The following is a 56432-nucleotide window of genomic DNA, read 5'->3' on the forward strand; positions in this document are numbered from 1 at the left end:
CACCCGCGACCCCGCCGAGACAGTCCGGATCGCACCGCACTACCGCACCGCCTCCGCCAACAAACAGCGCAAACCACTCTAAGTCACCGGTATTGGGCCTAGGCGACCTCTTCGAGTTCCCTGGGCTCCGCGGCCTTGGCCGCCTTGCGCCGCCGGCGCAGCACCACCACGACGCCGACCACGAGCGCGATGCCCATCAACGCCCACATGGCGCCGTTGAACACGGACTCGATGTACTTCGCCGACGCGCCCGCGGCCGAGCCGATGCCGATGTGCAGCGCCGACCAGCTCACCGCGCCCGCGATCGACGCGGGCAGGAACCTGCGGTACTCCAGCTTCGACGCGCCCGCCGACGCGGGCACCAGCGTCCGCACGACGGGCATGAACCGGGCGAAGAACACCGCCCACGCGCCACGCCTGCGCAGCAGCGCGCCCGCCTTGTCCCAGTGCTCCTGGCCGAGCTTGCGCACCACCCTGCTCTCCCTCAGCCGGTCGCCGTAGCGGCGGCCGAGGAAGTAGCCGATGCTGTCGCCCGCCACCGCGCACACCGACACCACCAGCCACATCACCAGGAACCGGGACGTGCTGGTGACCGTGGTGGCGGCCAGCAGCAGCGCGCTCTCCCCCGGCGCGATGAAGCCCACGCCGAGCGTGCACTCCGCCAACGTCAACGCGCCCGTCACCGCGAGCACGGCGGGCTGGGGCAGACCGGCGAGCCCCTCCAGGGCGTCGGTCAGCAAGGCCATGGTTCGTCCCCCTGTGGATCATGACAGCACCGGAGTGCAGGCTAGGGGGAGTCCACCGCACCGACGGCGCCGGGCACATCGGACCGAGGGCTGACCGGCCACCAGACCAAGGTCGTACGGGTCGGTGGTCGAAAGTCAGGGCGAGCACCTCAGGGCCCGAGCCGGGCCGCACGAACGGGGTTCGGCCGCGGTCGAGGCGGTTCGGCCGGGCCAGGCGGTTCGGCCGGGCCAGGCGGTTCGGCCGGCGTCGCGGGTTCGGCCCGGCCAAGCGGTTCGGCCCTGGCCAAGCGGTTCGGCCGGCGTCGCGGGTTCAGCCGGGGTCGGGGGTTCAGCCGGCACCGGGGTCAGCCGGCATCGGGGTCAGCCGGGGTCGGGGTCAGCCGGGGTCGGGTCAGGGCGAGTCGAGCGTTCCGTTGCGCGCGGTGCCGACGAATCGCGACCACTGCGCGATACCGAAGTCCAACTCGCCACCGGTTCGGTTCTTCGAATCACGCACACCGACCCCGTTCGGGCCGTGCGCTATTTCCACGCACTCCGGACCACTCGCGGACGACCTCGTGCTCTTGCGCCACTGGCGTTGCATGGGAGTTCACCTCGGGGTCAGGCGAGCTCGCGCGCGACCCGCCCGATCAGCGCTGATGACGCGGCCGGGTCGAGCGATTCGGCGCTGAGCCGAGCGAACATGTCGGAATACCCGGCGACGTCCGACGGCTGTTCCAAATAGACGTCGCCCCTCGGGCTTTCGATGTATACCACGGCCGGATCCGACTCCTCGGGGAACGCCAGGATCACGAACGGACCGTCCATCGCAGCGTGACCGCCCGCCTCGAAAGTGGCCACTTGAAGAGTGATGTTCGGCAGTTTTCCGACTTCGCCGAGTCGCCGCAGCTGCTCCGCCATCACCTCCCGGCCGCCCACCAGCCTCCGCAAGGCTGCCTCGTCGACCACCACGTGCAGGTGCAGCGGGTCGTCCTCCAGCAGCAGCGCCTGGCGGGCCTTGCGCAGCCGCACCCGGCGGTCCACCTCGGCCGGCTCGGCCCGCGGCAGCACGCCCCGGATCAACGCCCGGGTGTACGCCTCGCACTGGAGCAGGCCGGGCACCATGAGCCCCTGGTAGGTGCGCACCGACTCGGCGTCGGCCTCGAAGCCGACGTAGCGGCCCGGCGCGATGTCGCCGAACTCGTCCCACCACGCCCGCCGCCGCGCCTCGCGCGCCACCTGCACGAGCTCGTCCATCGTGGTCCGGTCGGCGCCGTAGGTGGAGAGCATGTCGCGGACGTCGCGCGGGGTGACGCCGACGCGGCCGGTCTCGATGCGGCTGATCTTGGACGCCGAGCACTCCAGCCGCCGCGCCACGTCCTCGATGGTGAGGTCGGCCGCCTCGCGCAGCCTGCGCAGCTCGCTGACCAACCGCCGCTTGCGCAACGTCGGGCTGCTGCCCCGTGGCATCCGCACACCTCCGTCGGCGACTCGTCCGGGCGACGCAGCCAGTCTGTGGCCGGGCGCGAACGGAGCAAAGATCCGTCATCCATTCGTGTAGTGCAACTTGCAGACGGCCGGACGCGGTCCCACGCTGCGTGCAGCACACCGCCACCAGAGAAGGAGCGCTGAAGGTGTCCACCACCGTCTTCAGCCAGCTCGACCGATCCCTCCACGAACACCTGGCCACGCTGGTCCGCCTGGCGGCGACCGGCGACGACGACACCGCGGTCGAGCTCGCCCGCTGCGAGCTGCCCCGCGTGGTGGCCGCCGTCAAGGTGCTGCTGGACGAGCACACCCCCGACGAGCACGGCCGCTGCCCGAAGTGCCGCACCCGCCGGTGGAGCCGCCGCCTCCCCTCGCCGTGCCGGGCGTACCTCGGCGCTCAGCTGGCGCTGACCGTGACGCCCGACGAGCCGTCCGGCAACCACCGCAGGCACCTGCGCAGCGTCGGTTAGCGCCCCGCGGACGAGCGGGGGCGCGTCCCCGCTCACGTCGGCGGCGCGCGTCCCCCGCAATCGAGCCCAGCGCCGCCCGACCCGATCCGGGCTCGGATCGAACCGGCCCCGCACCCCCGACCGGGGCCGGTGGTGAATGGCCGCCGCCCCCCGCAGACGGCGGCTCGGGCGCCGGGAAGTCGGCTTTCGCGCCTGATTTCCCGGCGACCGGAAAGCGCGGTCGCCGGGACCGGATCACGACCGACGCGACCTCGCGAGGGGCGACGCCCGCGGGGAGGCGACCGGGGTGGACCCCGACGGGCGCCGCCGTCCGGTGCGGAGCGGGTGGGTCAGACGCCCACCGGCTTGAGGCCGTCGCGCTCCGGGTCGACCAGGTAGACGCGGGCGGCGGAGATGTCGAAGTACATGCCGACGAGGCGCAGTGATCCGGTGGCCACGGCCTCGCGCACGCTGGGGTAGGCCAGCAGGTTGTCCAGCTGCTGGGCGACGTTCGCCACCGCCAGCCGCTCGACCGCCGGCAGGTCCGACTCCCCCGCGTGGAACCGGATGAGGCTCGGCTCGGCCGCCTTCAGCCACCGGTGCAGCTGCGTGCCCGGTCGGGTCGAGCCCTGCACGACCGCCTTCATCGCGCCGCAGTCCGAATGACCGCACACCGCGATCGTCTCGACGGCCAGCACCTCCACCGCGTACTCGATCGCCGCGCCGACGGAGTCGTCGCCGTCCGGCGGCACGAGGTTGCCGATGTTGCGCACGCAGAACAGGTCGCCCGGCCCGCTCGTGGTGATCAGGTTGGGCACCACGCGGGAGTCGGCGCAGGTGATGAACAGCTGCCGCGGGCGTTGGCCGCGCGAGGCGAGCTCCGCCAGGAACGGGCGGACCAGCGGCGCGGTGGTGCGCTCGAACTCGCGCATGCCGCGGATCATCGGGTCGGTGTCCGGGCGCGGCCTGGGCAGGGTGACGTGCCGGTGGCGCTGCCAGTGCGACCACGGCGCGAACCACCTCGGCAGCGGCGACAGCGGTGTCTTGCGCAGCGCCGGGATCCCCCGCCTGGCCTTGCTGAACCAGGTGTCGTGCACCTCGTCCACCTCGACGTGCCCGCCCAGCCGCTCGTAGCCGACGCGCCAGTCGTCGATCGCCTCGTACGCGCCGTGGTCGAGGAAGTCGATGTGCAGCTCCAGCACCACCCGCTGGCCCAACGGGATGGCGCGCAACCCGCGCACGAGCCGCCCGGCGCCGAGGAACACCAGCGAGCCGCGGATCACCACGCGCCAGGAGTCCGGCTCCTGCTCGATGCGCACCGAAGAGCGGGTCAGCCGGTGCAACGACCGCAGCGCCGCCGCCGCGACGCCCAGCAGCACGCCTTCCACCAACCCGAGCGCCACCACGCCCACCAGGGTGACCGCGTACGCGGAGAACTCGCCGTGCCGCCACAGCGCGCGCATCCGGCGCACGCTCACCAGCCGCACGCCCACCACCAGCAGCACACCGGCCAGCACGGCCAGCGGGATCAGCTCCAGCACCGAGCCCAGCGCGAGCACGAACACCGCGATCCACAGGCCGTGCAGCACGGTCGACGCACGGGTGCGCGCGCCGGCGGTGACGTTGGTGGAGCTGCGGACGATCACGCCGGTCACCGGCAGCCCGCCGAGCGCGCCCGCCACCGCGTTCGCCGTGCCCTGGGCGATCAGCTCGCGGTCGAGGTCCGCGCGCGGCCCGTCGTGCAGCTTGTCCACGGCGACGGCGGACAGCAGCGACTCGACGCTGGCCACCACGGCCACGGTCAGCACCGCGAACACGACCGCGCCGACGCTGCCGGACGGCACCTGCGGCAGCACGACCTGGCCGAGCGGGTCGTCGGGCAGGTCGACCCGCGCCACGTCGAGCCCGGTGGTGGCCAGCGTCGCCACCACCACCGCCACCAGCGGCGCGGGCACGACCGAGGCGCGCGGCACCCTGGGCCACAGCACCAGCGCCAGCACGGCGAGCGCGCCGACCAGCACGGCCGACCACCGCACGTCGATGTCGAAGAGGTTGCCGAGGTTGTCGAACACGGAGGTGGCCGCCGTGCCGCCGAGGACGACGGCGAGCTGGCCGACCGCGATGCTCACGCCGATGCCGGCGAGCATCCCGTGCACCACGGCGGGTGAGAGGGACAGCGCGAGCCGGCCGAGCTTGCTCAGGCCGAACGCGATCTGCACGGCGCCCGCGGCGAGGGTGATGGCGGCCGTGGCGGCCCAGCCGTACTCGGCGATGACGCCCGCGGTGATCACCACCATTCCCGCCGCGGGTCCGCTGACCTGCAACGGCGCACCGGACAGCGAGCCCGCCACGACGCCGCCGACGACGGCGGAGATCAGCCCGGCCATGAGCGGCGCGCCGGTCGCGGCGGCGATGCCGAGCGAGAGCGGCACGGCGATCAGGAACACCACCGCGGAGGCGGGCAGGTCGTGGCGCAGCACGGTGGCGAGGCGGCCCGGGGGGCCTGCCGTGGTGTGCTCGCCGGCGTGGGACTTGTTGGGGCGCGGCCGGTTCATGGTCGGAGTCCTTCCAGGCGGCATGGGGTCATCGCCCCGCGCGGCGCGGGGTGTGGTCGTACGGGGTGTCGTCGTTCGGGGAGGGTGCCTACGGCCCGGCTAAGGGCGGCAGCAGGTGCGGCCAGAAGGCATCGAGTCGGAACTCGGCCCCGGCGCGGTGGTGAGGGTTCGCCACGGTGGCACCTCCGTGTCGGCACAAGGGACGTGTCGGCACAGCCCGCGTCGCACAGGTCGCGTCCACACCATGATGACTGAGGAAGTGGCCGGTCTGACAGCGGATCCACCCGGTCGTGTTGATCACCAGGGGAGTTGTCACCCCTGGTGACGGACCTACCGGCCGACCGCCGCGTAGGCGCGGGCGACCGCGACCGCGCCGCCGGACAGTCCGATGAGGACGGCCGCGACGTGGCCGACGGCGGCGAACTCGGGCACCACGCCGAACCACTCGGCGCCCAGCAACGGGTACGCGACGAGGAGCGCCGACCACGGCACGCGCACCACCACGTGCCCCAGCGCGGTGATGGCGCCGGCCGCGGTGAACGCCACGTAGCCGACACCGACGTCGACCACGTCGGTCAGATCGGTCGGGTAGACACCCGAAGAGATGACGAGGGCCGTCACGAGCGTCGCGCCGACGTGGCCCGCGAGGACCACCGCCACCGCGCGCCACGGCCCCACCTCGCGCTCCAGCACGCCGAGGCAGACCCCCACCGCGACCACACCGAGGGCGGTCGCCGCCAGGCCGTCGCCGACCGGGTCGAGCACGAACGCGCTGCCCAGCAACGCGTTGACCGGGTGGTCGGCGAGGTTGGCCGCATTCGTGCTCAACGACGCCAGCACCTGCGCCGACATCCCGTCGGCGAACACGAACCGCATCAGCAGCGCGAGCCCCGCCACGGCCGACAGGTAGCCGGCCGTGACGGGGAAGCGGCGGAAGCGGTCGCGCACCCGGCCATGATCAGGCCGGTGGTCTCAGGCGTCCACTTGAGACCTGTCACCCGACCAGAGGGTGTGGAAGCTGCCCTCGCGGTCGGTGCGGCGGTAGGTGTGCGCGCCGAAGAAGTCGCGCAGCCCCTGGATGAGCGACGCGGGCAGGCGCTCGGACCGCAGGCCGTCGTAGTAGGCCAGCGCGGACACGAAGCCGGGCGCGGGCACGCCCGCGGACACCGCCTTCACCGCGATCCGCCGCCACGCCGCCTCGGCCGACCGGACGGCGTCGCGGAAGTAGTCGTCCACGAGCAGCGACGCCAGCTCCGGGTCCTTGTCGTAGGCCTCGCGGATGCGGTCGAGGAACCGGGCCCGGATGATGCAGCCGCCGCGCCAGATCGTGGCCATCGCGCCCAGGTCGAGGTCCCAGCCGTACTCCGCGCTCGCCGCGCGCATCTGGTCGAAGCCCTGCGCGTACGCCACGACCTTGGACGCGTACAGCGCCTGCCGCACGTCCTCCACCAGCGACGGGTCCGCGCCGCTCGCGACCGCGGCGGGCCCGAACGCCGAGCGCACCGCCTCCCGCTGGGCCGCCCGCCCGGACAGCGACCGGGCGAACACGGCCTCGGCGATGCCGGTCACCGGCACGCCCAGCTCCAGCGCCTCCTGCACGGTCCAGCGGCCGGTGCCCTTCTGCTCGGCCTCGTCCGCGATCACGTCGACCAGCGCGGCGCCGGTCTCGACGTCGACGTGGGCGAGCACCTCGGCGGTGATCTCCACCAGGTAGGACTCCAGGTCGCCGGTGTTCCAGCCGCGGAACACCTCGCCGACGTCGGCGGGCGACATGCCGCCGACCCGGTGCAGCAGGTCGTAGGCCTCGGCGATGAGCTGCATGTCGGCGTACTCGATGCCGTTGTGCACCATCTTGACGAAGTGCCCGGCGCCGTCCGGCCCGACGTGCACGCAGCACGGCACGCCGTCGACCTTGGCCGCGATGTCCTCCAGCACCGGCCCGAGGTGCGCGTAGGACTCGGCGGAGCCGCCCGGCATGATCGACGGGCCGTTGAGCGCGCCCTCCTCGCCGCCGGAGATGCCCGCGCCGACGAAGTGGAGCCCGGCCTCCTTGAGCGCGGCCTCGCGGCGGCGGGTGTCGGCGTAGTGCGCGTTGCCGCCGTCGATCACCATGTCGCCGGGCTCCAGCAGGGGCACCAGCTCGTCGATGACGGCGTCGGTGGGTGCGCCCGCCTTCACCATGATGATGATCTGGCGCGGCGTCCGGAGGCTCGCGACGAGCTCCTCCAGCGTCTCGGCGGGCACGAAGTCGCCCTCGTGGCCGTGGTCGGCGATCAGCGCCTTGGTGCGGGCGTGGCTGCGGTTGTGCACGGCGACGCGGTGGCCGTGCCGGGCGAGGTTGCGCGCCAGGTTGCTGCCCATGACGGCGAGCCCGGTGACGGCGATCCGCGCGGGTGCCTCGGAGGTGTTCATCTGCCCAGCCTGCCCCACGCCCGCGCCTGCGCGCACCTGTGCGACACCCCTGAGTGCCGCACCCGCCGACCTCGACCGGCGGCGCTGTAACATCGTGAAACAGCGGTGGAACGGGGGCGCGGATGGCCAGGGCGACGGTGCGGGACGTGGCGCGGGCGACCGGGCTTTCCATCGCCACCGTGTCACGGGTGCTCAACGGCCAGGCCAACGTCGCCGAGCACACCCGCGAGCTGGTGCTGCGGGCCGTGGCCGGGCTGGGCGCGGAGGCGCCGCGGGCCCGGGGCGCCAAGCCGACCGGACCGATCTACGTGCGCTGCCCGTACCTGCTCACCGACTACTTCGGGCTGATCGTCTCCAGCGTCGCCGAGACGCTGGCCCTGCACCACCGGCAGGTCGTGCTGAGCGCGGGCGTGTCCGCGCAGCGCGCCTCCGTGCTGCCGGGGCTGGCCGGTCGGTCGGACGTGGGCGGTGCCATCCTGATCCTGCCGCCGGAGCCGGCCGAGGAGCTGGTCCGGCTGCGCGACCGCAGGTTCCCGTTCGTGGTGGTCGACCCGCGCACCGAGCTGCCGCGCGACGTGGCGTCGGTGTCGGCGGCGCACTTCGCGGGCGCGCGGCGGCTCATGGCGCACCTGGTCGAGCTCGGGCACCGGCGGATCGGCATCATCGGCGGTCCGGGCGACTGGCTGGCGAGCGACGGCAGGCTCGCCGGGTACGCGGCGGCGTTGTCCGACGTCGGCGTGCTGCCGTCGGCGGAGCTGCTGCGGCACGTGGACGAGCCGACCGAGGTGAACGGCCACCTCGTCGCCCGCGACCTGCTCGGTCTGGCCGACCGGCCCACGGCGCTGGTCGCGTTCAACGACAAGATGGCGGTCGGCGCGTTGCGGGCGGCCCGGGAACACGGCCTGGACGTGCCCCGCGACGTGTCGATCGCCGGTTTCGACGACCTCGACCTCAGCCGCGCCACCCGACCGGAGCTGACCACCGTGCGGCAGCCGTTGCAGGAGATGGGCCGGATGGCCGTGACCCTGCTGATGCGGTTGCTCGACCGGCACGAGTTGGAAGCGCTGCACGTCGAGCTGGCCACGGAACTGGTGGTCAGGGCCTCCACCGGTCCGGCGCCGACCCGCTGACGCGACCCGCGTTCCACCACTTTTCACGGTATTTACCGGGCTGCATGCACGACCTTGACAGGGGTTCTGCGCCCTTGTTTCCTTTCACGTGCGGACAAGTTCCACAAATGTTCCATCTTGTTACAGACTGCCGATGACCCTGCCCACAACGTCGTGAAAGGAGTCCGGGGTGCCCTCTTCCCACCGTCGGGCTTTCGTCAGCGCCGGCATAGCCCTGACCACCGTCGCCGCCGCCCTCGCCGCCTCGCAACCCGCAGCCGCGGCCGGCGAGACCGTCAACGTCTACCTGACCACCACCTCCGACAACGGCGGACGGGTCGTCACCCGCGGCCTCGCCCAGCAGCCGTCGGTCGCGTTCGGCTCGAACGGGGGCAGCGCGACCCACACCATCACCGTCAACGAGGGCACCACCTACCAGCAGTTCGAGGGCGGTGGCGCGTCGATCACCGACACCACCGCCCACCTGCTGCGCGGCGGTCCGGTCTCGGCGGCCACCCGCGACGCGGTGATGCGCAGGCTGTTCCACCCGGTCGACGGCATCGGCCTGTCGTTCGTGCGCAACCCGATCGGGGCGTCCGACCTGTCCCGGCCGGGGAACGTCTCGCTGGACGACACGTGCTGCGACCTGAACGACTGGGGCACGAACGGGTATGACACGAACGTGCGGCTGTTGACGCAGCAGGCCAGGCAGCTCAACCCGCAGCTGCGGGTCAAGGGCGTGCCGTGGAGCGCGCCGGGCTGGATGAAGGACAACGGCCGCATGGACCAGATGGGCTGGCTCAAGTGGGAGTACGCCCCGATGTACGCCCAGTACTTCGTCAAGTACGTCCAGAACTACCAGGCGGCGGGCATCCCGATCGACTACGTGTCGGTGCAGAACGAGCCGAACTGCTGCCAGGCGTCCAACCCGACCGCGATGAACTACCCCGGCATGAGCTGGAACCCGGCGGGCCTGGCCGAGTTCACCAAGAACCACCTCTACCCGGCGTTCCGCGCGGCGGGCATCACCACCAAGGTGCTGGTGCACGACTGGAACTACGGCGACTACGCCAACTTCGGCTCCGGTGTCCTGGGCGACGCGGCCGTGCGCAACGACCCGCTGTTCGGCGGCATCGCGTGGCACGGCTACTTCGGCGATCCGGCGGTCGGCACGCAGGTGCGCAACCAGTACCCGAACGTGAGGCAGTTCAGCACCGAGCACTCCGGCGGCACGTGGATCTCGAACCAGCACAACGAGGACATGGCCGACATCGTCAACTACGCCCGCAACTGGAGCTCCAGCCTGGTGAAGTGGAGCCTCGCGCTCAACCAGGACATGGGGCCGCACAACGGCGGCTGCGGCACGTGCACCGGCTTGATCACCGTGCAGGAGGGCGGCTCGCGCGCCGGCCAGGTCGACTACACCGTCGAGTACTACACCACCGGCCACCTGACGAAGTTCGTCAAGCCGGGCGCGTACCGGATCGACTCGACCGCGAACGGCACCGTGCAGAACGTCGCCTACCGCAACCCGGACGGCTCGAAGGCCCTGATCGCGCACAACGGCGGCACGTCGGCGCAGTCGATCCGCGTCAACTGGGGCAACCAGTCGTTCACCTACACCCTGCCCGCCCGCACCTCGGCGACGTTCACCTGGCAGGGCACGCCGGGCTCCGGCAACCCGGGCGGCGGCGGGGCGATCACCGGCCTGGCGGGCAAGTGCGTCGACGTGGCGGGCGGGAGCAGCGCGGACGGCGCGGCCGTGCAGCTGTACTCGTGCAACGGCACCGCGGCGCAGCAGTGGTCGCGGCCCGGTGACGGCACGCTGCGGGCGCTCGGCAAGTGCCTCGACATCAAGGACCGCGGCACCGCCGACGGCGCGCAGTTGCAGCTGTGGACCTGCGCGGGCGGCCCGAACCAGCAGTGGACCCACACCGCCGGGCGTGACCTGGTGAACCCGGCGACCGGCAAGTGCGTGGACGTCACCGGGAACACCAGCGCCGACGGCACGCGGTTGCAGATCTGGACGTGCACCGGCGGGGCCAACCAGAAGTGGGACATCGCCTGAACGCGGTCGTCCGACGCTACGGGGTCCCGCTCCACCGGGGCGGGACCCCGCTGACAACCCGGCCGCGACGGCGCGAGAGTCCTGGGTATGACACGACTCCTCGTGCTCGTCGCGGCCGTGCTCGCGGCCTGCCTGACCGTGCCCGCGGCCCCGGCCCAGGCCACGTGGACGCTGACCGCCGCCCAGCGGCAGGCGTACCTGACCCACTACGCGCCGGTCATCCTCAAGCGGGGTGACGAGAACGACGGCAAGCAGGGCCGCGACTGGCTGGCCAACTTCGACTTCGACCGGGACGGCGCCTACGCCACCAACCGCGCGAACTGGAAGCTCATCCCCCGGTACGTGGCCGGCACGGCGGGCTACGAGCGGTGGCGGATCCGGCCCACGCTCTACACCGCGCTGCTGGAGTTCACCGAGAACGGCACGAAGTCCCTGGTGCTGCTTTACCACGTGTACAACGCGGCGGACAAGGACGGCGACGAGATCCACGACTGGGAACGGGTGGAGATCGTGGTGCGCGGGGTGACCGGCACGCCGGGCGGCGCGGGCGAGTCGTTCGGCAACGCCACCGTGACCCACCACAAGGACCACGTCATGCGGCGGTCCTACGACCCGGACGTCAACTTCCTGCGCACGCCCACGGGGACGCACCTGCTGCTGTGGCAGGCCGACGAGAGCGACTTCGACCTGCCGAGCGCCGGGCCGCACGCCCACGAGCTGCGGTTCGTGACGAACACCTGGGAGCACGTCTCGGGTCGGATGGCGGCGGGCGTGAACGCCGAGGTGAACATCTCCGGCGCGGACGACAAGCGCAACGTGCACTACGCGTTCGTGCCGGAGGGGGCGGCGCACGCGGTGGCGGCGTTCGGTGCGGTGCCGCTGACCTTCGCCAACGCCTCCACGCAGGCCAGCCGGGTCGACAACGGCACCAAGGTGGCGTGGCCGCGGGTCAAGCGGCTGACCTACGAGTTGCAGGACCTGGCCGACATCGTGCCGACGCACTGGTCGCAGGGGGCGTGGCAGCGGCACTGGCTGGCCACCGACGTGGTGGACGTGCGGTTCGAGACGCCCGCGCTGGGCATCGGGACGGGCGTGCAGCGGTTCTACAACCAGTCGCGCGACGACGCCGCCTCGGACCTGACCGACGGGCGCGAGGGCTACCTGTCGAAGGCGTGGTTCTTCGGCGCGTACTCGGCGGAGCTGGACGAGGACACGCCGTCGGGGTCGGACGACTTCGGCGGGTTCGCCGGCACGGGCCTGGACAGCTCGGGGCGCAGCCGGGGCGCGGTCAGCGGTGACCCGGCCTCGCACGGGACCTACTGGCGGCAGCACGAGTACTTCGTGCACTCGGGCGGCGTGGACGACCGCGCGAGCCACGAGGTGGGCGTGTGGCTGCCGCCGGGCTGGCACCTGCCGGTCAACGGCGGCTTCGACGGCCGCTGGCAGCCGTTGTTCGACAACCGCCCGGACGCCTAGCGCGCGTCGTCCGGGGTCGTGTCGAGTTCCGTGGAGAGGATCTCGCGGGCCTGCTCGGCGGCGCGGACGATGCTCTCGCCGACGAAGTCGACGAAGCGGGCGATGTTGCGCAGGCGGTTGGCGGCGGGGGTGTCGGGGCCTAGGACGCGGACGCCGAGCCGCGCGGTCTCGGCGAGCTGGGCGTGCGACCGGGCGGCGGCGATCATCGACTGGTACCAGACGTCGTTGTCGGCGACGTAGCGCTCGCGGCGGCGCTCGTCGCGGTGCCTGCGGACCAGGCCCTGACCTTCCAGGAAGGTGATCGCCTTGGAGACCGACGCCGGGCTGACCTGGAGGCGCCCGACGAGCTCGGCCGCGGTGAGGCTGCCCGCGTCGGTGGTGTAGAGGCAGGTCAGCACCCGGGCCATCATCTTGGGCAGGCCCGACTGCATCAGGATGGTCGTGAACGTCTCCTCGTACTCGCGCACCGCCTCGGCGTCGCGCCCGTGGGCCTGCGGCGCCACCCGCGGACCCTGGGGCGAGGCCTGCCTGCGCCGGTGCGTGCGGCGTTCGGTGGCGCGGTGGGCCAGGTCGGCGCGGTAGGTGGTGGGACCGCCGTTGCGCATCACCTCACGGGTGATCGTCGAGGTGGGGCGGTCGAGCCGCCTGGCGATCTCCGCGTAGGGCAGGCCGTCGGCCAAGCCCAGCGCGATCTGCTGGCGCTCCTGCTGGGTGAGCCTGCCTCCCGGCATCGCGATCTCCTCCGTGCCGTCCCGATGCACCCAGTATAGCGTTCACTCCTGAACCATTGCAACGCAACGCGCGCCGCTTGTTGCATTTGATTCTGGTCCGTTGCAACGAAAATCATGGATTTACCTGCACTTACTGCACTTCTGCGCAACGTTCTTGTTGCCTGACACGCGAACGCAACGTAGCGTTTCGAACATCAGAAACAACGAGCACAGGAGCTGAACACGATGCGCACCTTCGCCACCACCGCCCCCATCTCCACCGTCCTGGACATCCCCGCCGGCCACATCCGGTTCATCGCCGCCGACCGCGCGGACACCGCCGTCGAGGTCCTGCCCGCCGACGCCTCCAAGAGCCGTGACGTGAAGGCCGCCGAGCAGACGACGGTCGACTACACCGACGGCGTGCTCCGCATCACCGCCACCGCCAAGAACCAGTACCTCGGTCCCTCCGGGGCCATCGAGGTCACCGTCCGACTGCCCACCGGCTCCCACGTCGAGGCCAAGGCCGCCGGCGCCGACATCCGCGGCGTCGGACGCCTCGGCGACGTCACCTACAACGGCTCCCACGGCCACATCAAGCTCGACGAAACCGCCGGCCTCCGCCTCACCACCCAGGCAGGCGACGTCACCGTCGGCCGCCTCACCGGCCCCGCCGAGATCAGCACCATGAAGGGCGACATCGCGATCACCGAGGCCGTCCGCGGCACCGTCGTGCTGAACACCCGGGCGGGCAACGTCACCATCGGCGCCGCCACCGGCGTCTCCGCGTCCCTCGACGCCGGCACCGGCCACGGCCGCATCCACAACTCGCTCCGCAACACCGACGGCAACGCCGACCTCACCATCCACGCCACCACCGCCTACGGCGACATCACCGCCCGCAGCCTCTGACAGCCGAACCGAACCGACACCGAGAAGGACGAGGACATGAGCACCACTGAGGCCTACCAAGCCGCGGAACAGCTCCTCCGCCGACCCGCCCGCCCCGGCGAGCTCGTCGTCGGCGACAAGGTCAGGCCGCGGTGGATCGACGGGGGCGCCCGCTTCTGGTACGCGGTGAACACCGGCGGCGGCAAGCGGTTCGTGCTGGTCGACCCGGCGGCCGGCACCCGTGTGCCCGCCTTCGACCACGCCCGGCTCGCCGCCGCGCTGACCGTCGCCTCGGGGCAGGAGGTGGACCCCGAGGCCCTGCCGCTCACGGCCATCGCACCGACCGGGAACGCCGTGGAGTTCGACGCGTTCGGCGAGTACTGGCGCTGCCACCTCGACAGCTACACCTGCGAGCGGGCCGAGTTCACACCGCCGGGCAACCCGCTGGCGGTGCCGTCGCCCGACGGCCGGTTCGCGGTCTCACGCCGCGGGCACGACCTGTGGGCGCACTCGCTGTCCGACGGCCGCGAGTGGGCGCTGACCACGGACGGCGAACCCGACCACGCCTACGGCCCGGGCCCGGACTCCACGAGCAACGCCACCCTCCTGCGCAAGATCGGCCTGCCTCACCTCCCGCCCGCGGTGGCCTGGTCGCCCGACTCGACGAAGGTGCTGGCGCACCGGATCGACGAGCGCGACGTCCGGCTGACCCACCTGGTGGAGGCCAGGCCCGCCGACGGCGGCGCCCCGGTGCTGCGCACCCAGCGGTACGCCTACCCCGGTGACGAGCACCTGCCGCGGACCGAACTGGTCGTGCTGGACGTCGCCACCGGCACGGTGGTCCGGGCGCAGGCCGAACCGCTGCTCACGCCGCACCTGTCGCCGATCACGGCCAGGTGGGCGTGGTGGGCCCCGGACAGCTCGGCGGTGTACTACCTCGCCCGGCCCCGCGACGCGCGCACGCTCACCCTGCACCGGCTGGACCCGGCCACCGGCGAGGTCACCACCGTGCTCCGGGAGACCGGGGCCACCCGGGTCGAGCCCAACCAGTGGCTGTTCGAGCCGCCGATCGTGCGGGTCCTGGCCGACGAGGTGCTGTGGTACTCCCAGCGCGACGGCTGGGGCCACCTGTACCGGTACGACCTGCGCACCGGCGAGCTGCTCGGGCAGGTCACCTCCGGTCAGTGGGCGGTGCGGCAGCTCCTGCACGTCGACGAGGCCGAGCGGGTGGTGTACTTCACCGCCTCCGGGCTGGTCGAGTCCGACCCGTACCGGCGCACGGTGTGCCGGGTCGGGCTGGACGGCACCGGCTTCGCCAAGGTCACCGACGACGAGCTGGACCACGTCGTCACCCTCTCGGACACCCTGGCGGGCTTCATCGACTCGGCGTCCACAGTGGACACGCCGCCGGTGACGACGGTGCGCGACTGGTCCGGGCGGGTCCTGGTCGAGCTGGAGCGCGCCGACACCACCAAGCTCACCGCCACCGGCTGGACGCCGCCGGAGCGGTTCCGCGTGAAGGCGGCCGACGGCGTGACCGACATCTACGGGGTGCTGTACCGGCCGCACGGGTTCGACCCCGCCCGGCGCTACCCGGTGGTGGACACCGCCTACCCCGGACCGCAGGTCGAGCGGGTCGCACCGTGCTTCGACCCCGGCGGGATGGGACTGGACGCGGAACCCCTCGCGGCGCTCGGGTTCGCGGTGGTGGCGCTGGACGGCCGGGGCACCCCGGGGCGCAGCAAGGCCTTCCACGACGCCTCCTACGGCAACGTGGCCGACGCGGGCGGCCTGGCCGACCACGTCGCGGCGCTGCGGCAGCTCGCCGGGACGCGGCCGTGGCTGGACCTGGACCGGGTGGGCGTGCTCGGCCACTCCGGTGGCGGGTTCGCCGCGGCACGGGCGATGCTGGACCACCCTGAGGTGTACAAGGTCGGCGTCGCCCTCTCCGGCTCGCACGACGCCCCCTTCTTCAACCCGGGCTTCGTGGAGACCTACGACGGCGCGGACGCGCCCGAGGCGTGGGCCCGCTCCTCCAACGTGGAGCTCGCGGACCGCTTGGCGGGCAAGCTGCTGCTCGTGCACGGCGAGCTGGACGACCAGGTCCACCCCGACCACACGATGCGGCTGGCCGACCGGCTCGTCGCCGCCGACAAGGACTTCGAGCTGCTCATCGTGCCGGGTGCCGAGCACACGTTCATCGACTGCCTGACCTACGTCCGCAAGCGCTGCTGGGACTTCCTGGTGCGCGAGCTGATGGGCACGCCGCCACCCGCCTACCGCCCCGCCGCGATCGCCCTCGGCCCCGAGCTGCTCGCCGAGATGTTCGCCTGAGCACGAGGCACCGGCCCGCCGCCGCTCGACCGGCGACGGGCCGGTGCCGCACGGTGCCCACCGCCGCACGACCGGCGGTGGGCACCGACCTAACCGGTGGCGCGGTAGGCCTCGCCCGCCCGGTTGGGTGTTCCCCCGGGCACGTACAACCCCGTGCCCGGCTTGTCGGCGGGGAGCGCGAACCACGCGTAGCGCTCCAGGTAGGGCAGGTCTTCGAGCATCCGCGACGACGCGCCGGCGAAGTCGGCCAGCTGCCCCGCGTCCGGGTAGCGCACACCGCCGCCGGAGAAGTCCATCAGCGAGTACTCGGTGAGCCAGACCGGCAGGCCGTACCGGGCCCGCACGGCGTCCAGGTAGTCCTTCAGGTGGCCGACGGCGGCCGGGCCGAAGTCCGAGCCGTACCAGTGCAGCGTGATGAAGTCGACCCGCAGCCCGCGTTCCCGCGCGCCGGTCATGAAGCGGTCGAGCCAACCGCCCGCCCGGTCACCGCTGTGGGCGACGGCCGGGCTGCCCAGGCGCATCCCGGTCGCCTGGAGTCGCGGCCACAGGTCGAGCGCCTGCTCCACGGTCATGTTCGACTGCTCGGCGAGGTCCGGTTCGTTGAAGCCGAGCAGGGTCGTGCCCTGGCCCCTGACCGCCTGGAGGTTCGCCGGTGTCACCGTCTTCGCGCCCCAGATCATCGGCACGTACTCCACGCCCGGCGGCGCCTGCACGTTCTCCGGGGTCGTCGCCCAGTTGTAGTACCAGCCCGCGCCGACGTCGGACAACGCCCGCGTGACGCCGTCGAAGTGCCAGGTGCCGACGCCCTTCTTCACGGACTCGGCGACGGGCTGGACGGCCTGCGGCGGTGCGACCGGCGCGGCTGTGGTCGTGGTTGTTGTCGTCGTAGTGGTGGTGCTCGTGGTGGTGGTGATGGTCGAGGGCATCCGGGTGGTCGTGACGATCGGTGGCGCCGCCGCCGGTGTCGGCGCCCCCTCGGCGGGCAGCAGCACCACCGCGCCCGCCACCACCGTCACCGCCACCACGGCCGCCGCCGCGACCAGCGGCTTGGAGGCGGCGGCGGTCGCCCAGAACCCCTTCTTCGCCACCACGACCGCGGGCCGCGCACCGAGGTCGAACCCGGCCGGCAGCGGCACGAGCGGGATGCGGGCCAGCAGCCCGTCCACCGCGGCCAGGTCGTCGAACCCCCGCGAACAGCGGGCGCACTCCCGCGCGTGCCGCACGATCCGCTTGCGCCACAACGCGCTCGGCTGCCCGTCCCAGTCCGCGATCACCTCGGCCAGGTCGCCGCAACGCGGCATGGCGAGCACCCGGACGACGACCCGTGCCCCTTCGAGCTGCGCCTTCATCCGCTGCACCCGCACGGCCGCGTGCTGCGGCGTGAGGTCGAGCGCCTCGGCGAGCTCGGCGCGGGTGATCCGGCCGACCTGCTCCAGCCACCACAGCGACAGCAGCTCGCGCTCGTCGTCGCCGATCCACCGGGTGGCCGCCAGCACCTCCCGGCGCTGGCCGGTGAGCTGGAGCCGGGTGATGGCCAGGTCGGCGAAGTCCGCGCCGGGGTCGGCGAGGTCGGCCGGTTCGGCGTCGGCCAGCGGCGGCCGCGCCCGGTGGTGGTCGCGCACCTGGTTCATCGCGATCGCCAGCAGCCACGACCGGAACGCCTCGGGCTCCCGCAGCCTCGACAGCCCGTTCAACGCGCGGAGCATGGTCTCCTGCACCACGTCGTCGGTGTCCGGGTGCCCGGCCAGGGCGTGCCCCACCACGTTGTAGACCAGCGGCAGGTAGGCCGCCACCAGCGCGTCCAACGCTCCCGGCTCGCCGCGCTGCGCGGCCGTCACCGCCGCCGCGTCCCCTGGTGTGCGCATACCGCTCCTCTCGGCCGAGTCCGGCTCACCCACCGGAGACTGCCCCGAAGCGGCACGATAACGAGAACTACGCGGCGAGCACCGAAGCCGCCATGCCGATCAGCGCCGTGCCGCACAGCCGCTCGAACACCGGCCGCACCCGCGGCCGCGACAACAGCGCCGACAACCGGCCCGCCAGCGGGACCACCACGGCCCAGAAGCACGCGAACACGCCCACCGCGACCGCCGACAACAGCGCGGCCTGCGGCAACGGCGGCGACGCCGGGTCCATGGCCTGCGGCACCAGGCTGAGGAAGGTCAGCATCACCTTCGGGTTGAGCAGGTCGCACAGCACGCCGCGCAGGAACAGCGACCGGTCGGACTTCGGCGCTCGCCTGATCGGCCCACCGCGCCGTGCCGCGCGCAACGTCACCACGCCCAGGTACGCCAGGTACACCGCGCCCACCGCCTTGACCGCCAGCAACGCCGCCGGCACCGCCGCGACCAGCGCGGACAGCCCCGCGGTGGCCAGCACGGCGTGCACCAGCAGCCCGGTCACCACGCCCGCCGCCGTGAGCGCTCCGTACCGCACGCCGCGCACCGCGTTGCCGGTGATCAGCACGAAGTCCGGGCCGGGCACGACGGTGATCACGACGAGGGCGAGCAGGAAGGAGGTCCAGGCGATGTGCACGGCCGCATCCTCGGCCACTCGTTCGGGTGTATTCCACCCGAGGGTTACAGTATTCGGTTGTGAGCGAGACAGCCGAACTGGATTCGGTCGACTGGCTGATCCTGGAGGCGTTGCAGAACGACGCGACGCTGCCCAACCGGAGCCTGGCCGAGCTGGTCGGCATCGCGCCGTCGACCTGCCTGCAACGGGTGCGCCGGCTGCGCGACCTGGGCGTGATCACCGGTTTCCACGCCGTGGTCGACCCGCGCACCACCGGCCTGCCGCTGGAGGCGGTGGTCTCGGTGAACGTGCGGCCGCACACCAGGCCGGTGGTGGCGGCGTTCCGGCGGTTCGTGATGGCGCAGCCGGAGACGCGGTCGTTGTTCCACGTCAGCGGCCAGGCGGACTTCCTGGTGCACATCGCGGTGGCCGACAGCACCCACCTGCAGGCGTTCCTGATGGACAAGATCGCCTCCCGCACGGAGGTGCGCAACCTGACCAGCTCGGTGGTGCTGGAGCGGGTGGAGACGCGGGCCCTCACCCCACCGGATGACCGGCGACCCACCCACCGCAGGCGCCGCGTCTAGATTCCACGGCATGGACCCCGACGAGTTCCGCCGGATCGGCCACGAGGTGGTCGACTGGATCGCCGACTACCGCTCGCGGGTGGCGGACTTCCCGGTCAAGTCGCAGGTCGAGCCGGGCTGGGTGCGGGAGCGGCTGGCCGGGTTGCGCGAGCGGGGCGAGGGGTTCGACGGCCTGCTCGCGGACCTGGACCGGGTCGTGCTGCCCGGCACGACCCACTGGCAGCACCCGGGCTTCTTCGCCTACTTCCCGTCCAACGCGTCCCTGCCGTCGGTGTTGGGCGACCTGCTGTCGTCGGGCCTGGGCGTGCAGGGCATGTTGTGGTCCTCCTCGCCGGCCGCGACCGAGGTCGAGCAGCACCTGATGGACGAGCTGGTCGGCGCTATGGGCCTGCCGTCGTCGTTCGTGGGCGGTGGTGTCATCCAGGACACCGCGTCGTCCGCGGCCCTGGTAGCCGTGCTCGCCGCCCTGCACCGCGCGTCGGGCGGGACGTGGCGGCGGTCCGGGGTGGACGGGACGGAGACCGTGTACGTGTCGTCGCAGACCCACTCGTCCGTCGAACGCGCCGCGCGGCTGGCCGGGCTCGGCGGGCAGGCCGTGCGGGCGGTGGAGGTGGACTCCCGGTCGGCCATGCGGGTCGACGCCCTGGCCGCGCGCATCCGGTCCGATGTGGAGTCCGGCCACCGGCCGGTGCTGGTGTGCGCGACGGTCGGCACCACGAGCACGGGCGCGGTGGACCCGGTGCGCGAGATCGCCGAGCTGTGCGCCGAGCACGGGACCTGGCTGCACGTGGACGCGGCGTGGGCCGGGCCGGCGGCGCTGTGCCGTGAGTTCCGGGGCCTGTTCGACGGCGTCGAGGCGGCCGACTCGTTCACCGCGAACGCGCACAAGTGGATGCTGACGGCGTTCGACCTGTCCCTGTTCTGGACCGCGCACCCGGACGTGCTGGTGGACGCCCTCACGATCCTGCCGGAGTACCTGCGCGACACCGCGACCGAGTCGGGGGCGGTGGTCGACTACCGCGACTGGCAGGTCCCGCTGGGCCGCCGGTTCCGGGCGCTGAAGCTGTGGTCGGTGCTGCGCTGGTACGGCCTGGAGGGCATCCGCGACCACTTGCGGCGGCACGTCGGTCTCGCGGCCCTGCTCGAATCGTGGGTCGAAGCGTCCGACGAGTGGGAGTTGGTCGCCCCGCGTTCGCTGTCACTGGTCGTCATCGCCCACCGGGGCGGCGACGAGACCACCCGGGCGGCCATGGACCGCGTCAACGCGTCCGGCGACGCGTTCGTCACCCACACCGTCGTCGACGGCCGGTTCGCCATCCGCGTCGCGATCGGCGCCGAGGCCACCGAGGAGCGGCACGTCCGAGCCCTGTGGGAAGCCCTGCAGGTCAGGGGTTGATCAGCGTGGCGAGGTCGATGGTGACCGGAAAGGGCTCGGGAACCTCGACCTTCCCGATCCCCTGCGCGATCTGCTTGTACCTGCCGGCGACCAGGCTGAACGCGATGAGCGTGACCGGCCCGTCGAGTTCCACAACCCAGTAGTGCGGGATACCGACCTTGGCGTACTCGATCGGCTTGAAGACGCGATCCGTTCGACCCGTCCCCGGTGACACGATCTCCACCGCCAACCGCAAGTCGTCGGGGTAGAACCGACTCGGTTGCTCCCAGTAGCGCTCGGCCGGCACCACTACGACGTCGGGTGCGCGGAGCGAGAGCGGCGGCCCTGGGTCGATCACGACGTCGACGTCTTGGACCGCCACCATCCCTGCGGGCAGTTGCTCTTTGAGAATGTTTCGCAGGTTCGCCATCGCCACTTGGTGCTTCGGTGCCGGCCTCGGGGCCACCAGCAAGACTCCTTCGACCAGCTCGTAGTGCTGCGACTTGTCCTCTGGGAGCGCGTCCCACTCCTCAAGCGTGAACAAGTGGTCAAGCCTGGGCATGGTGCTCATCGCGGCCACCTCTCTTGCTCCATTGACTGCGCAGCGTAGCTGGTCGACTACAGAACCCGAAGCAGGCCCTCCTGCACCACGGTAGCCACCAACTGGCCGTCGTGGCTGTAGAAGCGGCCCGTGGCCAGGCCCCGGGCACCCGAGGCCGAGGGGGAGGCGCAGTCGTAGAGGAACCACTCGTCGGCGCGGAACCGGCGGTGGAACCACATGGCGTGGTCCAGGCTCGCGCCCAGGACCTTGTCGGTCCCCCAGTACACGCCGTGCCTCACCAGCACCGAGTCGAGCAGCGTCATGTCCGACGCGTAGGCCAGCACGCACACGTGCAGCAGGTCGTCGTCCGGCAGCTTGCCGTCGGCCCTCATCCACACCTGGCTGCGCGCCTCGCCCGGCCCGTCCTCCCGCGCGCGCCACGGCGGCTCGGTCACGTACCGGATGTCGATCGGTCGCGGCAGGCGGGCCATGCCGATCTTCTCCAGGTACCCGGCCGCCGACTCGGCGTAGGTGGGCAGCGCGGCGGGCGGCGGCACGGCGGGCATCGGTTCCTGGTGGTCCAGGCCGGGCTCGTCCAGTTGGAACGACGCCGACAGGGCGAAGATCGCCTTGCCGTGCTGGACCGCGACCACGCGCCGGGTGGTGAACGAGCGCCCGTCCCGGATGCGGTCCACTTCGTACACGATCGGCACGGTGGGATCACCGCCGCGGATGAAGTACGAGTGCAGCGAGTGCACCCGGCGCTCGGGCGGGACGGTGCGGCCGGCGGCGACGAGGGCCTGGCCCGCGACCTGCCCGCCGAACACCCGCACGGGCGATTCGGCGGGCGACACCCCGCGGAAGATGTTCTCCTCGATGCGCTCCAGGTCGAGCAGCGCGACGAGGCGGTCGAGCACGGGCTGCCCGTGCGGCACGCCGTCGGTGTCCCGTGGAACGTCCGAGAACTCGGCGGTCGCCGCGGCGCGGGCAGCCTCGGTCACGTCAACTCCTAAGCGTGGTCGTCCTCCCCCAGGCGGTGCACCCGGATGAGGTTCGTCGAGCCGATGGTGCCAGGCGGCGAGCCTGCCACGACCACGACGAGGTCGCCCGGCTGGTACCGGCCGATGTCGATCATCGACAGGTCGACCTGGCGGACCATCTCGTCCGTCGAGTCCACCTTAGGCACGATGAACGTCTCGGTGCCCCAGGTGAGAGAAAGCTGACTGCGCACGCTGGGCTCCGGCGTGAACGCCAGCAGCGGCAGCGGGGTGTGCAGTCGGGCCAGCCGCCGCACCGTGTCGCCGGACTGGGTGAACGCGACCAGCGCCTTGGCGTTGAGCCGCTCGCCGATGTCGCGCGCCGCGTACGAGATCACGCCGCGCTTGGTCCGCGGGACGTGCGTCAACGGCGGGACCACGGTCGACTCGGTCTCCACGGCCACGATGATGCGGCCCATGGTCTTGACCGACTCGATGGCGTAGCGGCCGACCGACGTCTCGCCGGACAGCATCAGCGCGTCGGCGCCGTCGAGCACGGCGTTGGCGACGTCCGAGGTCTCGGCGCGGGTCGGCCGCGAGTTGGTGATCATGGAGTCGAGCATCTGGGTGGCCACGATGACCGGCTTGGCGTTCTCGCGGGCGATCTGGATGGCCCGCTTCTGCACCAGCGGCACGTGCTCCAGCGGCAGCTCGACGCCCAGGTCGCCGCGGGCGACCATGACGCCGTCGAAGGCGAGCACGATCGCTTCGAGGTTGTCGACCGCCTCCGGCTTCTCGATCTTGGCGATCACCGGCTTGCGGCCGTGGCCCACGCGGTCCATGACCTGGTGGACCAGGTCGATGTCGGCGGGCGAGCGCACGAACGACAGGGCGATGAAGTCCACGCCCAGGTTGAGGGCGAACTCCAGGTCCTCGATGTCCTTCTCGGACAGCGCCGGCACGGACACGTCCATGCCCGGCAGCGAGAGGCCCTTGTTGTTGCTGACGGGGCCGCCCTCGGTGACCTCGCAGACCACGTCCGGCCCGTCGATCTCGGTGACGGTCAGGCCGACCTTGCCGTCGTCCACCAGGAGCCGGTCGCCGGCCTTCGCGTCCTGCGCCAGCTGCTTGTACGTGGTGGAGACGCGGTCGTGGGTGCCCTCGACGTCCTCGACGGTCACCCGGACGATGTCACCGGTGCGCCACTCGACGGGGCCGTGGGCGAACCGGCCGAGCCGGATCTTCGGTCCCTGGAGGTCGGCCAGGATGCCCACCGCGCGGCCCGACGCATCGGCCGCGTTGCGGACGAGGTCGTAGACCTGCTTGTGGTCGGCATGGCTGCCGTGGCTGAAGTTCATCCGGGCAACGTCCATACCGGCCGCCACCAGCTCGTTGACCTTTTCCTCGGTCGCGGTGGCAGGACCCATCGTACAGACGATCTTCGCGCGTCGACTCACGTCTAGTCAGAGTAGTCCCTGTCACTGGACCGATCAGGATGTACCGGGAAGTAATCTCCGTGAAACAGGCAGAATCCGGTCCGTGGGCGTCAGAATCCTTCCGTTCGTGGTCGCGGCGTTGCTCAGCGTCATCGTGCTGTTCACCCCCGCGTCAGGTGTGCCCACGGCTCCGCCGGGCACCGACAAGGTGGTGCACTTCCTGCTGTTCGCCCTGCTCATGGGCGCGGGGAGGTACGCGCGGATACCCTCCGGACCGCTGGCCGCGGTCCTCATTGGTTACGCGGCGGTCTCGGAAGTGTTGCAGTGGCTCATCACCGCGCTCCACCGCGGCGGAGACGTCCTCGACGCGCTCGTGGACGTGGCCGGCATCGCGTTCGGCCACCTCCTGGCACGGCGGCTGGTCAGCGGCGGAAGCCGGTCTCGGTGACCCCGATGTGGTCGGCGCACCAGTCGACCAGCGGCGTCGCCTCGCGCCAGGCGCGGCGGACCCGGTCCAGGCAGCCCGGCTCGTGCAGCACGTCGTCGGGCGGCCACACCCTGGCCACGTAGACGCGCTTGTGCTTGAGCAGCCCGGCCCGCGGGTGCTCCGGGTCGAGGCCGCGCGGCACCCGCTTGAGCTCGTCGCCGTGCAGCTGCCAACCGGACTTGGCGAGCTTGGCGAGCACCTTCTCCAGCGCACGACCGCGCACGTCGTCGGTCACCGACTCGCGGTACCGGGCCAGCTGGTCGGACGCCATCGCGAACGAGCCGGCGGCCACGAACAGGCCGTCGGTGCCGAGCTGCACGTAGTGCGCGCCGCCACCGCGGCCGAGTTCGACCACGCCGCCGCAGTGGTCCTTGTAGGGCGTCTTGTCCTTGCTGAACCGCACGTCGCGGTAGGGCCGGAAGACCTTTCCCTTGCCGAACTCGGCCTCCAACGCGCCGAGCAGCGCGTCCATGGGCTCCCGGACGTCGTGCTGGTAGACGTGCTTGTGGTCCTCCCAGTAGGCCTTGGAGTTGTCGGCCACGAGTCCGTCGTAGAAGTCGATGGCGTGTTCGCCGAAGCCGGTGAATTCCACGGCGGCCAGCTTACGTTCGTCCATTCGTGGCTCATTCGAGCGCCCTATCGCAACGCATCACCGAGCGGTCACGTTCTGTGCATAATCGGCCGGGTGGGTAGGAAATCGGTGTTGGCCGGATGGCTGCGGGAGCTCGACGCGGGGGAGATCCGGGACATCTTGGCGGTGCGCAAGGACGCCGCCGACCGCCGGCCCCACTCGCTGCGGGCGCTGGCGGAGGAGTTGACCACGACGGCGTCGCTGCGGGCGGCCGTGGACGGGCTCGACCAGGCGTGCCGGGACGTGCTGGACACCGTGGTGCGGCTGGGCGAGGAGGCCTGCGCGGAGGCGTTGGCGCAACGGTTGCGGTGCAACGGGAAGGCGTCGCGGGCGGAGTTGAAGCGGGCGTTGGGGCAGTTGCGGGCGAGGGCGCTGGTGTGGCCGGCCCAGGGCCGGTTGGTCTCCTCGCCGGGTCTGCGGCCGCTGGAGGAGGAGCCGCGCCGCCGCATCACGCCCGCGCCGCGCGCGCCGCGCCGTGCGCCGCAGGACCGCGGTTTCGCCGACCGGGCCGCGATCACGCCCGCGACGTCCACTGTGGATGGTGTGACGCGGCTGGTCGACCTGTGCGACGTCGAGCAGGTGGCGTGCCGCGCGGTGGTCGGGGTGCGGGAGCTGCGGCGGGTGGCGGGCGTGCTGCGGACCGACGAGGTTCGGGTGCGGCTGTGGGTGGGGTTGGCCGTGGAGGCGCGGTTGCTCGCGGTGGACGACGGCCGGTTGGTGCCGACCAGCCGGTCGGACGCCTGGCGCGCCGCCCCGCCCGCGGACCGGTTGGCCGTGCTGGCCGAGGCGTGGCCGCGGATGACGTGGACGCCGGGCGGGCAGCGGCGGGCGCCGGCGGAACCGTCCGCCGCGGACACCGGCGAGCGGGTCCGGCAGGGCCTGCTGGAGCGGTACGCGCTGCTCGGCGAGGACGAGGCGTTCGAGCACCGGCAGGAGGTCGTGGCGGACCTGGTGTGGGCGCGGCCCGCCGTGCACGGCCGGGCGGCCACCGAGGCGGCGTTGGTGGAGGCCGAGTCGGTGGGGTTGGTGGCGTTGGGCTCGGCGACCGCGCTGGGACGTGCGGTGTCGGCGGACCGGGTGACTCCCGATCGGGTGACGGAGGTGGCCGGGCGGTTCGTGCCGCCCGCCGCGGTGACCGCCCACCTGAGACCGGACCTGACCGCCGTGGTGGCCGGGCTGCCGAGCCGTGAGCTGAGCTCGGTGCTGGACCTGGCGGCCGACGGCACGACGGGTGGCTGGCGGTTCAGCGGCGCCAGCGTGCGGCGGGCGCTGGACGCTGGGCACGAGCCGGACGCGCTGCTGGCGCGGTTGGCGTCGGTGGCCGAGCACGGCGTGCCGCCGACGGTGGAGCGCCTGGTGCGGGAGGTGGCGCGGCAGCACGGGCGGATCACCGTGACACCTGTGGCGTGCTGCGTGCGGGCCGAGGACCCGGTGCTGCTGAGCGAGATCGCCGGGCACCGGTCGTTGGCGCAGCTGTCGTTGCAGCCGTTGGGCCCGACGGTGCTGGCCTCGGCGAAGCCCGCCACGGAGACCTTGGCGCTGCTGCGGGCGGCCGGCTACGCGCCGACGACGTCGGCGGTGGACGGCACGTCGGTGGTGGAGCGGGTGCCCCGGCGCCGCGTCGAGCCGCCGGTACCGCGCGGGGCGACCGGCGGGTGGCGGGCGCCGTTGACCGAGCAGGAGCTGGCGAAGCTGGCGGCGGCGCTGGTGGACCGGGAGCGGCCGCGCCCGAAGATCGCGCTGCCGCCCGCGCAGTCGCAGCGGATGGGCGCGGTGCGGCTGCTGCGGGACCAGTCGCTGGTGCTGCCCGACTCGGAGGTCGTGCTGCTGGCCGACGCCCTGGTGAGCCGGACGTCGGTGGAGATCGCCGTGGCGAACGGCCGGCGCAGCACGGTGAAGCACGTGATCACCCCGGTGGACCACGCGGCGGGCAACCTGAAGGCCAACTGCGCGCCGCGCGGCGAACACCGCGAGTTCCTGGTCAGCCACATCCGCTCGGTGCGCGCGGTGACCGGCGTCTGATCCGCGACGCGGCCCCCGTTCCCGGTGTCGCGGCCTCCGGCTCGCCGCGACGATTCCCGGAGGGGAAGTAAAGGGCCGCCTCGACGTCGTTGTCGAGGCGGCCGGGCATCCAACCAACGGCGGTCTGAGGGGTACTACACGACGGCCAGCGGGAGCATGTTGGGGATCACCGGGGACGGCAGGTCCGACGAGCCGGTCAGGAAGCGGTCCACCGCGTTGGCCACCGAACGGCCCTCGGCGATCGCCCACACGACCAGGGACGCGCCGCGGTGCGCGTCACCGCAGACGAACACGCCCGGCGACTGGGTCTGCCAGTCGGAGCCGCAGGAGATCGTGCCGCGCGAGGTGAGCTGGATGCCCAGCCCGTCCAGCAGCGGCATGTGCTCGACGCCCTCGAAGCCGATGGCCAGCAGCACCAGGTCCGCCGGCAGCACCTCGACCTCCTCGGAGGTCGGCACGACCTGGCGACGACCGGAGGCGTCCTTCTCCACCCGCACCTTGCGCAGCCGGATCTGCCGCACGTGGCCGTCGTCGTCGCCGACGAACGACTCCACCGCGACCGCGAACTTCCGCTCCCCCGCCTCCTCGTGCGCGGGGTAGGTGCGCAGGATCCACGGCCACACCGGCCAGGGCGAGCGCGCGTCGTCCCGAGTGGACGGTGGCATGGGGTACTGGTCGAGCTGGAGCACCGACGCCGCGCCCTGCCGGGACGCCGTGCCGTAGCAGTCCGCGCCGGTGTCGCCACCGCCGATGATCACGACGTGCTTGCCCGCCGCGTCGATCGCGGGCGGTCCGTCGCCCTCGCACGCCCGGTTTGCGGGCACCAGGTGCTCCATCGCCAGGTGCACGCCCCGCAGCGAACGGCCGGGCGTCGTGGTGTCGTCACGGCCGCGCAGCGCGCCCACCGCGAGCACCACCGCGTCGAACTCCGAGCGCAGCTCCTCGACGGTGAGGTCCACCCCGACCTCGCAGCCGGTGACGAACTTCGTGCCCTCCTTGCGCAGCTGCGCGAGCCGCCGGTCGAGGACCTTCTTCTCCATCTTGAACTCGGGGATGCCGTAGCGGAGCAGCCCGCCGAGCCGGTCGTCCCGCTCGAACACGGTGACCTCGTGGCCCGCGCGGGTGAGCTGCTGGGCCGCGGCGAGCCCGGCCGGGCCGGAACCGACGACCGCGACCTTCTTGCCCGACGACACGTGCGACTGGGTGGGCGGCACGAGCCCCTGCTCCCACGACACGTCGGCGATGGCCTGCTCGACCCGCTTGATCGCGACCGCGCCGCCCGCGTCGTGGCTGATCGCCAGCACGCACGCCGCCTCGCACGGCGCGGGGCACAGCCTGCCGGTGAACTCGGGGAAGTTGTTCGTCGCGTGCAACCGGTCCGACGCGGACTCCCAGTCGCCCCGGCGCACCAGGTCGTTCCACTCGGGGATCAGGTTGCCCAGCGGGCACCCGGCCGACCCGGAGTGGCAGAACGGGATGCCGCAGTCCATGCACCGCGTCGCCTGCGTGCGCACCTCGGCGTCCCGCCGCTCCGCCGGGACGTCCTGGTACACCTCGTTCCAGTCGTCCAGCCGTTCGGCGGCGGGCCGCTTCTTCGCGTCGGCGCGGGAGTGCTTGAGGAAACCGTACGGGTCAGCCACGGGAGGCCTCCATGATCGCCTGGTCGACGTCCCTGCCTTCCGCGCGGGCGAGCCTCATCGCTTCGAGCACGCGCTGGTAGTCACCGGGCATGACCTTGGTGAACGACGCGGAACGCCGGGTCCAGTCGCCGAGCAGCGACGCGGCCACCGCCGAACCGGTGAGCTGGTGGTGGCGTTCCACCACGTCGCGCAGCCAGCGCAGGTCCTCCGCACCGGGCCGCTGGAGCTCGACCATGGCGGTGTTGACCGCCGCCGGGTCGAGTTCCAGCACGTACGCGATGCCGCCGGACATGCCCGCGGCGAGGTTGCGGCCGGTCGGCCCGAGCACCACGGCCCGGCCACCGGTCATGTACTCGAACGCGTGGTCGCCCACGCCCTCGGCGACGGCCAGCGCGCCCGAGTTGCGCACGCAGAACCGCTCGCCGACCCGTCCGCGCAGGAAGATCTCGCCGGACGTCGCGCCGTAGCCGATCACGTTGCCGGCGATGACCTGCCGCTCGGCCGCGAACGGCGCGTCGGGGTGCGGGCGGACGACGATCCGGCCGCCGGACAGGCCCTTGCCGACGTAGTCGTTGGCGTCGCCGATCATCTCCAGCGTGATGCCGCGCGGGATGAACGCGCCCAGCGACTGGCCGGCCGAGCCGGTGAACGTCACGTGGATCGTGTCGTCGGGCAGGCCGTCGCCGCCGAACCGGCGCGTCACCTCGGCGCCGAGCAGCGTGCCGACGGTGCGGTTGACGTTGCGCAGCGGCAGTTCCAGCCGCACCGGGCGGGCGTCGTTGAGCGCGGCGTCGGCGAGCTGGAGCAGCGTGCGGTCCAACGCCTGGGCCAGGCCGTGGTCCTGCTCGCGCACCTTGCGCTTGGCCGTGCGGTACGGCGTCTCGGGCACCTCGAACACCGGCGCCAGGTCCAGCCCGGCCGCCTTCCAGTGGTCGATCGCCTCGTCGGTCTTCAGCAGCTCGGCGTGGCCGACGGCCTCGTCGATCGTGCGGAAACCCAGTGACGCCAACAGCTCGCGGACCTCCTGGGCGACGAACTCGAAGAACGCCACCACGTGGTCGGCCTGACCGGTGTACCGCTTGCGCAGCTCCGGGTTCTGCGTGGCCACGCCGACCGGGCACGTGTCCAGGTGGCAGACCCGCATCATCACGCAGCCCGCGACGATCAGCGGCGCGGTGGCGAAGCCGAACTCCTCCGCGCCCAGCAGCGCGGCCACCACCACGTCGCGGCCGGTGCGCAGCGCGCCGTCGACCTGCACCGTGATCCGGTCGCGCAAACCGTTGAGCAGCAACGTCTGCTGCGTCTCGGCGAGGCCGATCTCCCACGGCGTGCCCGCGTGCTTGAGCGAGTTCAGCGGCGACGCGCCGGTGCCGCCGTCGTGGCCGGAGATCAGCACCACGTCCGCGTGCGCCTTCGCCACGCCCGCCGCGACCGTGCCGACGCCGACCTCGCTGACCAGCTTCACGTGCACGCGGGCCTGCTCGTTGGCGTTCTTCAGGTCGTGGATCAGCTGGGCCAGGTCCTCGATCGAGTAGATGTCGTGGTGCGGCGGCGGGGAGATCAGGCCCACGCCCGGCGTCGAGTGCCGGGTCCGCGCGATCCACGGGTACACCTTGTAACCGGGGAGCTGGCCGCCCTCGCCGGGCTTCGCACCCTGCGCCATCTTGATCTGGATGTCGCTGGCGTTGACCAGGTACTCGCTGGTGACGCCGAACCGGCCGGACGCGACCTGCTTGACCGCGCTGCGCCGCTCCGGGTCGTACAGGCGCTCGGGGTCCTCGCCGCCCTCGCCGCTGTTGGACCGGCCGCCGAGCCGGTTCATCGCGATGGCCAGCGTCTCGTGCGCCTCCGCCGAGATCGACCCGTACGACATGGCGCCGGTGTTGAACCGCTTGACGATCGAGGAGACCGGCTCGACCTCGTCGATCGGGATCGGCGTGCGGCCCTCGGCGGCGAACGAGAACAGGCCGCGCAGCGTGCCGCCCTGCCGGGACAGCCGCTCCACCTCGTCGGTGTAGCGCCGGTAGACGTCCTGCTTGCCGGTCTTGGTGGCGTGCTGGAGCAGGAACACCGTCTCCGGCGTGAACAGGTGCAGCTCGCCCTCGCGGCGGTAGGCGTACTCGCCGCCCACCTCCAGCCGGCGGTGCACCCGGTCGGTCGGGTTGTCCGGGTGGGCGCGGCGGTGCCGCAGCGCCACCTCCTCCGCCAGCACGTCCAGGCCCGCGCCGCCGAGCTTGGACACCGTGCCGGTGAAGTACTCGTCCAGCAGGTCCGTGGACAGGCCGACGGCCTCGAACACCTGCGCCGCGGTGTACGCGCCGACGGTCGAGATGCCCATCTTCGACATGATCTTCAACGTGCCCTTGACCAGCGCCGTCACGTAGTTCCGCACGGCCTTGCGCGGCTCGATGCCGGTCACCGCGCCGGTGCTGATCATGTCTTCGATCGTCTCGAACGCCAGGTACGGGTTCACCGCGGCGGCGCCGTAGCTCAGCAGCGCGGCGATGTGGTGCACCTCGCGGGCGTCACCGGTCTCCACGACCAGCGCCACGCGCAACCGCTCCTTGGTGCGCACCAGGTGGTGGTGCACCGCGGACACGAGCAGCAGCGACGGGATCGGCGCCATCCGGTGGTCGGAGTCGCGGTCGGACAGCACGAGCGTGCGGGCGCCGTTCGCGATCGCCTCGGACGCCTCGCGGCGCACCCGCTCGATCGCCGCCGCCAGCGCCGCCCCGCCACCGTCCACTTCGTACAGACCGGACAGGACCGTGCACGCGAAGCCCGGCAGGTCGCCGTCGTCGTTGATGTGGATGAGCTTGGCCAGCTCGTCGTTGTCGATCACCGGGTAGGTCAGCTTGATGTGCCGGCAGCTGACCGGGCCGGGTTCCAGCAGGTTCTGCTCCGGGCCCATCACCCGCGACACGCTGGTGACGATCTCCTCGCGGATCGCGTCCAGCGGCGGGTTCGTGACCTGGGCGAAGTTCTGCACGAAGTAGTCGTAGAGCAGCCGGGAGCGCTGCGAGAGCGCCGCCACCGGGGTGTCGGTGCCCATCGAGCCGAGCGGCTCCGCACCCACCACCGACATCGGGGCGAGCAGGATCCGCAGCTCCTCCTCGGTGTAGCCGAACGTGAGCTGGCGCCGCACCACGGACTCGTGGCTCTGCACCACGTGCTCCCGGTCGGCCAGGTCGGCCAGCTCCAGCAGGCCCGCGTGCAACCACTCGTCGTAGGGCAGCTCGTCGGCCAGCTTCGCCTTGACCTCGTCGTCCTCGACCAGGCGACCCTCGACCGTGTCGACCAGGAACATCTTGCCCGGCTGGAGGCGGCCCTTGGCCACCACCTGGTCCGGCGGGACGTCCAGCACACCGGTCTCCGAGGCCAGCACCACGCGGCCGTCGGCGGTCTGCCACCAGCGGGCCGGGCGCAGGCCGTTGCGGTCGAGCACCGCGCCGACCACCGCGCCGTCGGTGAAGGTGACGCACGCCGGGCCGTCCCACGGCTCCATCAGGCTCGCGTGGAACTCGTAGAACGCGCGGCGCTTCGGGTCCATCGAGATGTGGTTCTCCCACGCCTCCGGGATCATCATCAGCACCGCGTGCGGCAGGCTCCGGCCGCCCAGGTGCAGCAGCTCCAGCACCTCGTCGAAGCTCGCCGAGTCCGAGCCCTCTGGGTGGCAGATCGGGAACAGCCGGGTCAGGTCGCCCGGGATCAGGTCGGAGGCCAGCAGCGCCTCACGGGCCCGCATCCGGTTCCGGTTGCCCCGCACCGTGTTGATCTCACCGTTGTGGGCGACGTACCGGAACGGGTGCGCCAGCGGCCACGACGGGAACGTGTTGGTAGAGAAGCGGGAGTGGACCAGGGCGATCGCGCTGGCCAACCGCTCGTCGCGCAAGTCGGGGAAGAACGAGGGCAGCTGGCCCGTGGTCAGCATGCCCTTGTAGACGATCGTCCGGCAGGACAGCGACGGGAAGTACGTGCCGACGCCCGCCGCCGCGCTCTCGTGCTCCACCCGCTTGCGCAGGGCGAAGGTGAGGCGGTCCAGCTCGACGTCCCGCCGACCGGTCTCGCTCTTGACGAGCAGCATCGCGAAGTGCGGCATCACCGAACGGGCGGTCGGACCCACACCCGCGTGGTCGGCCGCGGTCGGCACGTCGCGCCAGCCCAGGACCTCCAGGCCCTCCTCGGCGGCGACCCGCTCGGCCAGCTCGACGGCCTTCGCGCGGTCCTCCGCGTCGGCGGGCAGGAACGCGATGCCGGCCGCGTACGCGCCAGCCTCCGGCAGCTCGAAGTCCAGCACCTCGCGCAGGAACGCGTCCGGCAGTTGCAGCAGGATCCCGGCGCCGTCGCCGCTGGTCGGTTCGGCGCCCGCGGCGCCCCGGTGCTCAAGGTTGGCCAGCGCGGTGAGCGCGTCGACGACGATGTCGTGCGAGCGCCGGCCCTTGATGTCGGCGACCATCGCCACACCGCAAGCGTCACGTTCCGCGGCGGGGTCGTAGAGCCCCTGCGGGGACGGGATGGCGGAGAAGATCACTGCGCAGACCTCCTTCGTCGTCCTTGGTGTAAGAACGAGTCCTCGTGTCCAGGTCCTGGAATCCGGGTGCTGGGCACGGGACGACGATGGCCCGCGTGTTGACGCGACTTTAACAGTCGCGAAACCGAACCACACCATCCTTCGGGTGATCTAGGTCGGCGACTCGTAACGATTCGGCGCGGCTGAACGATACCCCGGCCGGCTTGTTACGCGTTGTTAAGCATAACCGAGCCGGCGCCGCCGCGCGCGTCGGTGAGAGCTTGCCAACAAGGCCCGCCACCCCCGTTACCGCTGGTGAGCCCCCGTGCCGCCGTTCGGTGGGCGGCGGCACGGGGGCCGCGTGGTCAGGCTCGGCAGGAGTCAGCGGGCGCCGGCCCCGACGGGTTCACGCTCCGTGAGGTCGTCGTCACCGTGCTGACGCTCCATCAGGGCGTCCACGTCCACCTGAGACGGGTTGTCCATCACCTCGCGCAACCGATCGCGGTCCAACTGGCCCTGCCAGCGGGCCACCACCAGGGTGCCCACGCCGTTGCCGATGACGTTGGTGATCGCCCGCGCCTCGGACATGAACCGGTCGATGCCCACGATCAGCGCGATGCCGACCGCCGGGATCGCGCTGTTGCCCTCGAACGCGCTCAGCGACGCCGCCAACGTCACCAGCCCCGCACCCGTCACGCCCGCCGCGCCCTTGCTGGCCAGCAGCATGAACAGCAGCAGCCCGATCTGGGTGCCCAGCCCCACCTCCGTGCCCGTCGCCTGGGCGATGAAGATCGCGCCCATGGTCAGGTAGATGCACGTGCCGTCCAGGTTGAACGAGTAGCCGGTCGGGATGGTCAGGCCCACCACCGACTTGTCCGCGCCCGCCGCCTCCAGCTTCACCAGCATCCGCGGCAGCACCGTCTCCGACGACGACGTGCCGAGCACGATCAGCAGCTCGTCCTTGATGTACCGGACGAACTTGAAGATCGAGAACCCCGCGTACAGCGAGACACCGCCGAGCACGACCAGGATGAACAGCAGGCACGTCGCGTAGAACGAGCCCATCAGCCACGCCAGCTTGCCCAGGATCGAGCCGCCGAACTTGCCGATCGTGTAGGCGATGCCGCCGAACGCGCCGATCGGCGCCGCGTACATGACGATCTTGATGACGCCGAACATGACCTTGGCCACGGTGTCCAGCGCGGACACCACCTTCTCGCCGCGCTTGCCCATGCCCGCCACGGCCACCGCGACCAGGATCGCGATCACGAGCACCTGGATGAGCTGGCCGTCGGTGAACGCGCCCAGGAACGACTTCGGCACCAGGCCGAGGATGAAGCCGGTGATGCCGGTCTCGGCCGTCTTGGCGTCGGCGAGCGTCTTGTCCGCCGCGTCGTCGTTGATCGGGATGGACGCGCCGTGGTGGCCCGGCTGCACCAGGTTGACCACGATGAGGCCGATCGCGAGTGCCGCCGTGGTCATCGCGGTGAAGTACAGGATGGTCCGCAACGCCAGACCGCCGGCCTTGGCCAGGTTGCCCAGGCCCGCGATGCCGACCACGACGGTGCAGAAGATCGTCGGCGCGATGACGACCTTCACCAGGGCGATGAAGAAGTCGGCCATCCACTTCATGCCCGAAGCCTGTGTGGGGAAGGCGTACCCGACGACAACGCCGAGCACGATCGACACCAACACCCAGAAGTAGAGGTGCTTGTAGATCGGTTTGCGCTCACGTGCTTGCGCGCTGACCACGTCTCCTCCAAGGGGGACCGCGTTGGGAGTTGGTTGGTGATCCTGAGCACAGCCCGGCGGCACGACAAGGAGCACGGCCGAAACTTCAGATCCCTCTGACGTAACACTGCGTTCACCCGCCCTTACCCGCGCACCGCCCCGGCTGGGACTGGGTTCACCGGGCACCGGGCCCACTTGGGCGCTGGGTCCGCCGGCCCACGGCGTTCCTCCGGCCACGGGGTTCATCCGTTTACGGGTTCATCCGTTTACGGGTTCATCTGGGCTGGGTTCACCGGGCTGGACGGAGCTAGGCTGCCGACGTGCAGGTGTCCCGGCGCTCGGTGCTGCTGGCCGCCCTGGCGGCGGGCGTTCCCGCCTGCACGCCCGCGCCCGCCGTGGACCTGCCGGAACTGGTCCTCGCGACCGGCCCGGACGGTGCCGTGTTCCGGGAGATCGGCGGCGCGCTGGCGGGGGCGCTGGCCGATCAGCTGCCCGCGACCCGGGTGGTCGAGCGGCACACGGCGGCGTCGGTGGAGAACGTGCGCCTGCTGCGCGAGGGCCAAGTCCACCTGGGACTGTCCTCTTTGGATCCACTGGTGGACGGGGCGTTGCTCAGCGCGGACGACCCGGGCGGCATCAGCGCCGTCGGCCGGTTGTACGACAGCTTCATGCAGATCGCCGTGCCCGCCGACTCGCCGCTGCGGACGTTGTCGGACCTGGCCGGGCGGACGGTCTCGTTCGGGCCGTCGGAGTCCGGGACCGAGTTCACCGCGACGCGCCTGCTGTCGTTGCTGAAGATCCGCGTGGACGCGCGACGGATGACGCACGCCGACGCGGCGAAGGAACTCGTCGCCGGATCACTGGACGCTTTCCTGGCGCTGACCGGCATCCCGACCCCGGCGATAGCCGACACCCTCCACGACTTCCCGCTGAGGCTGCTCGACCTTCCCGCCGAGGCCGAGGACCTGGCGGAGGCCTACCCGGGGCCCTACGTACCCGCCACCATCCCGGCCACCACCTACGGCGACCTGGGCCCGTGCCACACCTTCGCCGTGCCCAACCTGCTGCTGGCGAGGTCCGCACTGGCCGCCGACGTCGTCGAGGTCGTGACGAGGACCGTGTTCACCCAATCGTCCAGAATCGCCGCCGGCCACCCCGAGGCCAGCCGGATCAACGTGCGAACGGGCATCGCCACGGGTCAGGTGCCACTGCACAAGGGCGCCGAACGCTGGTTCCGCGCCACCAAACGCTGACCCCTCGCCGACCCCATACCCCATGCTCCCCACCGCGCCCCAGGTTGCACCAACCACGCCAACGCCACACAGAGGTGCGAACCAACCGTCGATGGGCAACTATCCCCACCATTTTTTCGTTGCCGGAAAAGAAGGAGGCGGCCAAGGCGACCAACAGTGCAAGGAGGCAGACGACCACCCCCACCACCTCACCTCACCCACTCACTGGACCACCCCAACCCGCCCAACCACCGACCCAGCCCAACCGGCCGCGACCAACCGCACCGAACCGATCCCCCAGCCCGACCGGACAAGCAGGCCAACGGGCAGGCCGGTCACGTGTGGCGGGGTCAGGCGTGCCGGGCAGGCCGCGTGGACAAGCCGGGCAGGCCCTGGCGGGCCGGGCCGGCCACACCAGAGCGCGGCCTGGGCAGGCACCCGAGCCACGCGCCGAGTGGCCGGGGCGTCGGATGGTCGGGGCGTCGGATGGTCGGGGCGTCGGATGGTCGAGCGCCGGCAGATCAGGCGGTGGTAGTCGAGCGCCGGCAGGTCGAGGGGCGGGTGGTCAGACGCCACCTGGTCAGGCAGTGGGTGGCCAGGCAACAGCAGGCGAGGGACCAGGTGAGGCAGCAGGTGGTCGGGCGTTGAGGCGGATCACGGCGTCCAGGCCGTGTGGTTCGACGGGCCGGAGGGCCAGTTCGCCGCCGGCCGACGCGATCAGCTCGGCGCAGATGGCCAGGCCCAGGCCCGTGCCGGCGATGTTCTGGTGACGTGGCGCGCGCCAGAACCGGCTCATGGCGGCGGCTCGTTCGTCGTTCGACAGGCCGGTGCCGTCGTCGGTCACGTGCAGTTCCACCCACTCCCCCGTGGCGTTGCCCCACACCTCCACGTGCGTGCCCCCGGACAGCCTGATCGCGTTGCCGACCAGCTCGTCCAGCACGCTGCCGAGGCCGCCGGGGGGCTCCAGGACGCGCAGGCCCGGTGGGACGGCGACGTCCAGGCGGATGTCGCCCGCCAACGCCCGCCAGCCGGGGACGTGGGTGGCCAGCAGGTTGTCCACGTCGACCGGCTCGGCGGCGGAGGCGCTGTCCAGGCGGGTGGCGGCCAGGAGGGTGTCCAGGACGCGGCCCATTTCCTCGGCCTCGTCGACGGCGATGCGTTGCGCCTCGCGGCCTGCCTCGTCGGTGACGTGGGGTGCCAGGTTGTCGACCGCCAGGCGCAGGCTGGCCAGCGGGTTGCGGAGTTGGTGGGAGGCGTCCGACACGAACGCCCGCTGTCGGCGCAGCGCACGGCCGACGACGTCGACCATCGCGTTGAAGCTCGCGGCCAGCCGGCGCAGTTCCGGGGGGCCGCCCAGCTCGTCCGCACGGGCGTCCAGCTGGCCACCCGCGACGGCGGCGGTGGCCTCGTCCAGCTTGCGCACCGGGCGCAGGACCCAGCGCGACATCGGCCACGCGACGGCGACGACGCCGAGCATGGGCACGAGGCCGATCAGGGCCAGCACGCCCCACTGGCGCAGGATCGCGGACCTCAGGCCGTCGGTCGGGGAGATCGTGACCACGGCCGCGACGACCTCGCTGTCGCGTCCGACCGGCTCGACCACGACCAGGTTCACCCGCTCCCACGGCCACACCGACTGGTCGGTCTCGCCCCGGTACCCGCCGAACGCCGCCCGCAGACCGACCTCGACGTGCCGGTCGTCCAGCGGGAACGGTCGGCGTGACGATTCGAGCACCGCACCGTCGGTGCCGACCAGCGCGGCCGAGATGCCGTACAGCTGGTCGTAGCGGACCAGTTCCTCCCGCAACGCGGTCAGGCGCCCGGACGCCAGGGCGTTCTCGGCCAGTGACGCGAACCGACTCGCGTCACCCAATCGGTCGAGGTAGGTCTCCTGGCTCTCGCGCTGCACGACCGCGAACGCGAGCGGCACGCCCAGGGCGGCGACCAGCGCCACCAGCAGCGGCACGATGAGGACCAGCAGGCGGCGCAGCACGCGGAGGCAACCTCCTGTGGGTGACGTGCGTCATGTCGTCTGCGGGCTGTCCGGCCCGCGAGAGGGGGAATGAGCATGCTACGCAAGGTTGCGCTCTTACTCGCGGCGGTGACCGCGATGGCGGTGGTGGCGCCGGTGGCCGCGTCGGCTTCGACGGCCAAGGCTGCTTCGCCGGCCGGGGCGGCTTCGGCGGCTGCCTGCACGCCGGTCACCTGGGGGTCGGGGCCGAAGTACGCGTCCCAGACCACGACCGGGTTGTTGACGAACATCCGCGGCGGTCGGCAGGAGTGCTACGACCGGCTGGTGTTCGACTTCGCCGGGGTGAACGACGGTTACTCGGTGCAGTACGTGACCGAGGTGACGCACGAGGGTTCGGGCAAGCCGGTGCCGTTGCGGGGCGTCGGCAAGTTGCAGATCACGGTGAACTCGCCGGCCTACGACCAGGACGGCAACCCGACCTACACCTACCCGAACGGGTCGGAGTTGGTGGACGTCACGGGGTACCAGACGTTCCGGCAGGTCGCGTGGGCCGGGTCGTTCGAGGGTCAGACGACGGTGGGGCTGGGCGTGCGGGCACTGCTGCCGTTCCGGGTGTTCACGTTGTCCAACCGGGTCGTGGTGGACGTCGCCCACGTGTGGTGATCACGGTTCGGGGGTGTGGGCCGCCACCCGGTAGCCCACACCCCTGATCGTCTCGATGCGCAGGGCGTGGCCGAGCTTGCCGCGCAGGGCGGCGATGTGGGTGTCGAGGGTGCGTGAGGGCGCTTCCCAGTGCGCCTGCCACACCTGGTCCACGATGAGGTCGCGGCTGACGACGGTGCCGGCGCGGCCGACGAGCAGGGCGAGCAGGTCGAATTCCTTGCGGGTGAGCGGCACCGGTTCGCCGTCGACGCGGGCTTCGCGGCCGGCGGGGTCGAGGGTGAGGGGGCCGAGGGTGACCTCGCGCTCGCGTTCGGCGGCGCGGGCGGCGCGGGTGCGGCGGAGCACCGCCTCGATGCGGGCGAGGAGTTCGGCGGTGCCGAACGGTTTCACGACGTAGTCGTCGGCGCCGAGGCGCAGGCCGAGGACTCGTTCGCGTTCTTCGCCGCGGGCGGTGACGGTGATGATCGCGGTGCCGGTGCGGTGGCGGAGTTCGCGCAGCACGTCGAGGCCGTCGCCGTCGGGCAGGCCGAGGTCGAGCAGCACGACGTCCGCCGGTGGTGCGGTGAGGGCCGCGGCGGCGGTGGCCACGCGGTGCACCTCGTAGCCGGCGTGCCGGAGTGCGGTGAGGAGTCCACGCGCCACCCGGTCGTCATCTTCGACGACGAGGATGCGCATGGCGGCTACTTGTCCGGCTTGTCGCCGGTGTCCGCGGGCTGGTCGGGCGCCGTCTTGGTGTCGGGGACGGTCGTCTGCTCGGCGTCGGGGTCCGGTCCGGGCTCGTCGGAGGCGTGCTCGGGATCGGGTGTCCCGGTGGTGGTCTCCTCGCGCACGATGACCTCGCGGTCGCCCTTCTTGGCGGCGAGGACGAAGTACACGACCGCGCCGATGAACACGACGACCGAGGTGATGACGTTGATCCGCAGCCCGAACACCTCGCGGGCGTAGTCGGTGCGCATCATCTCGATCCAGAACCGGCCGGAGGTGTAGCCCGCGACGTAGAGCGCGAACACGCGGCCGTGGCCCAGGCGGAACTTGCGGTCGGCCCACACGATGAGCAGCGCGACGCCGAGGCTCCACAGCATTTCGTAGAGGAACGTGGGGTGCACGATCTCGATCGGCGTGTGGTCCCGCACGACGCCGCCGAGGTCGTCCTCGAAGCCGGTGACCGGGTCCTCGCGCTCGTAGATCTCCAGGCCCCACGGCAGCGTGGTGGGACCGCCGTAGAGCTCCTGGTTGAAGTAGTTGCCGAGGCGGCCGATGGCCTGTGCGACGACGATGCCGGGTGCGAGCGCGTCCGCCATCGCGGGTAGCGGGATGCCCTTGCGCCGGCACGCGATCCACGCGCCGACGCCACCGAGTGCGATGGCGCCCCAGATGCCGAGGCCGCCGTTCCAGATGGCCAGGGCTTCGAGCGGGTTGCGCCCCTCGCCGAAGTACTTGTCGTAGTCCGTCGCGACGTGGTAGAGCCGTCCGCCGACCAGGCCGAACGGGACCGCGAAGACGGCGATGTCGGTGACGTCGCCCTTCAGGCCGCCGCGGGCGACCCAGCGGCGTTCACCCCACCAGATGGCCAGGATGATGCCGAGGATGATGCACAGCGCGTAGGCGCGGATCGGGATCGGTCCCAGGTGCCACACGCCCTGGTCGGGGCTGGGGATCGTCGCGAGGTAAGTCGTCACCACGGCCACCACCGTAGTGGGTGCGGCCGTTCGTCCTACGGCGACAGCTCGATTGTTACCGGGAAGGGTCGCGTCAGCGTCAGCACGCCGCCCTCGCTGCGCGCGGACTCGACGTACTCCCCGGCTTCCCACTCGAACATCGTGGCGGTCACCTCACCGTCCTTCGGGTCCACGACCAGGTAGAACGGCACGCCTGCCTCCGCGTACAGCTTCCGCTTCAGCACGAGGTCGTTGACGCTGCAGCTCGGTGAGAGCACTTCTCCCGCCACCACCAGGTCCGCCGCCGGGAGCAGCGAGCCGTCTGCGCCCGCGACGTTGACGGTGAAGTCGGGGATGAGCATCCGGACGGGCGACAGCAGGACGTTCGCCCCGGGCAGGGCCTCCCACCCGACCGGTGACGCGCGGCTCAGCGCCATCGTGATGGAGCCGAGCACCAACTGGTGCGGGTACGTCCCCGATGGGCTCACCAGGAGCGACCCGTCGACGAGTTCGACTCGTTGGAAGGTGTCCTCGGGGAGCGCCATGACGTCGGTCAACGTCCAGGGACCGTGGTGGTCGAGGATCGGGTGCTCGTAGTCGGTGGTCATGGGGGCAGCATGCCGACGACCACCGACAGAACGACGCCACGAAAGCCGACGAACGGCTTAGTTCACTCGAACGTGCGTGCTACACGGCTGCCGCTGCTTGGCGCACCCCACTGGCCAACTCCTCGGTCAACGCCGCCACGGTGTCGTCCTCCACGGCGGACACGAAGGCGGAGCCCACGATCACACCGTCCGCGAACGCCGCCAGTTCCGCCGCCTGCGCCCCGTTCCGCACGCCGAGCCCGACACCGATGGGCATGTCGGTGTGCTCACGCACGCGCTTGACCAGCGCCGGAGCCGCCGACGACACCACGTCACGCGCACCTGTCACGCCCATCACGGACGTGGCGTACAGGAATCCGCGTGACGACCGGGCCGTCAGGGAGATCCGCTCCTCCGTGGACGACGGCGCGACCAGGAAGATCCGGTCCAGGTCGTGGGCGTCCGTGGCCGCGATCCACTCGGCGCCCTCGTCGGGCACGAGGTCGGGCGTGATGACACCCAGCCCGCCGGCCGCCGCCAGGTCGCGCGCGAACCGGTCGACCCCGTACGCGAGCACCGGGTTCCAGTACGTCATCACGACCGCGCGCCCACCGGCCGCCGCAACTGATTCGACCACGCCGAACAGGTCCCGCACCCGGAACCCGCCGCGCAACGCCCGCTCGGCCGCGCGCTGGATGGTGGGGCCGTCCATGACGGGGTCGGAGAACGGCAGGCCGACCTCCACCAGGTCGCACCCGGACGACACCATCGTCCGCAGCACGTCCTTGGAGCCCTCGACGGTGGGGTAGCCGGCGGGCAGGTACCCGATCAGGGCCGCCCGCGACTCCGCCCGACAAGCCGAGAAAACCGGTTCAAGCCTGCTCACGACTCCACCCCCAGCCCGAACCACTTGATCGCGGTGTCCATGTCCTTGTCGCCGCGCCCGGACAGGTTCACCAGGATCAACCCGTCCGGCCCGAGCTCGCGCCCGAGCACCAGCGCGCCGGCCAGGGCGTGCGCCGACTCGACCGCCGGGATGATGCCCTCCTCGCGGGACAGCAGCGCGAACGCCTCCATCGCCTGGGCGTCGGTCACCGGCCGGTACTCGGCCCGTCCGCTGTCCTTGAGGAACGCGTGCTCGGGTCCGACGCCGGGGTAGTCGAGGCCCGCGGAGATGGAGTGGGCCTCGGCGATCTGCCCGTCGGAGTCCTGCAGCACGTAGGACATCGCGCCGTGCAGGGACCCGGGGGTGCCCGCGGTCAGCGTCGCGCCGTGCCGGTCGGTGTCGATGCCGTCGCCGCCGGGCTCCAGGCCGACGAGCCGCACGGACGGGTCGTCGATGAAGCCGTGGAAGATGCCGATGGCGTTGGAGCCGCCGCCCACGCACGCGGCGACGACGTCGGGCAGCCGGCCGGCCTTCTCCAGGATCTGCTCGCGCGCCTCGATGCCGATGATCCGGTGGAAGTCGCGCACGAGCACCGGGAACGGGTGCGGTCCGGCAGCGGTGCCGAGCAGGTAGTGGGTGTCGTCCACGTTGGCGACCCAGTCGCGCAGGGCCTCGTTGATGGCGTCCTTCAACGTGCGCGAGCCGTTCTTCACCGGGATGACCTTCGCGCCGAGCAGCCGCATCCGGGCCACGTTCAGCGCCTGCCGCTCGGTGTCGACCTCGCCCATGTAGACGACGCAGTCCAGGCCCATCAGGGCGCAGGCGGTGGCGGTGGCCACGCCGTGCTGGCCCGCGCCGGTCTCGGCGATGACCCGCTTCTTGCCCATCCGCTTGGTGAGCAGCGCCTGACCCAGCACGTTGTTGATCTTGTGTGAGCCGGTGTGGTTGAGGTCCTCGCGCTTGAGGAACACCCGCGCGCCGCCCGCGTGGGCGGCGAACTTCGGCGCCTCGGTGAGCAGCGACGGGCGGCCGGCGAAGTCGCGCAGCAGCCGGGCGAACTCGTCGAGGAACTCGGGGTCGACCCGCGCCTTCTCGTAGAACGCGGCGAGCTCGTCCACGGCGGCGATGAGCGCTTCCGGCATGAACCGGCCGCCCCACGGCCCGAAGTGGCCCCGCTCGTCCGGGTCGTGGGGTGTCGGAGCCAACTGGCCGCGCGCCATGCGCTCTCCTTCGCGTGCGTAACCGACCGGCGGGGTCTGGCCGGCTGTGCTTATCGGCTGGGCCGGGGACACGCGGGGTGCGACCCCGCCGTCACCAGCTTGTTCACCGCGACCTTGGGGTCGCCGCTGGTCACCAGGCTCTCGCCGACCAGCACCGCGTCGGCGCCCGCGCCCGCGTAGGCCATCAGGTCGCCCGGCCCGGTCACCCCGGACTCGGCGATCTTGATGGTGTCGAAGGGCAGTCCGGGCGCGATCCGGCCGAACACGTCCTTGTCGACGTCCAGCGTGTGCAGGTTGCGGGCGTTCACGCCGATGACGCTCGCACCGGCCTCCAGCGCGCGGTCGGCCTCCTCGGCCGTGTGCACCTCGACCAGGGCGGTCATGCCGAGCGACTCGACCCGGTCGAGCAGGGACACCAGCGCGTTCTGCTCCAGCGCCGCCACGATCAGCAGCACCAGGTCGGCGCCGTGCAGGCGTGCCTCGTGCACCTGGTAGGGGCTGACGATGAAGTCCTTGCGCAGCAGGGGGACGCCCACCGCCGCGCGCACCGCGTCGAAGTCCGCCAGCGACCCGCCGAACCGGCGCTGCTCGGTCAGCACGCTGATCGCCCGCGCGCCGCCCAGCTCGTACTGCGCGGCGAGTTCCGCGGGCTCCGGGATGTCGGCCAGCTGCCCCTTGGACGGGCTGCGCCGCTTGACCTCGGCGATGACGCCGACACCCGGCGCGCGCAGGATCGACATCACGTCCTGCGCCGGCGGCACCTTCGCCGCCTTCTCCCTGAGCACGTCGAAGGGCAGTGCCGCCTCGCGCTCGGCGAGGTCTTCGCGGACGCCTTCGATGATCGACTCCAGCACGGTCATCCGAGCACCTCGCTCGACTCCGTCAGACCTTCCGGTTCAGTCGCAAGCTCCCGCACGTCATGCTCCCCTTCCCGCCACGAGGATGCTAACCCCGCCGCGAACCGCGTCCGGCCACCGGGTAGTCCCGTTCTCGCAGATGACCAGGGCACTTGCGAGCCGACGTGCGCAAACGTGCGCCGTCGGTGCGTCAGCCGGCCGTCAGCGCGAGGTCAGTCCCGCTGCGTGGGATCGTCGCCGCGTTCCAGCGCGTTCCACAGCTCGCGCTCGGGATCGGCGGTCCGCTTGGCCGCGCCGGGCGTCTGGTAGCCGCCTCCCAGGCGTGGCATGGCCGAACCGCGCACGACGAGCAGCACGCCCGCGCACACCACCAGCGCCGCGGCCGCGAGCACGAGGCCGCGGCCGGTCGTGGGCCCTTCGGCGTCCACTCCTTGGAACGCCACCGCCACGCCCGCGAGGATCACCACCACGCCGAGCACGCGCCGCACCCAGCCGCTCAACGCCACCGCGGCGGCGATCGCGGCCAGGCACAGCAACGCCAACGGGGTCAGCGCGGGCACGACGTCGGCGCCGCTTCGGTCCGCCGAAGGGTCCCAGGTCAGGCCGCCCGCGCCCCACAGCGCCGCCGCGGCGAGCAGCAGCAGCGCCACCACGATCCACAGTGGACGCCTGCCCGGCCGGGCGACGGGGGTCTCAGACACGGGCCGGGTCCACCGCCGGGGCCATGGTCTGCGCGGTCGCGATCGCCGAGAGCACCGCGCCCGCCTTGTTCAGGCACTCGTTGTCCTCGGCGACCGGGTCCGAGTCGGCCACGATGCCGCCGCCCGCCTGCACGTACGCCACGCCGTCGCGCACCAGGGCGGTCCGGATGGCGATCGCGGTGTCGGCGTCCCCCGCGAAGTCCAGGTAGCCGACGACGCCGCCGTACAGGCCGCGCCGGGTCGGCTCCAGCTCCTCGATCAGCTCCATCGCGCGCGGCTTGGGCGCGCCGGACAGGGTGCCCGCCGGGAAGCACGCCGCGACCGCGTCGAACGCCGTGCGACCCTCGGCGAGCTCGCCGCTGACCGTGGACACGATGTGCATGACGTGGCTGTACCGCTCGACCTTGAAGAAGTCGACCACGGTCACCGAACCCGGCTTGCACACCCGGCCCAGGTCGTTGCGGCCCAGGTCGACCAGCATCAGGTGCTCGGCGCGTTCCTTGTGGTCGGCCAGCAGGTCCTTCTCCAGCAGGGCGTCTTCCTCGTCGTCGACGCCCCTCCACCGGGTGCCCGCGATCGGGTGAGTGGTGGCCTTACCATCGCGCACGGTCACCAACGACTCCGGGCTGCACCCGACGATGTCGAAGTCGTCCAACCGCAGCAGGTACATGTAAGGGCTGGGGTTGGACGTGCGCAGCACGCGGTAGATGTCGAGCGGGTCGGCGGTGGTGCGCATCTCGAACCGCTGCGACAGCACGACCTGGAACGCCTCGCCGGCGCGGATGGCCTCCTTGGCCTTCTCCACCACGGCGTAGTGCTCCTGCTGCGTGCGGCGGCGGACGAACTCCGGCTTGGGCCGCGCGAACACCGCGACCGTGGGCGGCGCGGGACTCTGCAGGTCTTGCGTCATCACGTCGAGCCGGGCCACCGCGTCGTCGTACGCGGCGTCCACGCGTTCGGGCGAGTCGTCCCAGTTGATGGCGTTGGCGATGAGGGTGACGGTGCCCTCGTGGTGGTCCAGCGCGGCCAGGTCGGTGGCCAGCAGCATCACCAGCTCCGGCACCTTCAGGTCGTCCTCCGCCAGCGACGGCAGCCGTTCCAGCCGCCGCACGGCGTCGTAGCCGATGTAGCCGACCATCCCGCCGGTCAACGGCGGCAGGCCGGGCAGCGGGTCGGTGCGCAGCACCTCGATGGTCTCGCGCAGCGCCACCAGCGGGTCTCCGCCCTCGGGCAGGCCCACCGGGTGCGGCCCGAGCCAGAACGCCTCGCCGCCGGTCGCGGTCAGCGCGCCGGCGCTGCGCGCGCCCACGAACGACCAGCGCGACCAGGAGCGGCCGTTCTCGGCCGACTCGAACAGGAACGTGCCCGGCCGGTCCGCCGCGAGCTTGCGGTACAGCCCGACGGGCGTCTCCGCGTCCGCCAGCAGCCGCCGCACCACCGGGATGACCCGCCGCTGGGCGGCGAGCTCGCGGAACTCCTCGCGCGTCGGACTGACCTCGCCCAGACCCGCACCTGCACCGATGACGCTCACCATGGGCGACATTGTGCCGGTTGCGCCTATACGGGGGTTCGGCCGGGCTCTATTTCAACGTGCGTTGAAAAACGGCGGGGCGTCCCGCATGATGATGGCGTGAACCCGAGCGGGAACCAAACCGAGCCCAAGCGCCGCGGTCGGCGGTCCGGCGGCGAGGACACCAAGGCCGCGCTGCTGGCCGCCGCACGGGAGGTGTTCGTCGAGCGCGGCTACGAGGGCGCCACGGTCCGGTCCATCGCCGCGCGGGCCGGGGTGGACGCGGCCATGGTCAACCACTGGTTCGGCGGCAAGGAGGGCCTGTTCGCCAAGGCCGTGCTGCAGGTGCCGCTCGACCCGAACGAGCTGATCGGACGGCTGCTGGACGGTCCGGACGAGGAGATCGGCGAACGGATCGTGCGCAACTTCCTCGGCGTGTGGGACCCGACCGGCGGCGGCCAGTTCGCCGCGTTGATGCGCAGCGTCACGGCGCACGAGCAGGTCGCCGAGGTGCTCCGCGAGTTCTTCGTGCACACGCTGCTGAAGCGGCTGGTGACGCACCTCGACGTGGCGGACGGCGAGCTGCGCGCGACGCTGCTGGCCAGCCAGATCTTCGGCATGGGCATGGTGCGCTACGTGGTCCGGTTCGAGCCGTTCGCCTCGGCGGACGTGGAGACGATGGTCAAGGCCATCGCGCCGAACCTGCAGCGCTACCTGACCGGCGACATCGGCTGAGCACCCGGCCGGCGGGTCGACAGGTGGGTCAGTCGGCCGGCGGGTCAGTCGGCCGGGCCGAGCAGCACCGTGGCGTCGAAGCAGGTCGCGTCACCGGTGTGGCAGGCCGCGCCGACCTGGTCGACGACCAGCAGCACCGTGTCGCCGTCGCAGTCCAGCCGCACCTCGTGCACGTACTGCGTGTGCCCTGACGTCTCGCCCTTCACCCACAGCTGCTGCCGGCTGCGCGAGTAGTACGTGGCCCGGCGGGTGGTGAGCGTGCGGTGCAGGGCCTCGTCGTCCATCCACGCCACCATCAGCACCTCCCCGGTGCCACGCCGCTGCGCCACGGCGCACACCAGGCCGTCGGCGGTGCGCTTGAGCCGGGACGCGAGGGACGGGTCGAGCGCGCTGGTCAACGCTGTCCTCCGAGGAAGTGGAGCCGGGCGGGACGGGTGTTGAGCATCACCACGGCGTAGACGTGGACCGCGGAGAGCACGCCGGACAGCACGCGGACCCACACCGGCCCCTCGTTGAGCACGGCCAGCAGGTGGATCAACGCCACCACGCTGAACACCAGCGCGGCGGTCAGCCGGGCCGGGCGCAGGCCGGCCACCAGGCCGCCCACCACCAGCAGCTCCAGCACCGCGACGATCACCGGGAACCTGATCCACCCCGGGTCGCCGTCGACCTGCCACTGGACCAACCCCATGAGCACGAACGCCAGGGCGCCGGCCGCGCCGATCACGGTCGCGACGAACGCCTCGACGGGCGCGTTGCGCGGGCCGAACATCAGCGCACCTCCACGCCGGCGTCACGCAGGCCCCGCTTCACGTCGCCGATGCGCAACGTGCCGAAGTGGAACACGCTGGCCGCGAGCACGGCGTCCGCGCCCTCGGCCACCGCGGGCGGGAAGTGCTCGACCACGCCCGCGCCGCCGCTGGCGATCAACGGCACGTCGACCACCTCGCGGGTCAGCCGGATCAGCTCCAGGTCGAACCCGGCCTTGGTGCCGTCGGCGTCCATGGAGTTCAGCAGGATCTCGCCGACGCCGAGCTCCTGGCCCCGCGCGGCCCACTCGACCGCGTCGATGCCGGTGCCCTTGCGCCCGCCGTGCGTGGTGACCTCGAACCCCGACGGGGTGGGCCGCTCGCCCTCCGGCACGCGCCGCGCGTCCACCGACAGCACGATGCACTGGGCGCCGAACCGGCGGGACAGCTCGCCGAGCAGCTCGGGCCGGGTGATCGCGGCTGTGTTGACGCTCACCTTGTCCGCGCCCGCGCGCAGCAGCTTGTCCACGTCGTCGGCGCTGCGGACGCCGCCGCCCACGGTCAGCGGGATGAACACCTGCTCCGCGGTGCGCCTGACCACGTCGAACGTGGTCTCGCGGTCGCTGGAGGACGCCGTCACGTCCAGGAAGGTCAGCTCGTCGGCGCCTTCGGCGTCGTAGGCCCGCGCCAGCTCGACCGGGTCGCCCGCGTCGACGAGGTTGGTGAAGTTCACGCCCTTCACCACCCGGCCCCGGTCGACGTCCAGGCAGGGGATCACGCGCACCGCAACCGACATGGGCAAAAGCCTACGGGTGCGCCCTGACCGGCCGACTTCCGGTGCCCGAGCGTTCAACTCGGGGGTCCTGGACGTAGGACACGCGCGTTCTGGACGTGGGACACGCGGGGTGTGAACGGGGGACCCACGGGACGTGAACTCAAGACTCACACGACTGGGTGGGCGACGTGGCGGCAAAAGTGTGGTTCACTTGTGGAGGTCGCAAGTTTTGTGTTCGTGTCATCCACGCTCGCGAAACATTGTTTGAGCGTGTGATTCCTCAGGGTCAGCGTTTGGACCGGCCCCAGCGGGTGCGTTCGCCCCGTTGGTAGCTGTATGAGGAGTACAAAGATGGCGCAGGGCACCGTGAAGTGGTTCAACTCGGAGAAGGGCTTCGGCTTCATCTCCCCCGAGGATGGCGGCGCGGACGTGTTCGTCCACTACTCGGAGATCCAGAGCGGCGGCTACCGCAGCCTGGAAGAGAACCAGCGGGTGAGCTTCGATGTCGGCCAGGGTGCCAAGGGCCCCCAGGCGACGAACGTGACGGTCATCTGACCTGAGCGTGACCGGAAGAGCCCCGTTCCCCTCGTGGGAGCGGGGCTCTTCCGCATCCCCGCAACGGCTAACGTTGCCGGTCATGGACCTCGCAGCCGGCAAGTACCTGTTGCTGACCACCTTTCGCAAGGACGGCACCGCCGTGCCGACACCGGTCTGGGTGGCCGGCATGAACGGCACGCTCTACGTCTGGTCGGCCGCCGACGCGGGCAAGGTCAAGCGCATCCGCCGCAGCGGCGACGTCCAGATCGGACCGTGCGACTTCAAGGGCAAGCCCACCGGCGCGCAGATCCCGGCCACCGCACGGCTGCTCGACCGGGCGGGCAGCGACCGCGCGCGGTCCCTCATCGCCAGGAAGTACGGCGTTGTGGGCAGGCTCTCACTGCTGGGCAGCCGGATCCGCCGGGGCCGCGAGGGCACCATCGGCATCGCGATCGACCCGGCCTAGCCACCGTCAACCCGAGGTTGACCACGTCCTCGGCGTCAACCTACAGTTGACGGGTGGTAGCTCCCCCGGTCCAGCTCACGGACCTCATCGTCACCGTCGCGTCGGAACACCCCGACGTGCTGCGCAGGCTGACCGCCGCCGTGGAGCTGAGCGCCCAGCTCGACGAACTGGGCGACCACCTCATCGGCCACTTCGTGGACGAGGCCCGCCGCGCGGGCGCGAGCTGGACCGACATCGGCGAGAGCATCGGCGTCACCAAGCAGGCCGCGCAGAAGCGGTTCGTGCCCAAGGAGTCGCCCGACCTCAAGCCGAGCTTCGACCGCTACACCGACCGGGCCCGCCGGGTCATCGTGCTGGCCCGCCACCACGCCAGGTTCAGCGAGCACATCGGCACCGAGCACATCCTGCTCGGCCTGCTGGACGAGTCCGGCGGCCTGGCCGCCAAGACGATCGCCAAGCTGGAGGCGTCGGAGGGCACCACCCGGATGGCCGTGCTCAACGAGCTGGACGGCACGGTCCGGCAGCGGCCCGAGCAGCAGCCGTTCACCACGCACTGCAAGAAGGCGCTGGAACTGGCCGTGCGGGCGTCACTGCGCCAGGGTCACCACTTCGTCGGCACCGAGCACCTGCTGCTCGGCCTGCTCGCCGAGGGCGAGGGCACCGCGGCCAAGGCCCTCGCCCGCACGGGCGTGACCGAGGCGGCCGCGGAGGCCCACATCGTCAAGGAGATCGAGGACGCGATCAACCGCGCACAGCGGCCAGCGCCTCCGGGAGCGTGAACGCGCCCGCGTACAGCGCCTTGCCCACGATCGCGCCCTCGACGCCGTCGCGGGACAGGGCCGCCAGCGCGACCAGGTCGGCCACGCTGGACACCCCGCCGGAGGCGATCACCGGTGCGTCGGTGCGCGCGCACACCTCGCGCAGCAGGTCCACGTTCGGGCCCTGGAGCGTGCCGTCCTTGCCGACGTCGGTCACCACGTAGCGGGCGCAGCCGTCGCGGTCCAGCCGCTCCAGCACCTCCCACAGGTCGCCGCCGTCCTTGGTCCAGCCGCGCGCGGCGACCCGGTGGCCCTGTTCGGTGATCCGCACGTCCAGGCCGACCGCGATCTTCTCGCCGTGCTCGGCGACGACCTTCGCGCACCACACCGGGTCCTCCAGCGCGGCCGTGCCCAGGTTCACCCTGGCGCAGCCGGTCGCCAGCGCCGCGGCCAGCGACGCGTCGTCGCGGATGCCGCCGGACAGCTCCACCTTGACGTCCAGCTCGCCGACCACGCGCGCCAGCAGCTCGCGGTTGCCGCCGCGGCCGAACGCGGCGTCGAGGTCGACCAGGTGGACCCACTCGGCGCCGTCGCGCTGCCACGCGAGCGCGGCGTCCAGCGGGTCGCCGTAGTTGGTCTCGGTGCCGGCCTCGCCCTGCACGAGCCGAACGGCCCGGCCATCGGCCACGTCAACGGCCGGGAGCAGCGTGAAAGTCACGCGTTCAGCCTAGTTGACGCTCTTGAGCCAGTTCTCCAGCAGGTGCGCGCCCGCGTCGCCGGACTTCTCGGGGTGGAACTGGGTCGCCCACAGCGGCCCGTTCTCCACCGCCGCGACGAACTGGTCGCCGCCGTGCTCGGCCCACGTCACCAGCGGCGCGCGGAGCGTGTCGGACGCCTCCAGCTCCCACTTGCGCACGCCGTAGGAGTGCACGAAGTAGTAGCGGGTGTCCGCGTCGAGGCCGGCGAACAGGGCGGTGTCCCCGGGCGCGCGGACGGTGTTCCAGCCCATGTGCGGCACGACCGGCGCCTCCAGCCGCTCCACCGTGCCCGGCCACTCGCCGCAGCCCTCGGTGAGCACGCCGTGCTCGATGCCCCGCTCGAACAGGACCTGCATGCCGACGCAGATGCCGAGCACGGGACGCCCGCCGGCGAGCCGTTGGCCGATGAGCCGACCGCCCTTGATCGCGTCCAGGCCCGCCATGCACGCCGCGAACGCGCCGACACCGGGCACCACCAGGCCGTCCGCGTCGAGCGCGGCCCGGTGGTCGGCGGTCACCTCCACGTCGGCGCCGACGCGCTGGAGCGCGCGCTCGGCGGAGCGGATGTTGCCGAATCCGTAGTCCAGCACAACGACCTTGGGCACGTGACCAGGGTAGTCGCCACGTCGCGCCCCGCGAGCGTGCGGTCCGCCACGACCGTCAGGCCAACCCGCCCTGCGTGACCGGGACGACGGGCAGGACGGTGTTGATCGGCAGGCCGGCGCGGTCGGGCAGGGCGGTGACCCAGGTGTCGGCACGGCCCTCGTCGACCAGGGCGCGCACCTCCGCCACGTCGGCGGGCAGGTCGACGGGCGCCGGGCGGGCGTCCAGCCGCCACCAGCGCAGCAGGCCGACCAGCCGCCGCGCCGGGCCCGTGGAGCCCGCCCGCTCGCCGTCGGTCCACACCTCGGCGCCGGGAGACCAGCGCAGCAGCAGCGCCGCCGCACCGGTCTCCCGCACCCGCTCGGCCAGCCGGACCGCCGCCGGGAACCCGATCTGCCTGCGGGGCAGCAGCACCGTCCCGGACGCCACCGGGACCAGGGCCGCGGGGCCCGCGGCGGCGCGGTGCAGGTTCAGCTGCAACTCCGCGGTCGGCGCGGGTGTCCAGATCAGGGTTCTCGGCACGCTCACAGGCAGAGATCATGCCGCAGCGAGCGGGTGGCCGAACATCCGACGCACGGCCGCGGCGATGCCGAGCACGTCGAGGTCGTGCGCCGAATCGTGGTCCTCGGCGGTGCCGTAGGCCCGCAGTTCGGCGTCCCGGCGCACGCCCAGGGACCGCAGCCGGTGCGGCACGTCGGCCAGGGCCTCGGTCGCCAGGTGCGCCGACGTGCCCTCCAGGTACGGCTCGACCAGCAGCACGTCGGCCTGCCCGGACCGGTCCACCGCGGCTCGCAGCCCGGCCGCGTCGAAGGGCCGCACGGTGGTCGCGTAGAGCACGGTCACGTCGGCGTCCCGGGTCGCCTCCAGCACGGTGTCCAGCATCGGTCCGACGGCCACCACCACGCCCCGCCGGCCGCGCCGCACCTCGGTGAACCCCTCGACCACCGGGTGCGGCGCGCCGTTGCGGCGCAGTGAGAGCCGGATGTAGACCTGGTCGTCGCGCGCCAGGGCGTCCCGCACGAGCGACCCGACCTCGTCCGGGTGGCCGGGCACCCGGACCGTCCAGCCGGGCAGGGTGTCGAACAGCGCCACGTCGCCGGGCGCCTGGTGCGTGCGGCCCCACGCCGGGTCGTCGTAGGAGCCGCCGATGCTGACCAGCACCCCGCCCACGCCCTGGTGCCCGAAGTCCAGCTTGACCTGCTCGAACGGCCGCTCGACCAGGAACGGCGCGTAGGTGTGCACCACCGGCCGCAGCCCGCTCAGCGCCAGCCCCGCGCCCACGCCGACCATCGCCTGCTCGCGGATGCCGACGTTGATCACCCGCTCGTGCGGCGCGAACGCGTCCCGCGAGATCTCCGCCAGCACGACGGCGACCCGCGGGTCGTGCCGCATCGCGTCCTCGACGGTGTCCACGAAAACCTGTCGCATCGACGTCATCGCTCCCCCTCGCCGATCTCCGCCACCACGACCAACGGCCGGCCCGGGTGGTCCTGCGTCAACACCCGGTGCAGCGCCTCGTGGTCGCGTCCGTCCACTGTGGACGTCTGCCACCCCTCGACCTCGAACCGCCTCGCCACGCCGCCGGGCCAGCCGTGCGTGCCGGACGCGTTGTCCACCACCACCGTGACGAGGTGGTCCAGGCCGAGCCGGCCGGCCAGCGCGATCGCCTCGTGGTTGCTGCCCTCGTCCAGCTCCGCGTCGCCGACCAGCACGAACGTCCGCGCGGTGCGGCGTTGCAGGCGCAGGCCGAGCGCGGTGCCGACGGCGATCGGCAGGCCGTGCCCCAGCGAGCCGCTGCTGATCTCCACGCCCTTGACCAGGACCCGGTCCGGGTGCTGTCCCAACGGCGAGTCCCACGCCGTCCACGTGTCCAATGTGGACGGATCGAGGTAGCCCTTCGCGGCCAGCACGGCGTAGTACGCCATCGGGCCGTGCCCCTTGGACAGCAGGAACCGGTCGCGGTCCGGGTCGTCCACCAGGTCCGGCGACACGTCCAGCACCCGGTCGTAGAGCACCCACAGCACGTCCAGCGTGGACGCCGCCGCCCACTCGTGCTTCTCGTCACCCGTCATGCGCCGGAACAACGCGGGGATGTCCGCGAAGCCGGACTTGTCCTTGACTGCCATGACACCACGAAACAACTTCGACTTAGGTCGAGGTCAAGCAATAGGATGCGCACGTGAGCAAGTTGCCGGAGATGTTGACCATCGGTCAGGTGGCCGAACGCAGCGGCGTGCCGCACACCGCGCTGCGGTTCTACGAGGAACGGGGGCTGATCACGTCCGAGCGCACCGCGGGCAACCAGCGCCGGTACCCGCGGCACGTGCTGCGGCGGCTGGCGTTCATCCGCACCGCGCAGCGGGTCGGGTTGTCGCTGGAGGACGTGCACGCCGCGCTGGCGACCCTGCCGGACAACCGCACGCCGACCAAGTCCGACTGGAGCAGGCTGTCGACGAGCTGGCAGGTGGAGCTCGACGCGCGGATCGACGCGTTGCGGCGGCTGCGCGACCGGCTGACCTCGTGCATCGGCTGCGGGTGCCTGTCGCTGCGCAGCTGCTTCCTGCACAACTTCGAGGACGAGCAGGCCGCCGACGGGCCCGGCGCGCCCAAGCTCAAGCCCGCTCTCGAAGGCGGCACGTGATATCGGGTTGTGCCGCCGTGCTGCACTGGGGGTCGTGCAAGAGAAGAAGCAGATGGTCCGCTTGTCGAAGCGGATGGCGAGGGTCCTGCGTCACGCGCCGGGGGACGTCGGGTTGACGCTCGACGCGGCCGGGTGGGTGGACCTGGATGATCTCGTGCGCGCCCTGGGCGTGCCCCGGGCGCAGGTGCTGGAGGTCGTGGCGGACAACGACAAGCAGCGGTTCGCGATCGAGGACGGGCGGATCAGGGCCAGTCAGGGGCACACCGTGGCGGTGTCGTTGGACCTGCCGGTGGCCGAGCCGCCCGCCGCGCTGTACCACGGGACCGTGGGCCGGGTCCTGTCCGACATCTTCCGCGACGGACTGCGGCCGATGGCGCGGCACGACGTGCACCTGTCCGCGACCGTGGAGACGGCGGTGCGGGTCGGGTCACGCCGGGGCAAGCCGGTGGTGCTCGCGGTCGACGCCGCGGCCATGGCCGCCGACGGCCACGAGTTCCGGGTGAGCGCCAACGGCGTGTGGCTGGTGGCCGCCGTGCCGCCTAACTACCTGCGAGAACACGTCTCGTGAGCCAGTCGAGGCCCGCGACCACCTCGTCCGGGCCCAGACCGCGCACCTGTCTTTGGTACTGGTAGACCTCGGGGGCCAACGGCGCCATCAAGGCGTCCACCACGGCCGCGGGCGCGCCGTCCACCAGCGAGGCGACGTGCCGCCGCCAGAAGCCGTAGGCGCCCGCCCGGAACCGCGCCCGGCCCGTCTCCGCGCCGAGCACCAGGTGCAGGTGCCGTTCCAGCAGGCCGACCATGGTCCGGTAGAACGCGGCCAGCCGCTCGTCCGGCGGCGCGCCCGGACCCAGCGGCGGCGGTCCGGTCAGGATGCGGGCCTGGATCCCGGACTCGTGCTCGTCCAGCAGCGCCTGCGCGATCGACGTCGTGTCCGGGTAGCGCCGGTAGAGCGTCGCCCGACCCACGCCCGCGGCACGGGCGATGTCCTCCATCGTCACGCCGACCGACCCACCGGCGGCGGCGAACACCTCTTCCGCGGCGGCGAGCACGCGGGCCCGGTTGCGGGCGGCGTCGGCCCTCTCCCGAGGGCGACCGACGGTGATGGCGGCCTCAGCCGGTGACGACATGTGACCAACCATACGCAGACAGCCAAATCCGCTGCCCGCGCCGCGCCCGAACGTTCAACTCGGGGGTCCTGAACGTAGGACACGCACGACCTGAACGTAGGACACGCGCGACCTGGAGGTACGACTCGCGCGACCTGAACGTAGGACTCGCGCGCGTGTCCTACGTTCAGAACGCGCGTGTCCTACGTTCGGAACGCGCGTGTCCTGCGTTCAGGAGTCGTGAGTTGAACGTTCGGGGGCCCCGAGTGCCGAGTGTCGTGGTCGGGGTCAGAGGAGCCAGGTGATGGCGGCGCCCACGGCGACGGCGGCGAGGACGAGCAGGATGATCGCCAGGGCGCGGGCCGTCTTCCAGGTGCTGTAGACGCCGCCGCCGAGGAAGCCGGCCAGCGCGATCAGGCCGATGACCACGTATTCCTTCGGCATCTACAGGACGCCCTTGGTCGACGGGACGCCGCCGACGCGCGGGTCGGGCTCCACGGCCGCACGCAGCGCCCGCGCGATCGCCTTGAACTGCGCCTCGGCGATGTGGTGCGGGTCGCGCCCGTACTCCACCCGCACGTGCAGCGCGATCCCCGCGTGGAACGCCAGCGAGTCGAACACGTGCCGGTTCAGCACGAACGGGTAGTTGCCGCCGATGGTGAAGGTGTTGAACTGCTCCGGCTCACCCACGTGCACGCAGTACGGCCGCCCGGACACGTCCACCGCCGCGTGCGCCAGCGTCTCGTCCATCGGGATCCACGCGTCGCCGAACCGGCGGATGCCCGCCTTGTCGCCCAACGCCTCCCGCAACGCCTGGCCGAGCACGATCGCCACGTCCTCCACGGTGTGGTGCGCGTCGATCTCCACGTCACCGGTCGCCCGGACGACCAGGTCCAACGACCCGTGCACGCCCAGCGCGGTCAGCATGTGGTCGTAGAACGGCACGCCCGTCGCGATCTCGACCTTGCCGGTCCCGTCGAGGTCCACCTCGACGTACACCGACGACTCCCTGGTGGTGCGCTCCACCTTGCCGACCCGGCTCACCGGCCAACCTCCTTGCTCGCCGCGAGGAACGCGTCGTTCTCCTCCGGAGTACCGACCGTCACCCGCAGATGTCCGACGATGCCGACGTCCCTGATCAGCACACCGCGTTCCAAATACGACCGCCACGTGGCGTGCGCGTCCTCGAACCAGCCGAACAGCACGAAGTTCGCGTCGCTCGGCACCACCGAGAAACCCAGAGCCGCCAACGAGTCCACCACCCGGTCGCGCTCGGCCGCCAACCGGGCCACCGAACCCAGCGTCTCCGCCGCGTGCCGCAACGACGCCCGCGCCGCCGCCTGGGTC

Annotated in this window: 55 protein-coding genes (1 of these 55 running past the window's edge); 18 read left to right on the top strand and 37 right to left on the bottom strand. The window is 72.0% G+C overall.

All coding sequences use genetic code 11. The annotated features are described in order from the left end of the window. Positions 1 to 98 precede the first annotated feature (98 nt). From AB0K14_RS36020 to AB0K14_RS36030, 3 genes are all read right to left on the bottom strand, one after another. Positions 99 to 746, bottom strand: a complete 648-nt coding sequence (locus AB0K14_RS36020; protein ID WP_360459500.1) for a DedA family protein — start codon at positions 744 to 746, stop codon at positions 99 to 101. Positions 747 to 1137: 391 nt separating this feature from the next. Continuing rightward, positions 1138 to 1329: a DUF397 domain-containing protein gene (locus AB0K14_RS36025; RefSeq protein WP_360459498.1), complete on the bottom strand. Its 192-nt coding sequence runs from the start codon at positions 1327 to 1329 to the stop codon at positions 1138 to 1140. Between the two features lie 17 nt (positions 1330 to 1346). Continuing rightward, positions 1347 to 2195 carry a helix-turn-helix transcriptional regulator gene (locus AB0K14_RS36030; protein WP_360459496.1) on the bottom strand — a complete coding sequence of 283 codons (849 nt, stop codon included), beginning with the start codon at positions 2193 to 2195 and terminating at the stop codon, positions 1347 to 1349. 164 nt (positions 2196 to 2359) lie between these two features. Here AB0K14_RS36030 and AB0K14_RS36035 point away from each other — a divergent pair, with 164 nt between their 5' ends. After that, positions 2360 to 2683, top strand: coding sequence for a hypothetical protein (locus tag AB0K14_RS36035; RefSeq protein ID WP_360459495.1), 324 nt, complete (start codon positions 2360 to 2362; stop codon positions 2681 to 2683). A 329-nt stretch (positions 2684 to 3012) separates the two neighbouring features. Here the strand turns inward: AB0K14_RS36035 and AB0K14_RS36040 are convergent, their stop codons facing one another. The 3 genes from AB0K14_RS36040 to gndA all read right to left on the bottom strand — a co-directional run bounded on the left by AB0K14_RS36040 (position 3013) and on the right by gndA (position 7629). Then, the gene (locus AB0K14_RS36040; protein WP_360459494.1) at positions 3013 to 5217 is read right to left on the bottom strand and encodes a SulP family inorganic anion transporter; all 2205 of its coding nucleotides are present in this window, start codon (positions 5215 to 5217) and stop codon (positions 3013 to 3015) included. Between the two features lie 330 nt (positions 5218 to 5547). Further along, positions 5548 to 6165: a rhomboid-like protein gene (locus AB0K14_RS36045; protein ID WP_360459492.1), complete on the bottom strand. Its 618-nt coding sequence runs from the start codon at positions 6163 to 6165 to the stop codon at positions 5548 to 5550. A 24-nt stretch (positions 6166 to 6189) separates the two neighbouring features. After that, on the bottom strand, positions 6190 to 7629 hold the full coding sequence (gndA, locus tag AB0K14_RS36050; RefSeq protein WP_360459490.1) for an NADP-dependent phosphogluconate dehydrogenase: 1440 nt from the start codon (positions 7627 to 7629) through the stop codon (positions 6190 to 6192). A gap of 122 nt (positions 7630 to 7751) precedes the next feature. On the opposite strand from gndA, the gene AB0K14_RS36055 reads away from it, so the two are divergent. The 3 genes from AB0K14_RS36055 (at position 7752) to AB0K14_RS36065 (ending at position 12282) form a co-directional block, all read left to right on the top strand. Further along, positions 7752 to 8759 carry a substrate-binding domain-containing protein gene (locus tag AB0K14_RS36055; RefSeq protein ID WP_360459488.1) on the top strand — a complete coding sequence of 336 codons (1008 nt, stop codon included), beginning with the start codon at positions 7752 to 7754 and terminating at the stop codon, positions 8757 to 8759. Positions 8760 to 8928: 169 nt separating this feature from the next. Beyond that, positions 8929 to 10806 (top strand): ricin-type beta-trefoil lectin domain protein, encoded by a 1878-nt coding sequence (locus AB0K14_RS36060; RefSeq protein WP_360459486.1) that lies wholly within the window; start codon positions 8929 to 8931, stop codon positions 10804 to 10806. 87 nt (positions 10807 to 10893) lie between these two features. After that, entirely contained in the window at positions 10894 to 12282 is a 1389-nt protein-coding gene (locus AB0K14_RS36065) for a hypothetical protein (RefSeq protein ID WP_360459484.1), read from the top strand. Here AB0K14_RS36065 and AB0K14_RS36070 read toward each other — a convergent pair. After that, positions 12279 to 13043 (bottom strand): helix-turn-helix domain-containing protein, encoded by a 765-nt coding sequence (locus AB0K14_RS36070; RefSeq protein ID WP_360459482.1) that lies wholly within the window; start codon positions 13041 to 13043, stop codon positions 12279 to 12281. The genes AB0K14_RS36065 and AB0K14_RS36070 overlap by 4 nt on opposite strands. A gap of 195 nt (positions 13044 to 13238) precedes the next feature. Here AB0K14_RS36070 and AB0K14_RS36075 point away from each other — a divergent pair, with 195 nt between their 5' ends. Then, positions 13239 to 13904 (top strand): DUF4097 family beta strand repeat-containing protein, encoded by a 666-nt coding sequence (locus tag AB0K14_RS36075; protein ID WP_360459480.1) that lies wholly within the window; start codon positions 13239 to 13241, stop codon positions 13902 to 13904. A gap of 36 nt (positions 13905 to 13940) precedes the next feature. Next, the gene (locus AB0K14_RS36080; RefSeq protein WP_360459478.1) at positions 13941 to 16217 is read left to right on the top strand and encodes a DPP IV N-terminal domain-containing protein; all 2277 of its coding nucleotides are present in this window, start codon (positions 13941 to 13943) and stop codon (positions 16215 to 16217) included. An 89-nt stretch (positions 16218 to 16306) separates the two neighbouring features. Here AB0K14_RS36080 and AB0K14_RS36085 read toward each other — a convergent pair whose 3' ends face one another. Then, complete coding sequence (locus tag AB0K14_RS36085) at positions 16307 to 18082, bottom strand: sigma-70 family RNA polymerase sigma factor (RefSeq protein WP_360459476.1); 1776 nt, start codon at positions 18080 to 18082, stop codon at positions 16307 to 16309. Between the two features lie 67 nt (positions 18083 to 18149). Further along, positions 18150 to 18770, bottom strand: coding sequence for a LysE family translocator (locus tag AB0K14_RS36090; RefSeq protein ID WP_360459474.1), 621 nt, complete (start codon positions 18768 to 18770; stop codon positions 18150 to 18152). Between the two features lie 41 nt (positions 18771 to 18811). On the opposite strand from AB0K14_RS36090, the gene AB0K14_RS36095 reads away from it, so the two are divergent. Then, on the top strand, positions 18812 to 19318 hold the full coding sequence (locus tag AB0K14_RS36095; protein ID WP_360459472.1) for an Lrp/AsnC family transcriptional regulator: 507 nt from the start codon (positions 18812 to 18814) through the stop codon (positions 19316 to 19318). A 10-nt stretch (positions 19319 to 19328) separates the two neighbouring features. Then, on the top strand, positions 19329 to 20714 hold the full coding sequence (locus AB0K14_RS36100) for an aminotransferase class V-fold PLP-dependent enzyme (RefSeq protein ID WP_360459470.1): 1386 nt from the start codon (positions 19329 to 19331) through the stop codon (positions 20712 to 20714). Here the strand turns inward: AB0K14_RS36100 and AB0K14_RS36105 are convergent. The 3 genes from AB0K14_RS36105 to pyk form a co-directional block, all read right to left on the bottom strand. Further along, complete coding sequence (locus tag AB0K14_RS36105) at positions 20704 to 21264, bottom strand: Uma2 family endonuclease (protein ID WP_360459468.1); 561 nt, start codon at positions 21262 to 21264, stop codon at positions 20704 to 20706. The two genes, AB0K14_RS36100 and AB0K14_RS36105, sit on opposite strands and share 11 nt — an antisense overlap. 47 nt (positions 21265 to 21311) lie before the next feature. Then, complete coding sequence (gene tesB / locus AB0K14_RS36110; protein ID WP_360459508.1) at positions 21312 to 22169, bottom strand: acyl-CoA thioesterase II; 858 nt, start codon at positions 22167 to 22169, stop codon at positions 21312 to 21314. A 74-nt stretch (positions 22170 to 22243) separates the two neighbouring features. Next, positions 22244 to 23668 (bottom strand): pyruvate kinase, encoded by a 1425-nt coding sequence (gene pyk / locus AB0K14_RS36115; RefSeq protein WP_360459466.1) that lies wholly within the window; start codon positions 23666 to 23668, stop codon positions 22244 to 22246. 82 nt (positions 23669 to 23750) lie between these two features. Between pyk and AB0K14_RS36120 the strand changes: the two genes are divergently transcribed. After that, the gene (locus AB0K14_RS36120) at positions 23751 to 24095 is read left to right on the top strand and encodes a VanZ family protein (protein WP_360459464.1); all 345 of its coding nucleotides are present in this window, start codon (positions 23751 to 23753) and stop codon (positions 24093 to 24095) included. Here the strand turns inward: AB0K14_RS36120 and AB0K14_RS36125 are convergent. Continuing rightward, positions 24070 to 24726 (bottom strand): DUF2461 domain-containing protein, encoded by a 657-nt coding sequence (locus AB0K14_RS36125; RefSeq protein WP_360459506.1) that lies wholly within the window; start codon positions 24724 to 24726, stop codon positions 24070 to 24072. The genes AB0K14_RS36120 and AB0K14_RS36125 overlap by 26 nt on opposite strands. Before the next feature lie 93 nt (positions 24727 to 24819). Here AB0K14_RS36125 and AB0K14_RS36130 point away from each other — a divergent pair, with 93 nt between their 5' ends. Beyond that, complete coding sequence (locus AB0K14_RS36130; protein ID WP_360459462.1) at positions 24820 to 26787, top strand: helicase-associated domain-containing protein; 1968 nt, start codon at positions 24820 to 24822, stop codon at positions 26785 to 26787. A gap of 134 nt (positions 26788 to 26921) precedes the next feature. On the opposite strand, the gene AB0K14_RS36135 is transcribed toward AB0K14_RS36130, so the two are convergent. From AB0K14_RS36135 to dctA, 3 genes are all read right to left on the bottom strand, one after another. Further along, positions 26922 to 28427 (bottom strand): glutamate synthase subunit beta, encoded by a 1506-nt coding sequence (locus tag AB0K14_RS36135; protein ID WP_360459460.1) that lies wholly within the window; start codon positions 28425 to 28427, stop codon positions 26922 to 26924. Further along, positions 28420 to 32958, bottom strand: coding sequence for a glutamate synthase large subunit (gene gltB, locus AB0K14_RS36140; protein WP_360459458.1), 4539 nt, complete (start codon positions 32956 to 32958; stop codon positions 28420 to 28422). The genes AB0K14_RS36135 and gltB overlap by 8 nt, the downstream gene beginning before the upstream one ends. Before the next feature lie 360 nt (positions 32959 to 33318). Beyond that, a complete protein-coding gene (dctA, locus tag AB0K14_RS36145; RefSeq protein ID WP_360459456.1) occupies positions 33319 to 34689 on the bottom strand; it encodes a C4-dicarboxylate transporter DctA in 1371 nt (456 codons plus the stop codon). Between the two features lie 299 nt (positions 34690 to 34988). Here dctA and AB0K14_RS36150 point away from each other — a divergent pair, with 299 nt between their 5' ends. Continuing rightward, positions 34989 to 35921, top strand: a complete 933-nt coding sequence (locus tag AB0K14_RS36150; protein ID WP_360459454.1) for a TAXI family TRAP transporter solute-binding subunit — start codon at positions 34989 to 34991, stop codon at positions 35919 to 35921. A 559-nt stretch (positions 35922 to 36480) separates the two neighbouring features. Here AB0K14_RS36150 and AB0K14_RS36155 read toward each other — a convergent pair. Continuing rightward, a complete protein-coding gene (locus tag AB0K14_RS36155) occupies positions 36481 to 37893 on the bottom strand; it encodes a HAMP domain-containing sensor histidine kinase (protein WP_360459453.1) in 1413 nt (470 codons plus the stop codon). Positions 37894 to 37968: 75 nt separating this feature from the next. Here AB0K14_RS36155 and AB0K14_RS36160 point away from each other — a divergent pair, with 75 nt between their 5' ends. After that, complete coding sequence (locus AB0K14_RS36160; RefSeq protein ID WP_360459451.1) at positions 37969 to 38535, top strand: hypothetical protein; 567 nt, start codon at positions 37969 to 37971, stop codon at positions 38533 to 38535. Here AB0K14_RS36160 and AB0K14_RS36165 read toward each other — a convergent pair whose 3' ends face one another. The 8 genes from AB0K14_RS36165 to AB0K14_RS36200 form a co-directional block, all read right to left on the bottom strand. Next, positions 38536 to 39210, bottom strand: coding sequence for a response regulator transcription factor (locus AB0K14_RS36165; RefSeq protein ID WP_360459449.1), 675 nt, complete (start codon positions 39208 to 39210; stop codon positions 38536 to 38538). Positions 39211 to 39215: 5 nt separating this feature from the next. Beyond that, positions 39216 to 40214: a prolipoprotein diacylglyceryl transferase gene (lgt, locus tag AB0K14_RS36170; RefSeq protein WP_360459447.1), complete on the bottom strand. Its 999-nt coding sequence runs from the start codon at positions 40212 to 40214 to the stop codon at positions 39216 to 39218. Positions 40215 to 40249: 35 nt separating this feature from the next. Then, on the bottom strand, positions 40250 to 40801 hold the full coding sequence (locus AB0K14_RS36175; RefSeq protein ID WP_360459445.1) for a Uma2 family endonuclease: 552 nt from the start codon (positions 40799 to 40801) through the stop codon (positions 40250 to 40252). A 79-nt stretch (positions 40802 to 40880) separates the two neighbouring features. Then, positions 40881 to 41666, bottom strand: a complete 786-nt coding sequence (gene trpA / locus AB0K14_RS36180) for a tryptophan synthase subunit alpha (RefSeq protein WP_360459443.1) — start codon at positions 41664 to 41666, stop codon at positions 40881 to 40883. Further along, positions 41663 to 42886, bottom strand: coding sequence for a tryptophan synthase subunit beta (trpB, locus tag AB0K14_RS36185; RefSeq protein WP_360459441.1), 1224 nt, complete (start codon positions 42884 to 42886; stop codon positions 41663 to 41665). Before trpB ends, trpA begins: the two co-directional genes overlap by 4 nt. A 50-nt stretch (positions 42887 to 42936) precedes the next feature. Continuing rightward, the gene (gene trpC, locus AB0K14_RS36190) at positions 42937 to 43746 is read right to left on the bottom strand and encodes an indole-3-glycerol phosphate synthase TrpC (protein ID WP_360459439.1); all 810 of its coding nucleotides are present in this window, start codon (positions 43744 to 43746) and stop codon (positions 42937 to 42939) included. A gap of 209 nt (positions 43747 to 43955) precedes the next feature. After that, positions 43956 to 44444, bottom strand: coding sequence for a Trp biosynthesis-associated membrane protein (locus AB0K14_RS36195; protein WP_360459437.1), 489 nt, complete (start codon positions 44442 to 44444; stop codon positions 43956 to 43958). Beyond that, entirely contained in the window at positions 44437 to 45978 is a 1542-nt protein-coding gene (locus AB0K14_RS36200; RefSeq protein WP_360459435.1) for an anthranilate synthase component I, read from the bottom strand. The genes AB0K14_RS36195 and AB0K14_RS36200 overlap by 8 nt, the downstream gene beginning before the upstream one ends. Before the next feature lie 96 nt (positions 45979 to 46074). Between AB0K14_RS36200 and AB0K14_RS36205 the strand changes: the two genes are divergently transcribed. Then, on the top strand, positions 46075 to 46689 hold the full coding sequence (locus AB0K14_RS36205) for a TetR family transcriptional regulator (protein WP_360459433.1): 615 nt from the start codon (positions 46075 to 46077) through the stop codon (positions 46687 to 46689). Between the two features lie 44 nt (positions 46690 to 46733). On the opposite strand, the gene hisI is transcribed toward AB0K14_RS36205, so the two are convergent. From hisI to hisF, 3 genes are read right to left on the bottom strand one after another with little or no spacing between them, the layout of a single operon-like run. After that, positions 46734 to 47087, bottom strand: a complete 354-nt coding sequence (gene hisI / locus AB0K14_RS36210; RefSeq protein ID WP_360459432.1) for a phosphoribosyl-AMP cyclohydrolase — start codon at positions 47085 to 47087, stop codon at positions 46734 to 46736. Next, positions 47084 to 47461 (bottom strand): hypothetical protein, encoded by a 378-nt coding sequence (locus AB0K14_RS36215; protein WP_360459430.1) that lies wholly within the window; start codon positions 47459 to 47461, stop codon positions 47084 to 47086. The genes hisI and AB0K14_RS36215 overlap by 4 nt, the downstream gene beginning before the upstream one ends. After that, a complete protein-coding gene (gene hisF / locus AB0K14_RS36220) occupies positions 47461 to 48234 on the bottom strand; it encodes an imidazole glycerol phosphate synthase subunit HisF (RefSeq protein ID WP_360459428.1) in 774 nt (257 codons plus the stop codon). Before hisF ends, AB0K14_RS36215 begins: the two co-directional genes overlap by 1 nt. Before the next feature lie 330 nt (positions 48235 to 48564). On the opposite strand from hisF, the gene AB0K14_RS36225 reads away from it, so the two are divergent. The 3 genes from AB0K14_RS36225 to AB0K14_RS36235 all read left to right on the top strand — a co-directional run bounded on the left by AB0K14_RS36225 (position 48565) and on the right by AB0K14_RS36235 (position 49995). Further along, positions 48565 to 48768 (top strand): cold-shock protein, encoded by a 204-nt coding sequence (locus AB0K14_RS36225; RefSeq protein WP_033437808.1) that lies wholly within the window; start codon positions 48565 to 48567, stop codon positions 48766 to 48768. An 82-nt stretch (positions 48769 to 48850) separates the two neighbouring features. Further along, positions 48851 to 49216 carry a PPOX class F420-dependent oxidoreductase gene (locus tag AB0K14_RS36230; RefSeq protein WP_360459426.1) on the top strand — a complete coding sequence of 122 codons (366 nt, stop codon included), beginning with the start codon at positions 48851 to 48853 and terminating at the stop codon, positions 49214 to 49216. Between the two features lie 53 nt (positions 49217 to 49269). Next, complete coding sequence (locus tag AB0K14_RS36235; RefSeq protein ID WP_360459424.1) at positions 49270 to 49995, top strand: Clp protease N-terminal domain-containing protein; 726 nt, start codon at positions 49270 to 49272, stop codon at positions 49993 to 49995. On the opposite strand, the gene priA is transcribed toward AB0K14_RS36235, so the two are convergent. Genes priA through AB0K14_RS36260 form a run of 5 tightly spaced genes read right to left on the bottom strand, consistent with a single transcriptional unit; the run spans position 49958 to position 53461 of the window. Next, a complete protein-coding gene (gene priA / locus AB0K14_RS36240; RefSeq protein WP_360459422.1) occupies positions 49958 to 50692 on the bottom strand; it encodes a bifunctional 1-(5-phosphoribosyl)-5-((5-phosphoribosylamino)methylideneamino)imidazole-4-carboxamide isomerase/phosphoribosylanthranilate isomerase PriA in 735 nt (244 codons plus the stop codon). The genes AB0K14_RS36235 and priA overlap by 38 nt on opposite strands. A 9-nt stretch (positions 50693 to 50701) precedes the next feature. After that, positions 50702 to 51337, bottom strand: coding sequence for an imidazole glycerol phosphate synthase subunit HisH (hisH, locus tag AB0K14_RS36245; RefSeq protein WP_360459420.1), 636 nt, complete (start codon positions 51335 to 51337; stop codon positions 50702 to 50704). 55 nt (positions 51338 to 51392) lie between these two features. Next, positions 51393 to 51863: a hypothetical protein gene (locus AB0K14_RS36250; protein ID WP_360459418.1), complete on the bottom strand. Its 471-nt coding sequence runs from the start codon at positions 51861 to 51863 to the stop codon at positions 51393 to 51395. A gap of 9 nt (positions 51864 to 51872) precedes the next feature. Continuing rightward, positions 51873 to 52772, bottom strand: coding sequence for a transketolase (locus tag AB0K14_RS36255; protein WP_360459416.1), 900 nt, complete (start codon positions 52770 to 52772; stop codon positions 51873 to 51875). Then, positions 52769 to 53461 (bottom strand): transketolase, encoded by a 693-nt coding sequence (locus AB0K14_RS36260; RefSeq protein WP_360459414.1) that lies wholly within the window; start codon positions 53459 to 53461, stop codon positions 52769 to 52771. The genes AB0K14_RS36255 and AB0K14_RS36260 overlap by 4 nt, the downstream gene beginning before the upstream one ends. Positions 53462 to 53514: 53 nt before the next feature. Between AB0K14_RS36260 and soxR the strand changes: the two genes are divergently transcribed. Together soxR and AB0K14_RS36270 are read left to right on the top strand one after the other, a co-directional pair. Then, positions 53515 to 53976: a redox-sensitive transcriptional activator SoxR gene (soxR, locus tag AB0K14_RS36265; RefSeq protein ID WP_360459412.1), complete on the top strand. Its 462-nt coding sequence runs from the start codon at positions 53515 to 53517 to the stop codon at positions 53974 to 53976. Positions 53977 to 54028: 52 nt separating this feature from the next. Further along, complete coding sequence (locus AB0K14_RS36270; protein WP_360459504.1) at positions 54029 to 54544, top strand: RNA 2'-phosphotransferase; 516 nt, start codon at positions 54029 to 54031, stop codon at positions 54542 to 54544. Here the strand turns inward: AB0K14_RS36270 and AB0K14_RS36275 are convergent. From AB0K14_RS36275 to AB0K14_RS36290, 4 genes are all read right to left on the bottom strand, one after another. Next, positions 54516 to 55106: a helix-turn-helix domain-containing protein gene (locus tag AB0K14_RS36275; protein WP_360459410.1), complete on the bottom strand. Its 591-nt coding sequence runs from the start codon at positions 55104 to 55106 to the stop codon at positions 54516 to 54518. The two genes, AB0K14_RS36270 and AB0K14_RS36275, sit on opposite strands and share 29 nt — an antisense overlap. A 267-nt stretch (positions 55107 to 55373) precedes the next feature. After that, positions 55374 to 55529 (bottom strand): hypothetical protein, encoded by a 156-nt coding sequence (locus AB0K14_RS36280; RefSeq protein WP_360459408.1) that lies wholly within the window; start codon positions 55527 to 55529, stop codon positions 55374 to 55376. After that, positions 55530 to 56129, bottom strand: a complete 600-nt coding sequence (gene hisB, locus AB0K14_RS36285; protein WP_073899729.1) for an imidazoleglycerol-phosphate dehydratase HisB — start codon at positions 56127 to 56129, stop codon at positions 55530 to 55532. Then, positions 56126 to 56432, bottom strand: partial view of a histidinol-phosphate transaminase gene (locus AB0K14_RS36290; protein WP_360459502.1) — the 3' portion only. 800 nt of this gene lie beyond the right edge of the window; only the last 307 of its 1107 coding nucleotides appear in the window; its start codon lies beyond the right edge, outside the window; it ends in the stop codon at positions 56126 to 56128. Before AB0K14_RS36290 ends, hisB begins: the two co-directional genes overlap by 4 nt.

The organism is Actinosynnema sp. NPDC050801 (assembly GCF_040673975.1).
GTDB lineage: Bacteria > Actinomycetota > Actinomycetes > Mycobacteriales > Pseudonocardiaceae > Actinosynnema.

Bases quoted from the DNA above. Each gene is read 5' to 3' on its own strand.
- AB0K14_RS36025 (WP_360459498.1), bottom strand. From the start codon at position 1,329: ATGCAACGCCAGTGGCGCAAGAGCACGAGGTCGTCCGCGAGTGGTCCG.
- AB0K14_RS36165 (WP_360459449.1), bottom strand. From the start codon at position 39,210: ATGCGCATCCTCGTCGTCGAAGATGACGACCGGGTGGCGCGTGGACTC.
- AB0K14_RS36280 (WP_360459408.1), bottom strand. From the start codon at position 55,529: ATGCCGAAGGAATACGTGGTCATCGGCCTGATCGCGCTGGCCGGCTTC.
- trpB (WP_360459441.1), bottom strand. From the start codon at position 42,886: ATGGCGCGCGGCCAGTTGGCTCCGACACCCCACGACCCGGACGAGCGG.
- AB0K14_RS36215 (WP_360459430.1), bottom strand. From the start codon at position 47,461: ATGTTCGGCCCGCGCAACGCGCCCGTCGAGGCGTTCGTCGCGACCGTG.
- AB0K14_RS36040 (WP_360459494.1), bottom strand. From the start codon at position 5,217: ATGAACCGGCCGCGCCCCAACAAGTCCCACGCCGGCGAGCACACCACG.
- AB0K14_RS36175 (WP_360459445.1), bottom strand. From the start codon at position 40,801: ATGACCACCGACTACGAGCACCCGATCCTCGACCACCACGGTCCCTGG.
- AB0K14_RS36200 (WP_360459435.1), bottom strand. From the start codon at position 45,978: ATGGTGAGCGTCATCGGTGCAGGTGCGGGTCTGGGCGAGGTCAGTCCG.
- AB0K14_RS36270 (WP_360459504.1), top strand. From the start codon at position 54,029: ATGGTCCGCTTGTCGAAGCGGATGGCGAGGGTCCTGCGTCACGCGCCG.
- AB0K14_RS36030 (WP_360459496.1), bottom strand. From the start codon at position 2,195: ATGCCACGGGGCAGCAGCCCGACGTTGCGCAAGCGGCGGTTGGTCAGC.
- AB0K14_RS36105 (WP_360459468.1), bottom strand. From the start codon at position 21,264: ATGAGCACCATGCCCAGGCTTGACCACTTGTTCACGCTTGAGGAGTGG.
- AB0K14_RS36230 (WP_360459426.1), top strand. From the start codon at position 48,851: ATGGACCTCGCAGCCGGCAAGTACCTGTTGCTGACCACCTTTCGCAAG.
- AB0K14_RS36055 (WP_360459488.1), top strand. From the start codon at position 7,752: ATGGCCAGGGCGACGGTGCGGGACGTGGCGCGGGCGACCGGGCTTTCC.
- AB0K14_RS36275 (WP_360459410.1), bottom strand. From the start codon at position 55,106: ATGTCGTCACCGGCTGAGGCCGCCATCACCGTCGGTCGCCCTCGGGAG.
- AB0K14_RS36020 (WP_360459500.1), bottom strand. From the start codon at position 746: ATGGCCTTGCTGACCGACGCCCTGGAGGGGCTCGCCGGTCTGCCCCAG.
- AB0K14_RS36075 (WP_360459480.1), top strand. From the start codon at position 13,239: ATGCGCACCTTCGCCACCACCGCCCCCATCTCCACCGTCCTGGACATC.
- AB0K14_RS36085 (WP_360459476.1), bottom strand. From the start codon at position 18,082: ATGCGCACACCAGGGGACGCGGCGGCGGTGACGGCCGCGCAGCGCGGC.
- AB0K14_RS36255 (WP_360459416.1), bottom strand. From the start codon at position 52,772: ATGACGTCGATGCGACAGGTTTTCGTGGACACCGTCGAGGACGCGATG.
- gndA (WP_360459490.1), bottom strand. From the start codon at position 7,629: ATGAACACCTCCGAGGCACCCGCGCGGATCGCCGTCACCGGGCTCGCC.
- AB0K14_RS36065 (WP_360459484.1), top strand. From the start codon at position 10,894: ATGACACGACTCCTCGTGCTCGTCGCGGCCGTGCTCGCGGCCTGCCTG.
- trpC (WP_360459439.1), bottom strand. From the start codon at position 43,746: ATGACCGTGCTGGAGTCGATCATCGAAGGCGTCCGCGAAGACCTCGCC.
- AB0K14_RS36080 (WP_360459478.1), top strand. From the start codon at position 13,941: ATGAGCACCACTGAGGCCTACCAAGCCGCGGAACAGCTCCTCCGCCGA.
- AB0K14_RS36225 (WP_033437808.1), top strand. From the start codon at position 48,565: ATGGCGCAGGGCACCGTGAAGTGGTTCAACTCGGAGAAGGGCTTCGGC.
- AB0K14_RS36160 (WP_360459451.1), top strand. From the start codon at position 37,969: ATGCTACGCAAGGTTGCGCTCTTACTCGCGGCGGTGACCGCGATGGCG.
- hisF (WP_360459428.1), bottom strand. From the start codon at position 48,234: ATGTCGGTTGCGGTGCGCGTGATCCCCTGCCTGGACGTCGACCGGGGC.
- AB0K14_RS36260 (WP_360459414.1), bottom strand. From the start codon at position 53,461: ATGGCAGTCAAGGACAAGTCCGGCTTCGCGGACATCCCCGCGTTGTTC.
- AB0K14_RS36100 (WP_360459470.1), top strand. From the start codon at position 19,329: ATGGACCCCGACGAGTTCCGCCGGATCGGCCACGAGGTGGTCGACTGG.